Genomic DNA, 55800 nt, shown 5'->3' with positions numbered 1-55800 from the left:
GCGTCGGCCGGGACCACGCGCCCAGATGCGATGATCGACCGCTCCGCGCGAACCTCGCGGGTCGTTCGATCCGAGGCACCACCCAGACCCGTCCCGCCCGGAAGGCCAGGAAGCGGCCCGGTTCGGCGCCTTCCCGGATGACGACCTCATCGTCCGGCTCGCCCCGGCCGAACGCCTGGCAGGTGTACTCGAACTGGTCGGCCCGCATGGAAGGAACAGAGGTGCGCCTTCGACTACGGCCCACCCGCAAGCTCGCCGCCTACCTGCGGAAAGCGCACGGCCGGGTCATCTGGATCAGCCGCGAGGCGTTACGGTGCCTGCTCGCCCGCCGCGGCGTCACCTTCCAGCGGACCCAAAACGTGGAAGGAATCGCCCGATCCGGAGCACAGCGCCAAACCAGCGAGAAGGGCATCCGCTGGACGGACGCCCTCTCGCCCGGCTGCCTGAAGTCACCGGCCGGCCCAACGAAACTGCTCGTCCGGCTCCTCCCGCCGCTCAAGCACTCCCGCCGCGACCAACTGGAGGAGCACCTCGTGGAGAGCACTGCCCAACGGGTTGTCCGTCCAGAACACAGCCTTGACCCTCGCGAACGACTCGGACTCGTCGAAGATCCCCAGGCAGGATCCCACCAGGAACGCGGCGCCGTCCCAGTCCAGCCAATCGGCCAACCGCTCAGAAAGATCCACGAAACGATCGTGCCAGCACGACGTCAGAGCCGGCGAAGTTCCCGGTCACACCACTAGCTATGAAGACCGACGTCGTCGGGCGTAGGCCCGTGCCGCCCGGACCCGATCTCCGCAGCGCACCGAGCACCATAGGCGTGCCCCATGGGTGCGCACGAAGAACCGGGAGCAGGGTTCGGCAGCGCACGCAGCGAGTCTGGGCACATCTGCGCCTGTGAGAAGGTCGGCGGCGTCGGCGGCCAATTCGGCGAGTATGTGGTCGGTGGCCTGGTCCAGTGGATGGAGTCGGCGGCGATACAAGCCCTGCTCGGAACTCCAGGCCAGCAGTTGCGCGCGCGGCACCGCGGTCAGGGCGTCGTTGACCATGGTCAGTGCATGCTGAGGCGCGGGCTCCTTCTGCGTCAAAGCAGTGAGCAACTCGCGGATGCTGTGCCGCAACGTGCGCAAGCGCGCCGTGCACGGGTCACCGAGCGCCAGCTCGGAATCGATCAGATCACGCTCGACGAGCCAGGCCGTCGCGAGCTCCCGATCACCGATCATGTCGGTCGTGCCGGCGGGGGTGACCAGCCACGTATTCGCCAGTGCCAGCGCCGGGCGACCGTCATCGCCCGGGGCGGGGGGCAGGAGATGTCGTGAGGCCGCAGCGTCCGTCGCACTCATCTTCTCATGTTAACTGCTTGGTTCTTCCGTGACGTCATGCTAGCGTCCTCACGGAGAAATCCTGTAATAACGTGAGGAGTGTTCATGTCAGATTCTCGCGCCGACGCCGCCCGCGTTCGGGTCTTCGGCGGGCCCACCGCTCTCATCGAGATCGGCGGGCTGCGCATCCTGACCGATCCCACGTTCGATGAGCCGGGCGACTACGAGGTGGGCCCCGGCATGTTCCTCAGCAAGACGGCATCAGCCGCCGTCCAGGCGAGCGAGATCGGTCACCTGGACGCTGTCCTGCTCTCGCACGACGAGCACCCGGACAACCTCGATCACGCCGGACGGGCCCTGCTGCCGAGCGTTCCGGTGGTCTACACCACCGAGAGCGGCGCACGGCGCCTCGGCGGCAACGCGCTCGGCCTGGCGCCGTGGGACGCTCACGAACTCCCCCGCCCCGACGGCGGTCGGCTCACCGTCACCGGCGTCCCGGCGCGCCACGGCCCGGAGGGCTGCGAACCCGTCACCGGCGACGTGATCGGCTTCGTGCTCTCCGCACCCGATCTTCCCAGCGTCTACGTCAGCGGCGACAACGCCTCGCTGGAACTCGTCCAGGAGATCGCCGACAGATTGGGTCCCGTCGACACCGCGGTGATCTTCGCGGGGGCCGTCCGCACCCCTCTCCTCGACCAGGCTCTGCTCACATTGGACAGTGAGCAGGCAGCCACCGCGGCCGCGATGCTCGGTGCGCGACGGATCGTCCCGGCGCACGTCGACAGCTGGTCCCACTTCACCGAAGGCCCCGACGACATTCTGGCCGCATTCACCGCCGCGGGCCTGGCCGAGCGCCTCCACGTCGACTGAGCGAGGGACGCAGTCCTTCGCCCAGGCTGCTGTCCGTTCGGTGAGTGCTACCGGAGCCCTGGCCGCGTCAGTGACTCGTGGTGCTCTCATGAACGCGCAGCGGGGCCGGGCTCGCCGGCCGTGTCGGTTCGTTGCTCCTGATCAGCCACAGGCCTGTGAACACGGCTGTGGCCAAGGTGACGACGCCGGCCACGACGAAGGCGCTGTTGAGCCCCTCCTCGAAGGAGGCGCCACCGGTCTCCCGGGTGCGGACGACGGCGCCGAGCACCGCCACGCCGAGGACCGCGCCGATCTGCCGGGTGGTGCTGCTGACGCCCGATGCCAGGCCGCCCTCCTGGGGGCTGACCGACTGGATGGCGGCGCCGGTCAGCGGGGACATGGTCAGGGCGAAACCGATACCAACGACGGCCAGCCGCCACCATACGTTCGTGTAGCCGGTGTCGGCGTGCACGAAGCCCAGGGCCAGCAGTCCCAGCCCTGCCAGCGTCAGGCCGACGGTAACCATGATCCGGAAGCCGTACCGGGCGGCGAACCGGCCCGCGAACGGGCTGATGACGACCATCGCGAGCGTGGCGGGCAGGGTCTGCACCCCGGCTCGCAGGATCGAGCTGCCCTGGACGTAGACGAAGAACTGGGAGAAGAAGAACGACGAGCCCATGAGCGCGAAACCGACCACGATCATCGCCGTGTTGGAGACCGTGAACAGCCGTTGCCGGAAGAGCCGCAATGGAAGCATCGGCGCCGAAACCCGCCCTTCGACGACCACGAAGACGGCGAGGATCACGGCCGCGGCGGCGAAGCTGCTCAGGATCACAGGCGAGGTCCAGCCACGGGAGCCCCCCTCGATCAGCCCGTAGGTGAGCGCCCCCACGCCCACGACGGACAGGACCGTGCCCGGGACGTCGATCGCCGGCGCGCTCGGGTTGCGGGACTCGCCCAGCACGCGCAGCCCGGCGACCAGCAGGACCGCGCCGACGGGCACGTTGACGAGGAAGATGGCGGGCCACCCGAAGGCCTCCACCAGAACGCCACCGGCCAATGGTCCGGCGGCCAGACCGATTCCGCTGAATCCCGCCCACAGCCCGATCGCCCTGACCCGCTCCTGCGGAACCGGATACGCGGCGGCGAGCAGGGTCAGCGAGGCGGGGCTCAGCGCCGCGGCCCCGATGCCCTGCAGCACCCGCCCGGCGATCAGCCAGCCGAGCGAGGGCGCGGCCGAGCACACGACGGACGCGGCGGTGAAGACCACGACGCCGGCCAGGTACATCCTCTTGCGGCCGAAGCGGTCCGCGAAGACGCCGCCGGACAGCAACAGCATGGCGACCAGCAGCACATAGGCGTCGACGATCCATTGCAGCCCGGTCAACTCGATGTGCAGCCGCTCCTGCATGTCGGGCAGCGCCGCCCCGACGATCGTGTTGTCGAGCAGCACCATGAACTGCCCCAGGCAGGTCACCGTGAGCAGCGCCGCCCGGTTCGGCACGGCCACCGGCGGTGCAGACTTCATCGTTCCTCCTAAAGCAGTTCGTTACTGCTTTAGGAGACTAGACAGCGAAGGCCCTAAACGCAACTGTGAGCTGCGCTAAGGTGGGGGCATGGAGGAGCGGCGGCCGGTCCGGCGGCCCGGCGGGCGCAGCGCCCGTGTCCGGGCGGCAGTGCACCAGGCCGTGACGGACCTGGTCAGCGAGCGCGGCTACGGGGAGTTCACGGTCGGTGACGTCGCCGCCCGCGCGGGGGTGGCCGATACCAGCATCTATCGCCGGTGGGGCACCCTGGAGGCCCTGCTCACCGACGTGGTGCTCACGCGCCTGAACGCGCAGTCGCCGATGCCCGACACCGGGAGTCTGGCCGGTGACCTGCACGCCTACGCGGCCCAGGTGGCGCGCGAGATCACGGGACCCGACGGACTGGCGGTGCTGCGCCTGACCGTCGCCCTGTCGAACAGGGGCGAACAGGGACTGCGGGCGCGTGACGGCTTTCTCGCCGAACGCACCCGGCTCATGCAGGCCATGCTCGACCGCGCCGGCGAACGCGGCGAGAATCCACCCGACGTCCTGGGCGTGCTCGACCACGTCATGGCCCCGATGTACATCCGCGTCCTCTTCGGCGCGGGCCCCCTCACCCCGGACTACATCGCCGGGCTGGTCGACCGATTGCTGGAGCAGGCCTGATCTCTGCCTTTGGCAGGGACGCGGATCAGCCGAACGGCGCAAACCTTCGCGGCCCACAGCACCAGACGGCCACCGGGCGCCTCGTCGCGTCCGGAGCGCCCGCCGAGGTGATCACTGACTGCTGGCCGAGGGCTACCCCGCCAATCCCGCAGCAGTCACCGTTCTCCCGGAGACACCCACCAATGCACTCCCGAGGCCGCGCGCGGTAGTCCCGGGCCTTCCGCACGGAACCCACGAGTGAGGCGGCATTGGTGCCGTGTTCCGGCAGCAGGGGCGCGGTGCACCCGCCCGCAGGCGCGCACGGCGGCCCGCCCCTCGAATCGGCCATCCGCCCTTGGCGTGTTCAGCGAACTGCTCCTCGACGGAAGCATCTTGTGACGCTGACCGTCGAGGACCGGCCGGGCCTGCCGGCCGGTACCGGGTGATCGCAGAGGGCTCCCGCTGGTCTTGGTGTGTGCCGGGCGAGGACCGCGGGATGCCCTGGGGTCTGCCGTGCTGGAATCTCGTACGCGCTGAGATGGTTGGTGTAGGTGTGAAGAAGATCGGCTTTCTCTCGTTCGGTCATTGGAGCGCCGGCGCGGGCTCGCGGACCCGGTCGGCTGCGGACGCCCTGCTGCAGTCGATCGATCTCGCCGTAGCCGCGGAGGAGCTCGGCGCCGACGGCGCCTACTTCCGGGTGCACCATTTCGCCAGGCAGCTGGCCTCTCCCTTCCCGCTGCTCTCCGCGATCGGCGCGAAGACCTCGCGCATCGAGATCGGCACCGGCGTGGTCGACATGCGATACGAGAACCCGATGTACTTCGCCGAGGACGCCGGCGCGGCCGACCTGATCTCCGGTGGGCGGCTGCAGTTGGGCATCAGCCGTGGATCACCGGAACAGGTCATCGACGGGTGGCGGTACTTCGGGTACGAGCCGTCCGAGGGCGACACCGATGCCGACATGGCACGCAAGCACACCGAGGTGCTGCTCATGGTGCTGCAGGGCAGAGGCTTCGCCGAGCCGAATCCGCGGCCGATGTTCCCCAATCCACCCGGGCTGCTGCGCGTCGAGCCGCATTCCGAGGGGCTGCGCGACCGCATCTGGTGGGGCTCGGGCTCCAACGCCACCAGTGTGTGGGCGGCCGAGCTGGGCATGAACCTGCAAAGCTCCACGCTCAAGGACGACGAGACCGGCGAGCCGCTGCACGTCCAGCAGCGCAAGCAGATCGAGGCCTACCGGCAGGCGTGGAAGGACGCCGGACACCAGCGCGAGCCGCGTGTGTCGGTGAGCCGCAGCATCTTCGCGCTGACCAGCGATATGGACCGCGCCTACTTCGGCCGGAACGCCGACTCGGGCGACCACATCGGAATGATCGACGAGAACACCAGGGCGATCTTCGGGCGCTCGTACGCGGCCGAACCGGACGTGCTGGTCAAGCAACTCGCCGGCGACGAAGCCATTCAGGCCGCGGACACGCTGCTGCTCACGGTCCCCAACCAGCTCGGTGTGGACTACAACGCACACGTCCTGGAGAACATTCTGACCCACGTGGCACCCGAACTCGGCTGGCGCTAAGGGCACAGCCTCGGGCCGCGGGGCTCGGGAACGGCCACGCGCGCGCCTTTCCTGAGCGGGCGGGCCACGGTCGTCCTCCCCCGCCGGGGATTGCCTTCTGTCGCCCAACGCCGCCAGGGCCCTCATCGCGCGGTTCCCGGCGGCCCCGCACCTGGCGTGGACTCCCCCGCCCCCGTCTCCCGGCCGTCCACCCGGCTTGAGTCCCTCGGTGCCCGCGACCGCGCGCAACTCGTCGTCATCGCCCGCCAGACCGGGTTCGTCCGCGTGCAGACATGAAAGGTGCCGGGCCACCGAGGTCAGCCGAGCGCCCAGCCGCCGTCGATGATCTGGCCGGTGATGAAGGCCGCCTCCCGGGACGCCTCACACAATCTCTACGTAAGGGATCTCAGTGAAGGAGTAGCCCTCCCCCAGTTCCAGCCCATCCCATACGTTCAACTCCGCCGGATCTTCCAGCGCTGCGGCCTCGCTCAGGTGCGGGGCGTTCCGGTAGGGACTGATGTCGTAGGAGGTCACGATGTGTGCGGCGCGTTGTGAGAACTCCTCGGCGTTACCGCAAGTGAACACGGAATAGCCGGGACGGCTAACCCCGCTCAGCTTGTACACGTATTCCGCCTTGCGCCTGGGTTCGAGGATGGTCTTACCGTCCTCCGCGAGGAGGTAACCATCTTTGGTAACCCTTATCTCCTTACCGAGGACGAGTTCGAAGAGATTCGGGAACTCATCTTTCAGCCGCATGCCTGCGGTGATGTCCTTACCCTGCTCCTCGGTGAAGGGGCACCGCTCTCCGTCCTCATAGTCTTCATTGCGCCAATATCCGTTGTCCAGCTTCCACCAGGCGTCCACCAGGAGAGACAGGGGGAAGACGGTCTCCTGTGGCACATATGGGACGTCGGCGTTAATAACGTGCACCCTCCCACGGAGGGGCCGAGCCTTCGACCGAGTCGACGGACACAATGAAGATACTGGTCATGCCGGGGCGCCCCCTTCAGTCGGAATTGCTGGTCACGCTTGATCACCAGTCAGTCCGGAGAGGAGGGGGTCCCACTGACACTCGTTCCGGGGTCATACGCGCCCGTGCATCCGATGCCCTACTGGCGGACGCTCTAAGAGGTCGTCTCATTTGGTTAGCCGGCGGTGACAGATGAGGGTGGCGGCGATGCCGACGAAGGCCAGGAAGTGCTCGGGTTTGCGTTCGTAGCGGCGGTGCAGGCGGCGGCAGCCGCTCAGCCAGGACACCGTTCGTTCCACTACCCAGCGGTAGCGTCCGAGCCGGTCGGAGGGCTCGATGCCGCGGCGCGCGATGCGCGGGGTGATGCCTCGCCTGCGTAGCCAGCGCCGCAGGTCGGTGTAGTCGTAGCCCTTGTCGCCGTGCAGCTTGGCCGGGCGGCGCCGGCGCGGCCCGCGCCGGGAGCGGGTGGGTGCGATGCCCCGCACCAGCGGCTCCAGTGCGAGCTTGTCGTGGGTGTTGGCCGCCGAGATCCCGACAGAAAGGGGCAGTCCGGCACGGTCGACCAGCAGATGGATTTTCGACCCACGTTTGCCGCGGTCGACAGGATTCGGGCCTGTCAGTTCCCCCCTTTGGCGGCGCGGACGCTTACCGAGTCGATCGCGCACCGCGACCAGTCGAGCTCGCCGCGCGCGCCCAACTCGTCCAGCACCAGCCGGTGCAGCTTGGCCCACACCCGCGCCGACGTCCACTCGGTGAAGCGCCGGTGCGCGGTAGGACCCGACGGCCCGAACACAGGCGGCAACTGCTGCCACGTGCAACCCGTGGTGGCCACGAAGATGATCGCCGCCAGCACCTCACGATCCCCGTACCGGCGCCGGCCACCGCCCTGCGGCCGCGTCGGAGCAGGCGGCACCACCCGCTGGAACAGCTCCCACAACTCCTCTGGCACCAGCCGCTCGACCATCTCCACGACCGCAGGCTACCGCCACCAAACCAAATGAGATGACGTCTAAGTGCCGATCGAGGCCAGGACAAGCCGCTTCCCGCTATCGCCGCAAGTCAGCAAGCGTCCTGCACCGTACCGAAGCGCGCCTCAGAGGGAGAACGAGTCCATTATGCTCTCCCGCAGCCAGCACCTTGCTGCCTTCACACTACGCATGGAACTGATTTCAGTTTCCCCGATTGACGCCTGCATGAATTGATAGTGATCTTATCAAGAAGATCGGCAGCAAGAGCCGGACATGGCCACCCGGCCCATCACTCGGGAGCGGGCCATTCTTCGGCCAGGAGCGCGTATGAGAGACCGTCGAGCCATCCCTTGGTGCGGTGGAGAGAGTCTCTCACCGTGTGCTGTTCGCGGCGCATCCCAACCCGCTCCATCAGCCGCCACGAAGCTTCGTTGTCGTAGAAACAGTCCGCGTGCAGGCGGCGCAGACCAAGACTCCCGAAGGAGATGTCGATTAGGGCGCGTACCGCTTCGGTGGCGTAGCCCTTGCCGCCGTAGGCGGGATCCAACGTCCACCCGAGCTCTCCTTGGACGCTTTTCGCCTGGTCAGCGACCTCCTCCTGGGCCCAAGCGTCCTGGACCTGCAGCGTCAGATCGCCGATCACGCGGCCGTCCAGTTCGACGATGAGCAGGTCTGCGAGCCGGTCCTCGCGGAGAAAACGCTCACGGTAGTCGTCGTAGGTCTCTGTGGCGGCCGTGACCCATTCTTGAGTCTCCGGCAGTTGCCGGTAGGCCCAGGTCGTGTCCACGTCGCCGGGGGCAGCCCGGCGCAACAGCAGTCGGTCGGTGGAAATCGGCCAGTCCAACGTGTCAAGAGGGTGGCGCATGGGCGTCATGCTGGCAGAGAGCCGTGGTGACACACAAAACAGATTACGGCGGGCGACGTCCCAACAACGACGCGGCGATCGCCCTACAGGAACCGACGGGACACCGAAGCGACCAGGGCTCCCGGAAACCCGCGTTCTAAAGTCGAGTGGAGTCGCCGTCGCGGAGTGGTGTGCTCTCGTGCCGGAGGGCCCCCGCTGCGCCGCAGAGTTCAAGTGCGGTGCTGCCGGGGCCGGGGCGGAGAGATCTCACACACAGGGGAAGCCGCGGCGATGCCCTTCGACAGATACGGGCTCAATCACCGTCGCGCGCGTTCGGTGAGTCTTCTCAACAGCGGTGCGGGGACTGCTGATCACGTGATGGCCGCGGTCGGTGTGGTTGCTGCGGAACGTCAAGGAGCCCCTGGCAAGGCCGACCGCCCCTACTTCTCCGGCAAGCATCGGGTGCACGGGATGAACGTGCAGGTGGCCGCAGGCCCGAACGGGACGATCCTGTGGACCTCGGGCCGCGATGCCCGGCAAGATCCACGACCTGACCGCCGCCCGCGTCTGGGGAATCCTGCGCGCGCTGCACGCACGCGAAGCTCCGCGGGCCCGGCGAACGCGCGAACGCGCAGCTCAAATCATGGCGAATCCTCCACAAGCTCAGCCGCAGCCCCCCAAGCCGGCCACCTGGTCGGGCCATCGCCGTCCTGCAGAACTACGAGCTCACCTGGAGATGAAAAAGGGGCAGTCATGACGGGCCCGAAGGCCAGCGGCCCTCTTGCAAGACCACGAAGAACATAACGGCCTCCATCCTTGAGCGGATTGGTGTGATGACCCCGGTCCGCCCGGACACCGGAACCGTCACGAGGATCGGAGGCCCCGCTCCTCATAGCATCAGATGATGTAAGAACCGACTTGGCGGCGTTCTTTGGAGGACAGCAACTCCAACGGCAGCAGCGGGATCGCCTCTCGGTTGGCCGCCAGGTAGCAAAGCAGCACCAGCGCGCTGCCGTCCTCGTCCTTGAACAGCAGCCAATGCGCGAGGTCTACCGAGCCGCTGGAGAAACCGGACGAGTGCATCACCGGATCCAGCATCGCCATGTAACCATCCGGAAGCAGTTTCTTGCGAATCTTCCGGAAGTTCGCCGATGGGAAGGAACTGACCATCAGGAACAGCTGCCCGAACGTCTGAGTATGATGCACAATCCGCCCGGGCGTGACCGGGACCGGAGCTCGCACAACGTGGTCGATCAGGTTCGGATGGGCGAGCCACCGCCAGGTCTCCCGAGAGGTCACCGTATCCGGAAGCTTGTCCTCCATACGCTCCAGGTGTACAGGCAGCCACTCCCGCGCCCACTCGTTGATGAAAGCCTCCACACATCATGATCAACCCCGCCGGCCCCCGATTCTTCCGGACGCGGCCCACCGCATGTCAAGCCCGCAGGGCGCTCCCGCCCCTGGCGCGAGGGGATTCTAGGTATTCCGGCCCGCAGGGATGCCGCATGGGCGGGGCCGACTCACACTGAGCCTTTTTCAGCGGCAGTTCGGCGTGCTGATCAGAGCATGACCGCGGACGGCGTGGGCGGCGCCGGACGTCAAGAAGCCCCTCGTAGGCCGGTTGTTCTTTCACAACGCCCCGTCCCCACCAGAGGCCTCACATGCTTTTGTATCGTGCTTCGCTGCCGTTGCCGCGCCTGCCCCTGGCCTACGCCACCGGCGTGCCGCTGTGGACGATCTGGATGATCGACCGCGAGCCGCCCTCGACCGGTGGCACGGACCGGGGCGGCAACCGACTTGCGGCCGAGGCCGTGTGACTCCCCCGAAGTTGCCGAAGGAAATCGACCGGAGTTGTCGGATCCGGGCCGCGCTGTTCGTAGCAAGGTTGAGACGCCGCCCACGAGGGCGGCTGTGACAACCACAGGAGATGCCGGCAGATGTCGCACGCACAGGCCAAGGTCCACCGGATGTTCGAGCTCGTCGAGCCGATCGCCACCGTCACCTTCTCCGAGGTCCCGAACGAGGCGTTCCTGGCCCTCGGCATGCGCAACTACTGGGACGGATACTTCGCCGGCCGAGCCGCGCCGCTGGGGCTGGCACCGGCCGAGGTGGTGCACGCGGTCTTCTACAACTTCGCCGACGGCGAGGTGGCGCGGCACATTCCGTGGGTCTGGGGGAAGATCACCCCGCAGGAGGCGATCGCCGTGCGCGAGCGGGGCAGCGCCGCCGCGCTGCGGCAGATGATCGGACAACTCGCCGACTCCCCCGGCCTGGCACGGGCCGCCGACCTCGCCACCCGGGCGGCGGTCAGCGCGCCGACCGAGGGCCGAGTGCTGTACGCCGCCCTCCGGGCGCTCGACGTTCCCGAGGAGCCGGTGGCCAGGCTCTGGCATGCGGCGACGCTGCTGCGCGAGCACCGCGGGGACGGCCACAACGCCGCCCTCGTCGCCCACGGCATCGGCGGCACCGAAGCCCACGTCCTCCTGGCTCTCTCCCTCGGCATGAGGGCCGAGGAGTTTGGCCGGATCCACCACCTGCCCAAAACACAGCTGGACGCCGTCGTCGACGGCCTGCGCGGCCGCGGCCTCGTGAACGCCGACGGCGGTTTCACCGACGCCGGTCGGGAGGCCAAGGAGCGGATCGAGACCCTCACCGACGAGCTGGCGGCACCGCCGTACAGCGTGCTCAGCGCGGACGAACTCGACGAGCTGGTCGCGGGACTTGAGCCGATCGCCGCCGCGGTACGGAGCTACGACGACTGAGCTGCCAGATGCAGGAGACACCACACCCCAAGCCCGGCCACCGAGGTGAACAACCTCCCTGCAGGACGGGAGACTTCGGGCGCTTCACCCCAACACGAAACAGGCAACACCGCCTCCCGGCTCGAGGCACTGAACGAGCACGCGGCGAGCCCTCAGCTTGCAACTCCAGCCGCAGGGTTTCTTGATCGGTGCCGGATTCGCACTCACGGTGCCGTTGCAGCCGACCCAGCAGCCGCCGCCGCTCGGTGCGCGCTGTGGCGCCAGATAGACGCCGCCCCTTCCTCCTCTTCTGAAGGAGTTGCGGTGCTGGTTGGCGTTGTCCCAGCGTCCGCGTGCTCCGTCGTTGCCATAGTTGCTGCCGGGCGCCCGAAAGCCGTCGTCGCAGTACTGGCAGGTGGGGTCGGCGTGGTCGACGGGGTTGTTGCCCGCGTAGGAGCACCCGGCCCCTACGACCGCATCCAGTTCACCGTCGGTACTGCGGACGTCCCCGCCGCAGTGCTCGCGCGACTGGCTCCCGGCGGCCGGCGGGGCGTCCCGATGCGGAGCTCACGCTTGGCCATCGGCGCCGCGAGGTAGTGCCACGCGCGATGAGCTCCGATGTTGAGCGTCTGCATAGGTCACGCCTTGAGGGCTCCGGGCCGTCAGAACTGTTGCTCTGACGGCTGCGGCTGCTTCGTGGGTGTGGTCACCGACGTGGGTTCGGTCAGCGGCTGGGGTCGCGGCCGAACAGCTTCATCGACCAAAGGAAGCCGACCAGGGTGATGCCCGCGGACCAGGCGATGGACTGGTAGGCGCTGTTGCCGATGGCGTCGCCCATCAGCAGGCCGCGCAGGGTCTCGATGGCGGGGGTGAACGGCTGGTACTCGGCGAACCAGCGCAGGGCGGTCGGCATGGAGTCGGTGGGCACGAAGCCGCTGCCGAAGAACGGCAGGAGCATCAGCAGCAGGGGCGCGTTGCTGGCGCCCTCGGGGTTCTTGGCGACCAGGCCGAGGGCGACCGCCAGCCAGGTGAGCGAGAAGACGAACAGCGCCAGGAAGCCCGCGGCGGCCAGCCACTCGGCAGGGTTGGCGTTGGGCCGGAAGCCGATCGAGAGGGCGACGCCGATGACGACCACGATGCTCATCGCGATGGAGATCATGCTGCCGATGACGTGCCCGGTGAGGATCGATGATCGGTAGATGGCCATGGTCCGGAATCGGGCGACGATTCCCTCGGCCATGTCCATGGCCACCGAGATGGCGGTGCTGGTGGCGGCGCCGACGGTGGTCATCAGGATGATGCCGGGGGTGACGTAGTCGAGGTACCGGCCGCGGCCTCCGCTGCCGGCGAGCCCGTTTCCGAGCGTGCCGCCGAAGACGTACACGAACAGCAGCAGGAAGACGACCGGCATGCCGATGAGCTGGACCGTCATGGCCGGGTAGCGGAGCATGTGCTTCAGGCGCCGGCGGATCATCGTTGCCGAGTCGGCCAGGGTGCGGGTGCGGACGGTGATGGCAGTGCTCATCGGACTGCGTCCTTGTCCTTCGGGTTGCCGGTGAGGGTGAGGAAGACGTCGTCGAGGTCGGGGGTGTGCACGGACAGGTCGGCCGGTTCGATGCCGGCGGTGTCCAGCCGGGCGAGCAGGTCGCGCAGTGAGGCGACACCGCCGTCGGAGGGGACCTGCAGCGTGAGGCGGTCGTCGTCGGAGGTGTCCACGAACCCGGCGCCGAGCGCGCTGAGCGCGCCGGTGAGCGCGGTGTCATCGGAGAAGCGCAGAGACACGTGGCCGCCGGGGATGAGTCGCTTGAGCTCCTCGGGGGTCCCTTCGGCGATCAGCGTCCCGTGGTCGAGCAGTGCGATCCGGTCGGCGAGATGGTCGGCCTCTTCCAGGTACTGCGTGGTGAGGAAGATCGTGACTCCGCTGTCGGCCAGGTCGCGGACGATCTGCCACATGGTGCGGCGGCTGCGCGGGTCCAGGCCGGTGGTGGGCTCGTCCAGGAAGATGACGCGAGGGCCGCCGACCAGCGTCATCGCCAGGTCCAGCCGTCGGGCCATGCCGCCGGAGTAGGTGGACGCCGGCTTCTTGGCGGCCTCGACGAGGTCGAACTGCTCCAGCAGCCGTGCGGCGAGCCGGCGGCCCTCGCTCCGCCGCAGGTGGTGCAGATCGGCCATCAGGATGAGGTTCTCCTCACCGGTGAGGAGCTTGTCCACGGCCGAGTACTGGCCGGTGACGCCGATCGACGCGCGGACCGACCGGGGATCGGCGGCCAGGTCATGGCCCGCCACCCGGATGTCGCCGCCGTCGGCGCCGATCAGCGTGGACAGGATCTGGACAACGGTGGTCTTGCCGGCCCCGTTGGGGCCGAGCAGGGAGAAGATCGTTCCCTCGGGGACGGTCAGGTCGATGCCGTCGAGTACGAGGTTGTCGCCGTAGGACTTGCGTAGCCCGGTGACCGCGATCGCCGAGGGGTTCGCGCTGGTCATGATGGTGCTCCTTTGAGGCTGCGGGTCAGAGGCCGCGGGCGGTGATGCCGCTGTGAGAGTGGTCGCGCGGATGTCGAACTCGGCAGCGCCGTCGTTCTTCGAGGGCATGGGTGATGCCGACGTCGGGGGAGCCGCGCGATAGCGGCGCTGACCGAGCTCGCGATGCCGGCGCGGTGGCAGGCCACCTCGAGGATGCGGACTAGCCCGACAGGGGCGAGACGCCGTTCCAGATGGTGGTGTTCGGTGATGATCGCGGCCGGGATCTCACTGCAAGGCCGCCCACTGGAAGTGCGGGCGGGTGGCCACCGGCCGAGCGTCACAGGCAACCGCGCGGGCGGGAGGCAGGCTGTCGACGGTCAGGGGCCCAGGTTCTCCGTCGGCTCACCATCGATGAATTCCGCCGGCACCGGTCGGCGGGTGTTACTTCTCGGCCGTGCCAGGTTTCCCGCTGATGGACTCCTGATAGATGTCCGCGAAGGTGCGCGAGTCTTTGATCAGGTCGTCGCAGAAGGCAGCGATATCGTTTCCCAGAAGTTCCATGACCCCCCGACCGGCCGCGACGCCCTCCTCGAAGAAATCGAGGATGTCTGAGAGCAGAGGCCCGCCGAGCAGGTCGACCGGTCCGACCTTGAAGAGGTACTTCTGAATTTCCTTATAGACGATCTGATAGTCCGGTGGGAGCGCCTTGACCCGCGCCATGTGGGCCCGCCACTGTTTCTTGCCCTCGATGATGTCTCGGATGCTCATTTCAGCCTCCCAGCCGGCCCAATTTCCTTGCGACGTTCCTGTTCAACTGCTCGCGCCAACGGTCGCGATAGGTCCGGGCCCCTTCCCCGCCGGCCAGCGCCGTACAGAAGCCCCCGACGTCGTCACCCAGGACCTCGTGAACGCTCTGCCCATCGGCGGCGGACTCTTCGAGCAACCCCAGAGCCCCGTCGAGAATCGGCATCAGGTTTCGTCCTGTGAAGCCCGAGTAGGGAAAGAGGTGCCCCTTGATCTCTTCCCACGCCGCCCGGTAGTCGGCCGGCAATGCCTCGGCCCGGGCTTCGAACGCCTTCCATTCCCTGGTGAGATCGCTGCCTGTCACCGTCTCCCAGAACCTCATCTCCCGCCCCCCTTGAGCTTGTCGATCCGCGATGTGATGTACTCCCACTTCGCCCAGAACGTTGCGAGTTCTTCGCGCCCCGCGTCGTTAAGCGCATAGAACTTGCGCGGCGGGCCAAGCCCGGACGGTCGTTTCGTCACCTGGACGAGCCCGTTCCTCTCCAGCCGCTGCAGGATGGCGTAAACCGTCCCCTCAACGACATCGGCGAAGCCGAGTTCATTCAGCTGACGCGTGATGGCGTACCCGTAGGTCTCCTCGCTGCCGATGATTTCGAGAACGCAGCCCTCAAGCGTGCCCTTGAGCATCTCCGTCAACTGCTTGTCCATGAACCCCCCTTCCAGCTACTCGGTGCCACTGACTACCGGTACAAAGTAGCACTGAGTACTAGTACCTAGCAACATTGACTAGGCACGCCACCGGAGACCAGGTCGGCCAGTTGCTCGCCAGCCACAGGCCGGCCGGATTGACGTACTGACAAGTGACATCGGCTCGGCTGTGGCTGTGGATCGGTGTCGCCGGCGGCGGTCACGGCGCTGCGCGCGGCGCGTCGTCCGGTGGAAGTCAGCTACCTGGTCTGCTGCCGCGACTGGGGTCCCCGCTCCCCGGTTTCAGGGCCCTAAGGCCCTGAATCACACATGATTCGGCTCGCTAACTTCACTGAACGTCAACGGCGGGACCGGATCGCTCAGCCGATGTGGCCCGCCTCCCAGAAAGGGTTCAGCCATGAAACGGAAGAACGCAATCGTCGCCGCCAGCGCCTTGGGAGTCGCCCTGGCCGGCGGAGCGGTGGTCTCCGGTCTCGCCATCGAGTCGACGTCATCGCCGAAGCCCGCGGCGCGCGTCGCCGACGCGGGGCCTGTCGCGGCCGCCGGAGGCCAGGCCGCCGCGACAACGATCAAGAAGACGGACTACGGCCCCTGGAGCGGCCACTTCGCCAACAAGAGTCTCAAGTGCCGGACCTACGCCAGCGCCGGTACCGTCGGAGGCCGCGTCTGGCACTACGGCAAGATCGAGTGCAACAAGAAGACCGCGATCATCGACGTCGTGTCCGGCGTGAACCCGGGCAAGCCGGCCATCGCCCAGCACCTGTGCCGGGATGCCAAGTCCTGCTCGGTCAAGGGATGGGTGAACAACCCCTCCGGCAACCAGAACTGGTCCGTGACCACCACGGGAAGCGTCGGAGTTGTCTGGTTCACCGGCTCCCGGCTCTCCGCCCACGTCGCCTTCCGCGCCTGACCTTGCCGGCACATCACCTGAGTGACCGGTCAGGGCAGGCCCCTTCTCTGCGGCACTGAGAGCCGAACATCCGTCGATACGCCGACACGCGCGGGGCGGCACATGTCCGCCGCCCCGCGCGTTGCCAAAGCAGGCGGCGCAGATCTGCCTAGAACCGAAGCACAACCCGGTACGGTTTGCCTGGTAGAGAGGCGCGACGGGCAGCGCAACTGCACTGTCGCACCGCCCTCGCACCGGACCTACTGGGTGCGGGCCCGTCCCGAGCACCTACTCGTGCGCGGAGACTTGGTGTGAGACCGAGGCCCGAATGAGCGCTGGAGATTCGACGACCGTCGCCGACTCAGCCGGAACGCGGCGCTCACCTGGCCTGCGGGCGCCTTCACTGGTCCGCTGGACGTCGTGATCGACCTGGGGGGCCAGGGCGAGAACGAGCGCGGCGTGCGCGTCATGGCCGGCGGCGCGACCGTCCTCCAGCCCTGAATCCCTCGCGGTGGGCTCCGCTCAACGGACAGCTCACCGACCGCTTCGGCATGGCCTGGGCGCTCGACATCACCGTGCGGTATTCCGTGGCCTGACACGCCGAACGCGGCGGCGAGGTGAGAGCCCTCGCCCGCCGCTCCCGTGCACCTCGTGGGCCGTGCCACGCCGCGGCGCTCACTCCAGAACCGCGGTGGCCTCCACCTCGACGAGCACGCCCGGCTCGAACAACACCTCGACGCCGATGAGCGACGCCGGCGGCATGGGCGAGCCGATGCCGATCTCGTCGGCGACGGATTCGACGCCGGCCATGAACTCCGCGATCTTCTCCGGGCTCCAATGGGTCACGTAGAACGTCAACCGCACCACGTCGTCGAAGGTCGCACCGGCACCGGCGAGTCCAGTGGCCGTGTTCCGCAGGGCCTGCGCGACCTGGCCGGCCAGGTCGGACGGGACCGGCGAACCGTCGGGCCGGTGGGCGACTTGGCCTGCGACGTAGACGTGCCGGGTCCCGGTGGCCACGGCCACGTGGTGATACGGGGCAGGCTGAAGCATCCCCGCTGGAGTGAAGCGCTGAACGGTCATGACGAATGTCCCCTCTTTAGGTATCGTCAAGATACTTAGGCGCGAGAAGACACTTCAACGAGACCAGGTTTCACCATGGATACCTCTGCAGAGCTTCGGATCACCACCGCGCACCGAGAGCTCCTCGACCAGGTGCTCGACAAGTGGTCGCTCAGCATTTTGAACGAGCTGTGCGAACGCCCCTGCCGCTTCAACGAGCTCCGGCGCGCCATCCCCGAGGTCACGCAGAAGTCGCTCACCGGAACGCTCCGCCGGCTCGAGCGCAATGGCGTCGTGGAACGCGAGGTGACCTCGACCCGCCCGGTCGCCGTGACCTATCGCATCACGCCGCTGGGCAAGACCCTCCGTGGCCCGGTCGACGTGTTGCTGGCGTGGGCGGATCGGCACCTGCCGGCCATCGAGTCCGCACGGGACGCTTTCGACGAGGCGGACCACACTTAACCGCTGCGCCGGCGAACACCTCCGTGACCTGCACGCCCGGGCGGCCGGCCGGGCGCCATATGCGCTGCCTTTTCCACCCCGTGGAACTCGGCGGCGAGGCAGCGTCGCGGCCCCTAGGTGGGATCGGGCAAGGTCGACCTCTACGGCGGGGTCGGACAGCCGGTGCCCCCAGGCGGGAGGGACGCCAGAGTCCGTTTCTCTCAACGTCGGAGAGGGCTCCCTCAACCGGTGAGCGGCCCGGCGGCGGAACGGCCGGGCCGGTCCTGGGCCTAATTCTTCTCTGGTTGGCCCGCCGTGTCCGCAACCCGCGGGTCTACGGGGACGGCGCCGGGCGGATACCCGCCGAGGCTTCGGCGGCGGGCGCCGCGGCGGTGCGTGGCCTTGCTCCGCTGGCGGGGCTGGTCGGATCGTACTGGCGTGCGCCGAGCCCGGTCGAGGGCCCCGTTCGCATGGGGTGGCCTGGTCGGCTCAAGCAATGCACACGATTCCGGGCGCGGGGAACGCTCCCGTGCCGGGTCGTCGAGGCCTGCACCTGAGTGGCCGTCAGGCACCCCATGTCCAGGGCGGTCGGGCCCGAGCTGGTATGTCACCTGCCCTCGCGCTCCTGGGCTCTGATCTGGTGGACCAGAGTCAGCGCTCGCTGATGCCAGTGCTGGTCACCGGCCTCCTGATAAGCGACGGCCGCCTTCTCGATCGCCGCGGCGGCTTCGTCCGGCCCGCCCGCCGAATGCCGGGCCAGGCCCAGACCGTGCCACGCCATGGCTTCGCCGTGTCGATCACCCGCCTGACGAAACATCTCTATCGCGTCGGTGTGGGCGATGATCGCTTCGTCCAGCCGCCCGGTCGTCTTGAAGGCGGTCCCGAGGTTGTTGACGGCCAAGGCTTCACGGCGCCGGTCTCCGGCCTCGCGGAAGATCTGGGCGGCTTCGGTGAGCATGGTGATCGCTTCCTCGAACCGCCGCACGTCGCGCAGGGCGCTGCCGAGATTGTTCAGCGCCAGCGCCTCGCGGCGCCGGTCTCCGATCTCGCGGTAGTGGGCGGCGGCGTCAGTGTAGGCGTCGATGGCCTCTTCGTACCGTTGTTGCACGAGCAGGGCGGTGCCGAGGTTGTTCAGCGCTTGGGCCTCACCGGACCGATCATCGTTCTGGCGGTAGAGGGCCGCGGCGTCGGTGTGCGCGGTGACGGCCTCCTCGAACCGCTGCAGATGGCGGAGCGCGGTGCCAAGCCAGTTGAGCGCGTCGGCTTGGGCGGGCTGGTCTCCGGTCTGGCGGGCGGCTTGCAAGGCGAGTGTGGACAGCACATGTGTGTCGGTGATGCGGTGCCGGAGGTTCAGGTACTCACCCAAGGCGAAGGCGATGTGGCGGGTGACGTCGGGATGGCCGGTGTCGAGGGCGGTCCGTGCCGCGGCGATCAGGTTGGGCAGTTCGATGTCCAGCCAGATCAGCGCGTCGCCTCGTCCGGTGAACATCCGCTTTCGGGGCCGGGTGGTGGGGTGGAGCTGATGACCGGCGTCGACGGCGCCGGTCCGGTAGTGCCCGAGCAACCGTGCGACCGCGTCGTCGTCGTGCTCCCCGGTTTCAACGGGGCCGAGGGCTTGGACGAACGTGCGGACCGGGTCGCGCAGGCTCCACCACCCGTACGGCTCCCCCACCTCCACCAGGGACATCTGGGCCAGCGCCTCCGCCGTGGCCAGGGCTTCGGCGGCGGACATGCCGGTCAGGGCGGCGAGGGCGGAGGTGGAGATCTGGGGCCCGGGGTTGAGAGGCATCATCCGCAGCGCCCGCTGCTGGGCACCGGTGAGGTGTTCATAAAGATCGCGCAGCCGGTCGTCGGTGTCGGGCAGGCCGCGCCGGGGCGTGTCGAGCACCGGCTCTGTAGCAGGCTGCCTTCCAGCGGGGGGCTCGGGGAGCAGTCCTTCGGGCAGGTAGCCGGAGCGGACGTCGAGGCGCCATCCATGGGCGAGGACGGCCAGGTTCGCCAGTGCGATGGCGGTGAGGGGCAGCAGTGTCCGGGGGGCGGGATCGTCGCCGATGTCCTCGCGGTACCGGTCGAGGCGGTCGGCCAGGGCCCGTTCGAAAGCCGGCTGGTCGTCGTCGAGCAGCACCCGCAACAGGTGCTGGTCGGGGCTCAGAGGCCGGGCCGCGTCCAGCCGGAGCGCGGCGCGTACGCGGGCCTGCCGATCGGGTTTGGCGACCAGCGGGGGCTTGTCACCGTCGACGAGGTAGTCGGCCAGCGCGTCCATCTCGGCCAGCGCGGCCACGGACTGGGTGGGCGAGACGTGGATCTCGGGCACAACGTCGAACTTCAGGACGAGGTTCCGGCGCCACGGCACCTCGAAGGCGCTGCTGATCAGCGACAGCGCGAACGACCGGACCCACTCGGCGACCGGCGGCGTCTGGGGCTTGTCCATGCAGTAGGACGTTTCGGGGCTGGTGAGCTTCGTGGCGCCATACCGAGCGGTGAGAACGGGGAAGTCGACCTCGAAGTCGCCGTTGGGCCAGAGCCTGCGGTCCAAGACCGCCGCCGCGCACTCCGCCGCGGTCCGCAGGGCGGCGCGCACCGCGGGCTCCGACAGCGCCGGATCGAACTGGGCGCAGGCCGCGACATGGTCCAGGAGCTCGTCGCAGGTCTCGGCGAACGCCACGGGATCGTAGTCGGGTCCCCAGCGCATTCTGTGCCAACGGGTGAAGGTCCGGCCTTCGATGTCGTTGAGCGCCTGGTCCAGGAGCGGTCTTTCGACCTGGTGGCACGAAACTTGGTACACGGGGATTCCTTGCTTTCTCGACTGCGCCACTTCGTCAGCCGGTGGCGCTTCGTTGGTGGACGACCTCCCAGGACGCCCGTGCGCAGGCCGCGCTCAGCGGCGGCGGACCCCCTCGATGGCGATCGCCAGCAGGTGGTCTGCCTCGGAGGGGCCGTCGGCGTCGCGCTCGCTGGCCAGCGAGATGGCGCCGACGAGTTTCAGCAGCTGAAGGGCGGTGATCTCCGGGCGCACGGCATCGGCCGCGCGGGCGCGGGCGAGCAGCCGCTCCCCCGCGCGGAGGATCATGTCGTGGCAGCTGCCGCCGAGTGACGGGTCGCCGCCAGCGCGCGTCAGTGACGCGCTCAGACCGCGGTTGGCCGCGGCGTGGACGCCGACGGCACGGAGCCAGGTGAACAGCGCCTCTCCCGGATCGGCGGCAGTGGTCAGGTCGTCAGCCTGGGCGCAGAGCGCCGCCACCCGGTCTTTGAAGACCGCTTCGAGGAGGGCCCGCCGCGAGGGGAAGTGCCGGTGCAGGGTGGCCGAGCCGACTCCGGCCCGGCGGGCGATCTTCTCCAGGGACGCTTCGGCGCCGTCCTCGGCGATGAGAGCCTCCGCGGCCGCCAGGATCCGGCCGACGTTGCGGCGGGCGTCGGCACGCATCTGCTGCCCGGCTGGCTTGTCGGCGCCTTGCGGCACGAGCGGCTCCTGACTGCTTGCTAAACGGGGTGGGCCCCCATATCTTAGCGGACACTAACTGGAGGGGCACCCCACTTAGAGGGGCGATGCGCCTTCCCGGTTCCACCTGAGGAGAAGCAGTGACACCGAGGAACAAGACCGTCGCGGTGGTAGGAGCGACCGGTTTGCAGGGCGGGGCCGTGACGCGTCACCTGTTGCGCGACGGCTGGCAGGTGAGGGCGCTCACTCGCGATCCGGATGCCGCCCCCGCCCGGGCCCTGGCCAGGGCCGGTGCACAGGTCGTACGGGCGCAAATGGAGGACGTCGACTCCCTGACCGCCGCGGCCGAAGACGCATGGGGGCTGTTCAGCGTGCAGCCCACAGTCGGCTCGCCGGGCACCGCACCGGACTTCACCACCGAGGACGAGGTGCGCTGGGGCGTGAATGTCGCCGAAGCGGCGCAGGCCGCCGGCGTCGGGCACCTGGTGTTCACCTCGGTCGCCGGCGCGGACCGCCATCCCAGCGAGAAAGTGCCAGTGAACCTGGTCAGCAAGTGGCGAATCGAGCAGCGCATCGCCGAACTCGACCTCCCCGCGACGATCCTGCGCCCGGTCTCCTTCATGGAGAACTTCACCGGCGGCTATGCACTCCGGGACGGAACCCTGTCCACCGGAATCGCACCGGACACCGTCCAGCAGCTCATCGCCGTCGACGACGTCGGCGCCATCGCCGCGTCGGTCTTCGCCGAGCCGCGAGAGTGGATCGGCCGGGCGGTGTCCCTGGCCGCAGAGGAACTCACGCCGGTCCAGGTCGCCGAGGCCATCGGAACGGCGCTGGGCGTTCCGCTGCCTTACGTCCAGATCCCGTTGGAGACGATCCGCGAGGTCAGCGAGGACTTCGCCTACGCCAACCAATGGCTGAACGAGTTCGGCTACCGGACCGACATCGCCGCCACCCGACGCATCCACCCCGCCGCGATGGACTTCGACACCTGGTTGAAGCGCACTGGCGCGGCCCAGATCTCCGCGTTCCTGAATCCCACGAGCACCCTTGACCAGGACACGTAAGCGGATCAGGCGCTCTGCCTCGGATCATTGGCGACTGGGCAGATTCAACGCAAGCATCGCCAGCCGTCCAGGGAACGTGGATGAGACAGGCGCTGCGCGCGCCGAGGCTGTACGAAGCGGCGACACCTAGGGACTCGACTCGTCCATCGGACTCCGCGCAACGGCGCAGCCAGCCGACTGATGGTTCGCGCAACGGCGCGATCTGGGGAAGCCTGCCCTGGGCCGTCGGCCGATCGGCCGACGGAGCGGACCGTCGTGCGGAGTGCGCATGGTGCCCACCACTGCGGCCGGACAGGCACGACCGACTCAGAAGGGACGAAGCCTCGCTCTGCTGACCACCCTGCTGGCGGCGTTCCTGGACCTCTTCGAGTGACGATCGTCAATGTCGTCCTGCCACCACTGCAGGCGGACCTGCACACCTCCCCGGCGCACCTTCAGCGGATCCAGGTGGGCTACATCCTGGCGTTCGCGCGCTGGGGATGGTGAGCGGGGCGCGGCTGGGCGATCTGCTCGGGCACAAGCGGCCGGCATCGCCGGATTCGCGGTGGCCTCGGCCCTGTGCGACCTGGCCGCCGGTTCCGGCCTGCTGGTCGCGGCGCGGGTGCTGCAGGGGTTGTGCGCGGCCGCGATGATTCCGCAGGTGCTGTCGCAGAAGAAGGTGATGTACGCGCGCGAGGAGCGGGGCGGCCCGATGGCGGCGTTCGCGGCGCTGTCGGGTCTGGCTGCGACCGTGGGACCGATCGCCGGACCGGCGCTGCTTGAGTGGGGCCTGTGGGGAGCCGGTTGGCGGCTGGTGTTCTGGGTGAACATTCCGCTGGCGGTGACCTTGGTCGCTGCGGTGAAACTGCTGCCCGACGGCCGTGCCGGGGCGGCCGCCTGGCTCGACCTGATGGGGGTCGCGCTGTCGGCGGCCGGGCTGCTCCTGGTGCTGTATCCGCTGGCCACCGCGGCGGATAGGTCCGGCTGGCCGCTGTGGACCTGGCAGTGTCTGGGCACCGGCGCGGTGGTGCTGGCCGGGTTCGTGGCATGGGGGCCGGTGAGGTCGCCACCGTTCTGGAAAGCCATGGCTTCCCGCAGGACGGCTGGCGACCTGCCGCCTCGCCGTTCCCGACCGGCAGCACGTGCTCGTCGCCACCGAAGTCGCGGTGCAGTTGGTGGATCTGGACACCGCGGTATCCCTGCTCGGCACTCTCACCTGCCCGGACAGCCCGCCACCGTCCCAGGCCCGCGCCGCGCAGCGGACTGCGCCGCTCGCGGGGCCGGGACGGCATCAGGCAGCGCCCGTCCCGCGGCTGCGGCACCGTGCCCTAGCGGCGTGGTGCGGTCGCTTTCGCGGGTTCGGGGTTACTGTTGCATTCCAGTGGCCGGTGAGTGTCGCGAGGAGCGTCACCGCACCACGCTTCGACAGCTCGCGCCAGAGGCGACCGACATCACCAGCCGGTGACTAAGCCCAGGCGGGATCACGGCCGGTCAGGCCGAGAATGCGGTCCAAGGTTGGTGCGTCGGTCGGCACTGCGACCTCCGGTCCGTACATGCCCATCTCCCGCCCCTGCTCCACGCTGGCGAAGACCGTGTCGTGCAGATGCGCCAGCAGGTCGGCGGGCAGTTCCAGGCGCTGCCCGGTCGCGACCGCCAGATCCCAGCCGTGCATGGCCAACTCGCCGACGATCATGTCGCCCAGGACGGGCGCGGGCAGCGTCTGCGGCGTGCCCATGTTCGTCTCGCCCTCCCAGGCGCTCAGCGGCGCCCACGACGACGTGATGTCGTCCAGCAGGGCGAGCAGGCGGCCGCGCCAGTCGCCGGCCGCCAGGTCCACATCGGACTCGGCGGCCGCCGGCTGCGGAACGGACTCCTTGCGGCCGCCGCCAGCGAGCGACGGACCCCAGAACAAGAGGTGGTTGACCAGGGCCCGCACGTCGTATTCCGTGCATGGAGTCTTGTTGGCGAGCTGGTCGTCGGTGATGTTGCGGGCGACTGCGGCCATGGCCTCGGCAGCGTTGGACAGATGAGACATGGCAGCGACGCTAGGGGGCCGGAGCCGGAGAGGTATTGGACAAAGGCGACATACACTCTGCCGTGTGGGGCGGGACGTTCGTGAGCTGCGGAGTGCGTGGGCCAGGTATCAGCGCCACACGTTCCATAGGCCGTCCCCGGCTCTCGCGCCATGGGTGGAGCGCTACTGGGAGGCCCGCTGGGACTACGCCGAGCCCTACCGGCAGAAGATCGTGCCGTACCCGAACGTGCACCTCTCGTTCGGCGGCGGCCGCGCGGACGTCAACGGCGTGTGCAGCGGCTATCGGATCAAGGTCCTCGAGGGCCGCGACCACGTCTTCGGCGTCGCGTTCCGGCCGGGCTGCTTCCGCCCGTTCCTCGGCGCCTCCGTCTCGACGATCACCGACCGCGTCATCCCGGCGGCCGAGGTGTTCGGTCCGGACCTGCCCACGACGCTCGACGTGCCGACCGTAGACGCGTTCCTGCTGAAACACCTGCCGGACGACGACCCCCGGGTGCGCCAGGCGGTGGCCGCGGTCGAGCTGATCGCCAAGGACAGGGCCGTGACCAGGGTCGAACACCTCGCCGGCGAGCTGGGGCTGAGCATGCGGGCGCTGCAGCGACTGTTCGCGGAGCACGTCGGCATCGTGCCCAAGCGGGTGATCCGCCGCTACCGCCTGCACGAGGTGACCGCACGCATGGCCGACGGCGGGGCGATCGACTGGGCCGCGCTGGCGGCGGACCTCGGCTACGTCGACCAGGGCCACCTCATCCGCGACTTCAAGGGCATGTTCGGCGAGCAACCGACCTGGTACGCGCAGCGGTATTAGAGGCCGTCTCATCTGGTGGGTTGCCGGTAGCAGATGAGCGTGGCGGTGATTCCGACGAAGGTCAGGAGGTGTTCGGGTCTGCGTTTGTAGGCGCGGTGCAGACGGCGGTAGATTTTCAGCCGCGACACGGTGCGCTCGACAACGACCGAGCGACGCCGGCCGAGGCGTTGCGAGGGCTCGATGACCCACCCTGCGCAACCAGCCGAGGACGGGCAAGTCACCCAGTACCTGGCCGGAGGCTGGCGCTGCTGGAGCGGGTCGCCGCCGCCCTGGCGGCGGCGCGGGCGGTGATCTTGGCGGCGATGAACGCCCGGCGGTGGGGCACCGCAACGCCCCGTCGCACGCCCCGCTGACTGAGGCCGCGCCCGCCTACCTCACCAGCACCCAGCAGGACCGTCTGAGCGAGATCTGGTCCGAGCAGGTGCTGGCCTACCCCTCCTCCCCCGAACCATGTAAAGGAACGCGGGGACCCATCCCCGCATCCGTCTGGAATCGGGCCTCTTGTCGTCCACCCCCTACCCGTACGGGCCAGGGCGGAAGTCCGCACAGGCCGGGGCCGCGGGGTGCGCTTGCCGTTCCCATCCTTCTCGCGGGCTCTCGTGGGTATGGGGTGAGCATGGACAACGTGACAGGTGGGGAGGAGGGGCCCGAGATGAGTGGTCTGGGTGTGGCGGCGGTGGCGCGTCGGCTGGGCGTGGCGCCTTCCACACTGCGCACCTGGGATCGCCAGTACGGAGTCGGTCCGACGAGCGGTGGCCCCGGCCGGCATCAGGGCTACACCCCGGCCGACCTCGCCCGACTGGAGATCATGCAGCAGATGATCTCTTCCGGGGCGTCGACAGGGGAGGCCGCGCAGGCGGCCCTGGACGCGCCGCACGAACAGGAACCGGTACCGCAGAGCCACAGCGCCGCTGACAGTCCCGGTGCTCAGGACATCTCCACCGCCGGCCACGGCGGGTCGCAGACCACGCGGATCAAGAACCTCGCGGACGCGGCGATGGCGCTCGATGAGCTTGGGATGACCGAGGTGGTGGAATCGGCTCTGCGGCACGAGGGTGTCGCGGCGGCATGGGAGCAGGTGATGATGCCGGTGCTCGTCGACATCGGAACCAAACACGCGGCCACCGGCAAGTATGTGGAAGTGGAGCATCTGCTGTCGGCAGTGGTGTCGCGCTGTCTGGTCGCGGTGACACCGCCGCAGGCGATGTTTCCGGCAGGGACCGCTCGCAGTCCCGTGGTGCTGACCTGCGCCCCCGACGAGGAGCACGTCCTACCGGTCCTGGTGCTGGCGGCCGCGCTCGCCGAGGCCGGCGCGGCGAGACTCATGCTGGGTGCGCGAGTCCCAGCGGCGGCGCTGGCCGCCGCGATCGACCGGGCTGAGGCGCATACGGTGTTCGTGTGGTCGCAGACCTCCCAGACCGGTGACCCGTCCTGGCTCACCGAACTGCCAGTCACGCATCCCGCACTGCGGGTGGTGGTCGGCGGCCCCGGATGGAACCGTGACCGGCTTCCGCCCGAGGTGCCCTGCGTGACGTCGATAGCCGCAGCACTCGGAGCGCTGCTCGTGGCAGTCCCCCGCTGACCACTGGAGGCCCCGCCCGCCACCTAGGTACACCGGGACGGAACACGAAATTTGATCCCGCGAGCCCCGCTACTCGAAGCGACGCCTACCGTGGCCGAGAAAAGGTTCGGACGAGGAATCTCTCCCGCGGGAGCGAGGGCGTTCGCGCGCCGTTGCCGCGATAGGCCGGCTGAAATTGTTGCGAGACGCTTCCGTGACGATCATCGGCCTGTCGAGGGACGAACCCACGCGCCACCGAAAGTGGCACAACCACGTGGACCGTACCGCCAATAGCGGTCTGGTGCGTGCGGACCAGGATGTGCCGCCCCGCCGAGAATCTGATGTCGGCCACTTGGCTCGACGTTTCGATCGTCCGACAAGTTTAGCCTTACGTCATATCCTCCAAGGAGGGAGCCAGCTGCGGGAGTGGCCAGTCAAGCGTTTCATAACATCTTGAAAGACTCGAAGCGCCTGGTCCCTGCCAACTTCCCGCAGTGGCCGAGCGATGGCCGGCAGCGCAGCGGCGGCGTTCGGTCACGATCACCCACACATAGCCCGCCAGTGTCGTGGGTCGTCCCCTGCGTGCTTGCGCGCTTGGATCAGGCCTGTCGGCCTGTGCACCGTCAATGGCCATGCCCCATAGTCAGGATGCGCTGCGAACCGCCCCGGCCAGTGAGCCGGTGAGTGCGCCGACCCGGCTGGCTACTCCGGAGGAGGGGCGGACAGCCTGGTCGGTTGACCCGGGTCATCGGGGGCCGGGTGCCACGGGGCGAGCAGCCGGTCCATAAGGACGTGAAGGTGCGCGCGGAACGACTCGACGACCTCTGGCTGAGCCGCGTCCTTCATCCCGTGATCGTGGCTGAGAATTCCCGAGCCCAGGAAGCCGTGTACGCACCAGACCATGGTGCCGAGAAGGTAGTAGGTGTTGACGTCCGGGGGGACCGCGTCTTTTATCCTGCGGGCGGCGAGTTGGAGCAGCGGCCGGGCGTACTGATCCTCCATGGTGGAGAAGTCGGCGGCGTCGGCCACCCAGCGATGTGCCCACAGTGCGCGGTTTTGCGGGTTCGCCACGTGGAAATCGAGATAGGCGTCGACGATCTCGTGTACCGCTGACCGCGCGGAGTCCGACCGGGACACGGCCGCTTCCAGCATTTCCCGTTCCGCCTCGAATGCCTGCCGCATGACCTCCTGGTAGAGAGCGCGCTTGTCTCCAGCCACCTCGGCGACAACTCCGGAACCGACGCCGAGGGCGTCACTGATCAGCTGCAATGAGGTTCCGTCATAGCCGAGTTGCCCGAACAGCCGGGTGGCGACCTCAAGGACGTGCGAGCGCGCGATCTCATCCGACACAGTTTCACGCTACGCATTGTTCGGTGAGGCAGAGCGTGCTCCAGGGCAAGAGCCCGGCACGAGAGGGCAAAGTCGACGTTGAGGCTCCCGTAACGCAACCTCGCATCAGGACGTTTGCCATCGCATGACCATATCGGGCAGGCCGCGATCGAGGGCGTCGAGGCAGCACGCCGTTCGGCCGAGGCCACCGAGCAGGCGCGGCGATGCAGGTCTAACGGACCTCGCAGGTGTGTGCATCGTCGGCGGTCAGCACCCTACGCATGAGCTGATCGAGCAAGGCCGGCACACCGAACGGTTCGCACCGTCTTGGACCGTGGACGCCCCATGCTCGCGGCGGTCGCCGACCTCTCGAACAAGGACTTCTCGCGCGGCGTCCGGCTGCGCCGGATGGCTCGTGCGGGACCTGGTGTGGATGCGCTGCTGGTCGGCACGGGACGCCGGGCGCCGACCGCCGCGGAGAGGGCCGACATGGGCCATCTCGCCGCCCAGGTCCCCTTCATCCTCGGCTGAGCAAGTCTGGGCCGGCCTCGAACCGGCAGGTGGTAGAGGCGGCGGTGCTGTTCCGCGCTACTGCAACGCGGCGAGGCCTTTCTGCAGGTCGTCGCGGTTCATCACCGGGATGATCTCGATCTTCGCGCCCAGTTCCTGGAAAAGCGGCTCGGCGATGGTGGGTATTGTCGCGGCGTCCTGGAGGTCGAAGACGAAGACGCAGCAGCGCCCGCCGTCGCCGGGGCAGAAGTACGCCGCCTCGGGATCGAGCCGGTCCATCAGTGACTTCACGATCTCCGGCATCCTGCCGTTCTTGACCGCGCCGTTCGAGATCTGAGTGTCCATGACCGCTCTCAGCATGACTCTCATCGCGCTCCCCCTGGGCGTCCGGGCCGGCGCGGCCCCCTCCACGCCTGCGTGAACCCGGTGCCGTCCCACCCAATCTCCCACCGGCGCGTAGCGGAAACACCCCCGAACGCGTCCCCTACGGACATCGTTATGGGAGATCGTTTGACTGCGGAAGGTCAGCCGTCGATGAGGTGGCCGATGACTGTTTCGAGTCGGTCCGCCGTCAAGCCCGCCACCCCCATCGCGTCGTCGTGCACCTGGAAGTGCGCCAGCAGCCGCCCCCAGGTCGCGTCCGCGCTCCAGCGACGGAACCGCTGACCGAGCGCTGGGAGCGTCGCTGGCACTCTTGACGCGAAAGTACTCGCTGTTGCAAAGTACTTCGCAAGAGCGAGATGCTGGAGGCATCATGGATCCACAGTCCCCCGACCGGATACTCGACGAGGTGGCGAGACTGCGGCGGCTCACCCGTGCCCGTGCGCGCGGGGCGGCGGTCCCGCTGATGATCTTCGGCCTGCTGACGCTGGCCTCGATCCCCCTGTACTCCCACCCCTTCCACGCGATGGAGACGCTGCCGGACGGCGGCAGCGCGAGCAGACCCGGTTCGACAAGCGGCTATGCGGGGCTGGACGGGTTCGACCGATCGGGAGCCCTCTCGATCGCGTTCTGGCTGATCACAGGACCGCTGAGCTACCTGGCATGCGCCTGGTGGTACCGGCGACGGGCCGCCCGCGTCGGCCTCACCGTGCGGTGGCGGCCCTGGGCGTACACGGGCGCGGCGCTGTTCGCCGTGTTCCTGCTCGCCGTATTCGCTCAGGACCACGGCGTGCAGGATGCGTCTTCGCCCCTCGGAGATGGTTTCGTGGCGAGTGCCGTGGTCAGTCCTCTGCTGGCGATCGCGGTCGGGCTGCTGGTCCTGGCCAAGGTGGAGCGGAGCCCGGGCGTCGCGGTCTGCGGTCTCGTGTACGGGGGGCTGTGCGTCATCATGAACGGCTACGGCCTCGGCCAAATCCCGCCTTGGCTCGCGCCCCCCTACGGCGGCATGATCGACGGAATGCTCAACCCGGCACAGAACCTGATCCTCCTGGCCGCCGTCCTGCTGGTCGGCGCGCTGGTCGTCCAGTTGCGGGCGTGGGCGCGACTGCGTTCGGTCACCGCCGCGGCCCCAGCCCAGGCATGAGGGAGACCAGCGGGCCGCCGGGGGCACCGCACCCCACGCAAGGCCTCAACGACACCGTCCACCATCGCACCCGTCTCGGCATCATGACGGTGCTGCACGAGGTCGACCGTGCCGAATTCGGGTATCTGCGCGACGCCCTGAACCTCACCGACGGCAATCTGTCCCGACATCTACGGACGCTGGACGAGGCCGGTTACATCGAGATCCACAAGGGCTACCACGGACGCCGTCCACGGACCTGGCTCAGTCTGACCCCGAAGGGGACACGTGCGCTGGCAGAGGAGTTGGCCGCCCTGCGCGATCTGGTCGCCCGGCTCGACCGCGTCGCGGATTCCACGGAGACAGCCGAAGGCAAATGATGTGGTCGGCCTCTCGAAACCTACGGCCGGTACTGCCGGCCGTACGCGACGGCGAGCTCGGCTCAGGCGCCGCACGACGCGATCCCTGGGCCGATCAGTTGAAGCAGTCTTGGTCCTTGAGGTTCAGCGCCATCATCGTGACATGGCCGCTTTCCACCTCGCACAGGTCGTCGCAGCCTGTGGGGCGGCCTTTCAGGTCGAAGCCGTCGCACCACCGTCCGCTCTACTTGCGGACCGGCATCCCGGTGCGAAGCGCGGCCCGCTCGGAACTGCCGATTTTCAGAGCACCGTAACCCTGGGGAGTGAGCTGGACCGGGTCGACGTCGGTGACCGTCGCATCACGGCGACAGCCGGGGTGGTGGTGAGGGCAAGGCTGAGGGAGGCGGCCCTGCCAGCCAGAGCCATGGTGAATACGGATCGTGACGGCATTGGTGGGCCTGGAGGTGAGTGCTTACTGGGCGGACAGGCGGCAGAGCATGACACCGACGATGCGGTGACGCGGGACGTATCCGTAGTGCCGTGAGTCCCAGCTCACCGGACGGTTGTCACCGAGCACGACGAGCGTGTGCGGCGGGACCGGGCGCCGCCGATCCGCGCGACGTCCGGGTCGGCCCAGCCCGCAGGCACATGGACGCCGGGGACGGCCACCGTTCGTTTGAGCAGCAGCGTCGTTCGGGGCCGGTCGTTGGGACGCAGAAGGATCACCTTGCCGCACCTGACCCGCCAGGTCCGGCGCACCAGGATCCGGTCGCCCGATCGCGACGCGGGGGTTCCATGCTCGTCCCGTCCACGGTGGTCAGCAGAAGGCCGCGGCGTGCGGCGAGCACCAGCAGTCCGGCCGCGGTGAGCGCCCCGGCGGCGAGGGCGGTGCGGAACGCGGCGCAGCTCGCGGCTGATCACCTCGCGGGCCGGGATCGGGGAGGAGTGGACTCCTCGCGAGCTCCGCCACTCGTTCGTCTCGACCATGAGTGACAGCGGGGTGCCGCTGGAGACGATCGCCGACCTCGTCGTCGGGCACGCGGGGACGGCCGTGACGGAGAAGGTCTACCGGCACCAGCTGAGGCCGGTCATCACCAAGGGCGCCGAGACCATGAACACGGTCTTCGGTCAGAGCAGGTCCGCGTAAGTCTGGGAGCGGTGGCTCCCCGTTTGGCTCCCGGAGGGGCCTCAAGATCGACAAAGGGCCTCGCAACGGTCTCCGAGACCCTGTCTGACCTGCATCAACGGGACGGGCGGTACTGGGTTCGAATCAGCGGCCTCCTCGGTGTGAACGCGACCGATCAAGCCCAGGGGAAGCCGCGCCTCAACAACGCCGCAGGTCGGACAGCATTCCTCGCTTCACCACAGCGCAACTCAAGGAGAAACAAGTCCGTTGCGACCTCCCACAATTAACGCCCCCGCTACCGACGACCGCACCTACCCACGACGGCCGGAGCGCCGCGTGCGTTCGATGAAGATACCGGCCAACGTGTTCACCATAGGGCTCTTTAATATGCACAACTCCACAAAAGGCGGGGCGAGCCTCGATGAACGGTCGAAGTATCCAATATGTTTCTCGACACTCGGGGACGAGTTCAGCCCGGTTCGGCCTGTCGGTTTCCGAAGTCCGCTGCACGTATGCCCGTAGGCCCTTGCCCACATGGTCCAGCGGGTGGCTCCCGCGAGAGCGGTGCGATCACCTGCCCAGGTTGGTGCCGTGCGCGCTCTACCTGGCCAGTGGCCCGAATGCGTCATGACCGGTGTTGGCCCGGGGCGGGTATGTCTTGGTGCTGATCCCACGAGCCACTCCAGTCAACAGGCGCCCGTGCAGCCTCACCCGTGTCTGGGATGAAACACCAATGCGGGCACGCTGGGTGACTTGGCGCTTAATACGGATGACTAGACCGGGAGGGGCGGAGGCAGCCCCGTTTCGCGTTGTGGCGACTTGCCTGCATCGCTTCGGTCCGGAAATGCTGTCATGGTAGCCGGATCACTTCGGAAGTGGGCGGTCTGACCGGCCCTCTCCAGAAATGCGAGTAAATTTGGGGCCAATGTTTTCGGTCCGTTGCTGTAGCGCCCTTGGGCGCCGGTTGCCCTGCCGGGAAGGCGGCGGGGACAGTGCCGTGAACCCGGTTCGACGGAAACTGGGAATACAGCAAAGGGGCTGCTCTTCGTGGGCTTCATGCGGATCAAGAACACCGGGTACAACTCGGCGCTGGTGCTGCCGACCGGGGCGTGGAAAGCCATGTTCGTGCGCGGCGATCAGATGGCGCAGACCAGCGCGGCGGGCCTGGACCACAACGGGCCGATCGGCGCCACGAGCATTCACAGCGGGAAGCTGAACGGCATTCCCGAACCGTACAAAAGTGCCTGTGAGGGCGCGCTGATGCTGCCGATGACCGGCGGTTCCTGGCAGATGCTGCTGTTCAAAGGCGACCGGGTGTGCTGGTACCACTGGGACACCAAGGTCCGCAGCGAGGGGCCGGTCACCGAGTTGAGGCATGCCGACGGACTACCGGCCTGGGGCACGATGCTGCCCGTCGGCTACCGCGAGGGTGTGGACGCGCTGCTGATGGCGTCCACGGCCGAGTCGCCGTACTGGACGACCTACGTCTTCAAGAACGACCGGGTCGCCACCATCGACTGGCGCAACGGCTGCACCCGCGAGTGCCGAATCTATGAGGGCGCGCAGCCCACCGCAGGCTGGGCGAAGCTGCCGGCCGAGTGGCTGCGGGACTACGACCACGTACTGCCGCTGCCGGACGTGTCGGGCGCCAGGCGCAGCCTGCTGGTCAAGGGCGGCAACGGGTGCGTGTTCAACTGGAACACCGGCCCGGAGAAGACCGGCGCGCTCACCACGCTGATGCCCGAGCTGGCCGCCCTGCCCGCGCCCTACACGACGCAGTACAAGCCGATCGTGGGCCGCTGGTCCGCTTCGGCCGCACCCAACCCGGTCACCGTGCGCGTCGATCTGGACGGCCTGGGCGCGACGCGGCAGTTCAGCGGCGACATCGACCAGATCAGCGGCGCGACGCGGAGCCCCATGTACTCCTTCCGTGTCAGCGCGCCGGACATCGCCGCCTCGGCCACCGAGGTAACCGCCACCGGCAAGGTGCGTTGGAAACCGGATTGGGTCGGCTGCACCGCCAAGATCACGATTCCGCGGGTGGCGCTGTCCTCCTCCGTCCCCGCCCTGCGGGTGGAGTTTCGGTTCGACGACGGCAACGTCCCCACCTTCGATCTGCCCTACGAGTCGGCGAACCTGCGCACCATCGACCTGGAGATCGACACGATGGCCAACAGGGCCGCGCTGGCCTCCTACAACACCGCCACCGATGCGGTGGCGGGTCCGCCCGACTACGTCGACCGGGAGCTGACCATCGCCTCCGCCTTCGCGGAGGCCGGCATCGAGTTGCGCTCCGCGGGCACGGTCAACGAGGTCGGCACCGCCGACTCCGGCACCGACCTGAAATGGTCGGACTCCGAACTGCACACCGCGATGCTCCACAACTTCTCCGGCCACGCCGAGACCGAGCAGTGGAAGCTGTGGGCGTTCGTAGCCAGCCGGCACGTCAACGACAGCACGGGCGTCATGTTCGATGTCAGCGAGGGCAAGCAGCGGCAGGGCATGGCCGTCTTCTACGACCAGATCAGCGGCCAGCCCGGCTACTTCATCCTGGGCCTGTACGTCCATGAGCTCGGCCACTGCCTCAACCTGCAGCACTCGTGGCAGAAGAACGACTCCGGGGCTCCGCTCGGCCCCAGAGACGGCCGCGGGGACCTGTCATGGATGCAGTACTGGAACATGTACACCGCCGAGGACGGCAGTAGCGGCTGGGACGTCTTCTGGAGCCGGTTCCCGTTCACCTTCACCGCCAACGAGCTCGCCCACCTGCGGCACGCCTTCCGCTACGACATCATCCCCGGCGGGGCCAACTGGGCCGCGCAGGGCAGCGCCGCCTACAACACCCAGGACCCGGCGCTGGCCGCGATGGACGACCCGATCGCCGACGATTCCGGCCTGGCCCTCACCCTGTCGGCCCGGCCGTTCGCCTATGGCGAGCCGGTCACCGTCGAGATCAAACTCGCCCGCGACGGCCGCGATGTCACCGTGCACCGCGACCTGTCACCCAAGAGCGAATACCTCGCCATAGCCATCACCGCCCCCTCCGGCGTCACCCGGCCGTTCCGGCCGCTGGCCCGCCAGTGCAACGGGCACAGCGACGACACCCTGACCACGTTGACCGCCGAGGCGCCCGCCCTGTACGAATCGGCCTTCCTGGGCGCGGGCGCCGCCGGCCAGTACTTCACCGATCCCGGGCTCTACACCGTCCGCGCCCTCTACACCGCCCCCGACGGCTCCCGCGTGGTCTCACCCGACCTGACCATCCGGATCCGGCTGCCGCGCACCGGCGACGACCAGGACGCCGGTGAACTGCTCATGGGCGACCAGGCCGGCACCCTGATGGCCCTGCTGGGCTCGGACTCACCCGCCCTGCAAGCGGGCAACGACGCCCTGGCCGAGCTGTCGGACCGTTTCCCCGACCATCCCCTAGCCGTCTACTCCCACCTCGCCCAGGGCGCCAACGCCGGCCGCCACTATCAGCACATCCGCGACGGCCGCCTTCATATCCGGCAACCTGACACCGAAGACGCCGTCACCCAACTGACCGCCGCGATCGACGCCTCCACCGGCTCGGGCGGCCTCAACGACATCACCCTCAACGCCGCCATGCGCCGCCTGGCCACCGTCCACGCCAAGGCCGGCGACCGCACCGCCGCCGACGCCACCCTCGACCGCATGGTCGACCACTTCCGCGCCCGGCACCTCCCCGCGCACGTCCTGGCCACCATCCAGGACCAGGCCGACGCCACCCGTCGGCAGATCATTCCCGGCGACCAGAAGCACCCCCACAAGGGCCGCAAGCGCACCTGATCCCCATCTCCTCGGCCACCTCGTGCGCCCGCCGCCGACAGGCGGTGGGCGCATGCTCACCCGGTTCGACAAACTCGCCCGCGACACCGCGAATCGTCCTGGTCTCATCTCTGCTCTGGACCATTCATGATCCACCGGAAACGTCCTCGGGCGGAAGCCAGCGGCGTTTTTCCGCTCCGACTCAGGGGAGAGGCCCTCACGAGTCGGATAACTCCTTCGACTCCCCCTCCGTTCGGATATCCGAGACGAGGCGGTTCCGCAGTTTATGGATCAACTGCCAGTCCGGCGCAAAAGGGATCTTGTAGAGGACGCCGAACCCGCACGCGTTCCAGATCCCGTAGGTCACGACCAGGCGCGCGCGCTGGTGGCAGGGGTCGTGCACCCGCGATAGCTCACCGCTTCCGGTCGGAGGATGCGGGAACCTCCCCCCTCTTGGCTCCGACCGAGCCGCGTCCTTCTCTCTCCCCGTTTCGCACCCCGGAGTGCGAAACGGTATGCGCGGCACGGAGGCCGGTTTCGGTCGGAATGGTTGGCCGATCACGGCAACCGAGGTGATCGGCGGGGCGTCCCCACTGCAAAGCCGGAAGCGGGGAGGAGTTCCTATGCGGTTCGTGAAGCGTTTCGCGATTCCCATGGCGGCGGTGGCGGGAGTGGTGCTCGCCGGAGCGCCGCCCGTCTTAGGCGCGGAGGCAGACTGGCGGAAGGTGCCGCACTCAAGGGCGGAGGGAACCCTCAAGGACGTCGCCGTGCTCGGCGGAAGCGACGCGTGGGCGGTCGGGGAGAAGCATCCGCCGTACGAGTCCGCCGATCCGGTCGCCGAGCACTGGGACGGCACGTCCTGGAAGGAGGTGACGGTTCCCGACACGCCGACGGGCACGGGCAGCCTCGACGGTGTCAGCGCCGTGGCCTCCAACGACGTCTGGGCCGTCGGCGACAGCACCGGTCTCGGACCCGTGATCCGGCACTGGAACGGTGCCGTATGGACGGCGGTCCAGCCCGCCGCGCCGCCCGACGGCGCGCATGTCGGGGCCGACCGGCTCAACGACATAGCGGCGGTCTCCAAGACGCTGGCATGGGCGGTCGGATCCTTCTCCGACCGCACCACCCCCGGCCCCGTCACCCTGGTCGAACGCTGGGACGGGACGAAGTGGTCGCGGACGACCTCCCCGAACCCGGGCCGTCTCAGCAACACCCTTCAAGGCGTCGCCTCCCTCTCGGCGACGAACGCGTGGGCGGTCGGGTGGTATCTCAGCGACGCGGGCAACAACGTCGCTCTCGTCCTGCACTGGGACGGCCGCGCCTGGACCAGGAGCCCGGTGACCCTCCCGTCGGGCAACACTGAACTGCAGAGCGTCACCGCCGTCTCCGCCACGAATGTGTGGGCCGTCGGCAACCATGAGGGCAGGCCGCTGGTGATGCACTGGAACGGCACTCGCTGGCGCGTCCTGCCAGAGCCCGCGCTGACCGAGTCGTGGCTCAGCGCCGCGGCCCCGGACGGCATGGGCGGGGTCTGGGTCGGCGGCTACCGCATGACGGACGGCGGGGTGACGAGCAGACCGCTGTTCCTCCACTGGAACGGCACCGCCTGGACCACCGGCACCAGCGAGGAGGCCGAGGGGACCGTCGAGGGACTCACCCGCGCAGGCATCTCGATCTGGGCCGTCGGGACGACCTCGCCCTGCACCTGCTTCGTCGCACCCCCACTGGTCGAGGTCAACGGCCCTGTCCCGCAGTGAAGCCGTCTGCCACAACTGCTTCCATGAGTTGGTCTTCCAGTAGGGAGTTGCCTGGGCCCTCGGCGGACGGGACCTCAACGCGTGGGAGCACGCGCTGCGCACCCGTCCGTGGGGCCTGCTGCCGGTGGCCGACGGTTTCGTCGCGGAGCAACAGCACGCCGCCGACCTGTTCCACGCCAACGGCCTGATCGAGCGTCCGGTCCAGGTCGCCGACGCCGTCCTTCCGGAGGTCAACGAGCTGGTGCGGGCCACAGCCTGAGTCCGCCCATGCCATTTGGGTCCTGACCGAAAGGAGCTTGGACGCTAGTGTGAGGAGAGACTTCCGGTCCTGACCGAAAGGTTCTTCTCGTGATCCAGCGTCGCCAGTTCCTCCAGACGGCCGCGACGGCCGCCGTCGCGGGCGGTACGCCCCTCCTGTCCTCCGGACTCGCAAGCGCCTCGGAACGGCCCCCGGACGAGGTGGAGGGGACCGTCACCGACCTCGGCCCGGCCAGCGTCACCACCCCGCTCGGCAACGGCGAGTTCGTGAACGGGGTCCTCTACGCCGGCACCCGCGGGCTGTCCCCCAACGTCGTCGGCGCGTACGACCTGGCCGAGGACTCCGTCACCGCCCACGTCGACATCCCGACCGGTATCGGCGTCTGGGCCATGTGCAAGGTCGGCACGGACGTCTACGTGGGCACGCACAGCCAGTCCGACCTCTACCGCCTCGACACCCTGACCGGTTCGGCGTCCAAGGTGGGCGCGTACTCCTACCACTTCATCTGGAACCTCGCCGCGTCCCCCGACGGCAAGGTCTTCCTGGCCATCTCCGAGCCGGGCCGCGTGGTGGAGTACGACCCGGCGAGCGGTACGAGCCGCGACCTCGGCGTCACGGTCGAGGGCGAGGCGTACGTGCGCAGCATCGCCGCCGACGAGACCACGGTCTACGCGGGCGTCGGCGCGCACGCCCACCTCGTGACGATCGACCGCGCCACCGGCGCGAAGCGCGACATCCTCCCGGCCGCGCTCGCGGGACGCGACTTCGTGGCCAGCCTCGACGTCTCCGGCACGCACATCGCGGGCGGGATCTCGTCCAACGGCGAGGTCCTGGTGATGTCCAAGGGCGACCCCGCCGACCACCGCGTCATCACCACGTCCGAGAAGTACGTCCCGTCCGTGCTCCTCCACGACGGCTTCGTCTACTTCACCGGGCGCCCCTCGGGCGCGCTCTACCGCTGCGCGCTCGACGGCGGCGAGGTGGAGACGCTCGGCGTCGCGCAACCCGAGGCCGCCACGCACCGGCTGCTCGCGCACGAAGGGAAGGTGTACGGGGTGCAGGACGGCGCCGTCCTGGTGTTCGACCCCGCCACCAAGACGCTCGACTACGTCAACCTCGTCCAGCGCGGGTTCAGGGCCGCGCCGGAGCAGCCGATGTCGGTGCATTCCGACGGCAGGCGCGTCTATGTGGGCGGCAAGGGCGGCGCCGACGTCCACGACCTCGCCGCCGGCACCCGCACGCGGCTGGGCATCCCCGGGGAGCCCAAGACCGCGCTGACCGTGCGCGACCGCACCTACCTCGGCGTCTACACCCAGGGGCTGCTCTACTCGCACCGGCCGGGCGACGCCGAGGCGACCCTGCTCGCCAAGACGGGCAACCAGCAGGACCGGCCGCGCGACCTGGCGTACGACCCGGCGACGGGGCTGATCGCGATGACGACGCAGCCGGAGCCGGGGCACGTCAACGGGGCGCTGTCGCTCTACTCGCCGCGCACCGGACGGTTCGAGACGCACCGGCCGGTGGTCGAGCGGCAGAGCCTCTACGCGGTGACGTGCCGGCGGGGCGTCGCCTACATCGGCACCAACATCCAGGAGGGGCTCGGCCTGCCGCCCGTGACGACGACCGCGCGGCTCGCCGCGTACGACCTGCGGCGCCGCAGGCTCCTCTGGCAGGTGGAGCCGGTGCCCGGGGCGAAGGTCGTCCCCGGTGTCGCGCACACCGAGAGGGCCGTCTACGGCGTCACCGACACCGGGGTGCTCTTCGAGTTCGACCTGCGCCTCAGGAAGGTGACCCGCACTGTGAAGGTCGGCGCGCGCGGTTCCGACCTGCACATCGTGGGCCGCAGCGCGTACACGACGGACGGCCAGGCCGTCTACAAGATCGACCTGGCCGCCCTCACCGTCAGGACCATCGCCGGCGGACTGGCGGGCGAGTGGTTCGGCGGCGAGCCCAAGCTCGCCCTCGACCCCTCGCGCCGCGCGCTCTACGGGGTGAAGGGCCGCGATCTGGTCCGCATCGCGATCACGGAGTGACCTGGGCGGGGACCGTCAGTGCGGGGCACCGGGGATCGAGCCTGATCCGTGCCAGGTCGCGGCCGATCAGAGCCCAGGCGTCCCACGAGCCGGGCTCGAAGGCCAGCTGCGGGTCGGTGTACCACTCGTCGCCGAGGCCGGTCGCGACGAGCTTGGCCTCGGTGCCCAGCACGTGGACGTTGCCCCCGCCGAAGTAGGTCGAGGTGAACACCCGTCCGCGATGCACTTCGATCTCGCCGTATCCGGGCAGCGCGCCCTTGTGCGTGACCGTCCGGGTGGCGAGGTCCATCGCGAACCAGCTCGCGGTGCGCTTGTAGACCCCGTACAGGACGCCGTCGTGCACCTTGACGTCCTGGAACGTCCGGTAGCCCGGGACGGGGTCGACCTGCCAGAGGACCTTGCGGGTGGCGAGGTCGAACGCGGCGACCGACGCGGAGGTCCTGACAGGGGGCGTTCCTCCCCCGCCGAGCACGTCGCCCCCCAGGTAGACGACACCGTTGGCGGAGTCGAGGGAGAGGCTCATCAGAGCCTGGTCGGGGATGACGTCCACGTACACCTGCTTGTCGCCGGTGTCCGGATCGACCACCGACAGCGCGCCCTTGAGGTTGGCGCCGAGCGGCGCCGTCGCGACGAGCAGCTTGTCGGTGCGGGGGTCGTACTCCAGGTCCCACGGGCGCTGCTGCCCCTGCCCGAGGTAGCCGAGGCTCCGGATCCGGCCGGTGCCCGGGTCCAGTTCGATGATCTGCCCGCTCGGATAGATCGCGGCGTACACCTTGCCGCCGCGCCGGACCATCGCCTTCGGCTCGCCCGGCACCCACAGCCGCCGCTGCCCGCCCGTGCGCAGGTCCCGTACGGTCACCGCGTAGTGCCCGCCGACGTAGAGCTCACGTCGGCCCGGGTCGAGCAGGATCGACTGGGGCCGTTCCGAGCCGGTCGTCAGGCCGGCCTCGATGAGGTCGGTGTAGGTGACGGCCTTCGTGGTGAGGTCCATCGTCCACATGCCGCCGCTGCCGGCGAAGCCGGTGAGCCGGTCGCCGTCCGGTACCAGCCTGCGCGTCTCCTCGCCGAGCCGCGGCGTGCCGAGCTCGGTCGGCGAGGCGTCGCCGGTGCGGTAGCGGTAGACGGTGCCGTTGGGCCGGGACGCCAGGTAGGCCGTGCCGTCGGCGCCGAAGGCGATGGTGTCGAGGGTGACGCCGCCGAGGTCGACCGAGCGCGGATCGGTGCCGTCCTTGCGCACGTCGAAGAGCGTCGTGCCGCTCGCGGCGAGCACGCGGTCGCCGTGCTCGGCCACCGCGCCGATCCCGGTGGTGCCCTGCGCCAACTCGCGCACGGAGCCGTCCGACCGCCGGATCGCGACCAGCCTGCCCTTGTCGAGCAGCCCCGCGTAGACGTTGTCGGCGTCCGCCGCGACGGCGCGGACGTAGCGTTCGCCCGCGGCGAGCACGCCGAAGTCGCGCACGGCGCCGGTCGCGGGCGCGTACTCCCAGACCTTGCCGTCGGGGTAGGTGCCCGCGTAGATCGTGCCGTCGGGCGCGGTGGCCAGGCTCCAGACGAAGCCGCCGTTGCGGCCGAACGAGCGCAGGTGCTTCACCTCGCCCGTCGCCGGGTCGAAGCTGTAGAGGTCGGGCACCGGGTAGGTGCCGATGTAGATCTTGCCGCCGGACACGGTGGTGGCCCAGGCCCCCTCGGCCTCCCCGGCGGCGGGCGCGTCGGGCAGCCGGACCTCGCGGACCACCTTCCTGGTGGCGAGGTCGATCTCGGCGAGCAGCGGCGGCTTCAGTCCGCGGGTGACGACGTACGCCCTGCCGTCGTGCACCGTGGCCCCGACGATCGCGCCGGTCAGCGATGCGGGGCCGAACGTCGTGTAGCCCGGCGCCGAGCAGGACGCCGGCGAGGCGGTCGCCGCGAGGGCCCCGGGGGCGGGCTGGATCGCGGTTGCGGCCAGGAGGGCAGAGACGATCACGGCCCGGGCCCGGCGGCGGGAACGGCTGGGGTGCATGCCGTACCTCCTCAGTAGACTTATGGCCTGGACCGTAATCAGAGGTGCCGATGCTCGTCAACGGCTTCACGCCCTTGCTCCCAAGAAGACCCCCGCTTAGGGTCATGACCGATATCGGAAAGAGGGGGTTCGATGACGGCATTCTCGACGGAACGCTTGATCGGTGAGCTCACCGTCACGCTCGATCTCGACGTCCTCATCGGCGCCCATCCGGATCGGGACGGCCCGTCCGGCGCGCCCGAGGCGGTCCTCGGCACGCTGGCCGCGCACCGGATCACGGGTGCGGCGGTGGCGAGCCTGCGCGCCGCGCTGTTCGACATGGCCTCGGGCAACGACGAGGTCCTCGCCCTGGCGGCCGAGCGTCCCGAGGTGGTGCCGGTCGGCGCCGTCGACCTGCGCGACCCGATCGGGGCCGCGGCGGAGATCGACCGGCTGGCCGCCGCGGCGGTGCGGGCCGTGCGGTTCTTCCCCGACGAGCAGAACGTCGAGGCCGGATTCCCGTCCGTCCGGCACGTCGCCGAGCGCGCCGCCGGGCACGGACTCGCCATTCTCACGGGGGGCGACGTGCGGCGGTTCTGGCGGCCGTTCGGCGGCCTCGGGGCCACCGTCGTCTTCCTCGACACGCACTTCTACCACCTGGGCGACTTCCTGGTGGCGGCGGCCGACGAGCCCGGGTTCCACACCTCCACCCGCCTCCTCAACTCCCCCGACGCACTGGAGACCGTCGCCGCCCACCTCGGCGCGGACCGGCTGGTGTTCGGCTCGCGCACGCCGCACACCGAGACGACCGTGCCGCTGCTGCGCCTGGCGACCGGCGGGCTCGACGCCGACGGCGTCGCCGCCGTCGCGGGCGGCACCGCCCGCCGCCTCCTCGGACTCGCCCCCGGAGCCGCCTCGTGATCATCGACGTGCACGCCCACTGGGGCCCGTGGTTCTTCACCATGGACGTGACCGGCCTGAGCCTGCGGGCCATGGACCGCTACGGCATCGACCTCGCGATCGTGTCGGCGACCGAGGCCGTCATCTACGACGCGCCGCGCGGCAACCGCGCGCTGGCGCAGGTGCTGGAGACGGCCGACCGGCTCTACGGGTACGTGACGGTCAACCCGCGGCGGCTCGCCGACGCCGAGAAGGACCTCGCCGCCTACCTGCCCACCGGGCGGTTCGTCGGCGCGAAGATCCACACCGACTACACCGGGTCGCCGGTGACCTCGCCGCAGATGCGCGACGCCCTCGCCCTGCTCGCCTCGCTCGACTGCCCGGCGCTCGTGCACACGTGGGGGACGTCGGTGCTCGACCTCGCCGCGCTCTGCGCGCAGACCCCGGGTCTGAAGGTGATCGCGGGCCACATGGGCGCGGACGGGTACCGCCACGCGATCGAGGCGGCGAACGGCTGCGACCGGGTCTACCTCGAACCGTGCTGGTCGCAGGCCCCGGCCGGGCGGTTCGCCGAGGTGGCGGCGGCCGTCGCTCCCCGGCAACTTCTCTTCGGCACCGACTCGACGCTCATCGACCCGGCCTCGGCGTTCGGCGCGGTCGCGGCCGCCGGCCTCTCCGACGAGGTGGCCGAAAGGATCGCCTGGCGCAACGCCGCCGAGCTGTTCGGCCTGCCGTCACCCCGCTCTCGGAACGCGGACGGCGTCCAGGGCGATCCGGAAGACCTTTCCCCACGCCTGCCCTAGAGCTTCGCCGCGGCTCCCGATGAACGCCGTGCCGGACGCCGCCGCGCACCGCCAAGCCCGGCGGACGCCGCCGCGGCCCGCCAGGCCCGGCGGACGCCGCCGCGCACCGCCGCGCCCTCTCGGGCACTGCCGCGCACCGCCGCGCGCCTGAAGGGCATGTGCGGCGTGGTACCGCGAGCGGCTCGGTCGTCATCGGCCCTGACCGAAAGCGGTGGAGTCGCCAGCACGAGCCCGTACACCCTCGATCCGGACGCCGGAAGGTCCCCGGCACCCGGCATGGCCGCAACCGCGCGCGCGGTCTCGTCCGCGCGCCCGGCCGGCGGCGAGATCTGCGAGCTCGCCCCGGTCACGCCCGGATCGGCGTGCCCGGTGGCTCATCCACACCGACGGTGTCCGACGTGCGGCGGCGGACCATCGGATTCCGGTGGCGGCGCGGAGATGTTCCGGATCACTCGCAGGCATTGACACCCGAAATCCAGCACGGTTACTTTCGGCCTAGACCGTTATTGCCCTCACTCCGCCCCCTGCCCCCCGCGTCACCTCGAACTAAGGGGTCCCGTCCCGATGAAGATCAGTCGCAGCCGCCTCACGGCGTCGATCACCCTGCTCACGCTGGCCACCGGGCTCACCGCCGCCTGCGGCGGCTCCGGAGGCTCCGACAAGTCGCTGACCCTCTGGATGTATCCGGTCATCACCGACGTCCAGGCGAACAACGCGTACTGGAAGAAGATCGAAACGGACTTCGAGGCCGCCCACTCCGGCACCGACCTCAAGATCGAACTCCAGCCGTGGGACGGGCGCGACACCAAGGTCGCCACCGCGCTGTCCGGCGGCAAGGGCCCCGACGTCGTCCTGCTCGGCCCCGACCAGGTCCCCCAGTACGTCGCCAACGGCACGCTCGCGCCGGTCGACGACGCGGTGGCCGCCGCCAAGAGCGCCTTCCTGCCCAACGCTCTCAGCGCGCTCAGCGTGGACGGCAAGCTCTACGCCGTCCCCATCTACCACACCGTGACCAGCATGATCTTCAACAGGAAGCTGCTGGCGAAGGCGGGCATCACCACGCCGCCGCAGACGTGGGACGAGATCAGGGCGGCCGCGCCGAAGCTGAAGGCCAAGGGTTACGCCACGCTCGACTACTCGGCGTCCTCCGAGGCCTCGCTCAACATGAACTTCTACCCGCTGCTGTGGCAGGCGGGCGGCAGCGTCTTCACCCCGGACGGCAAGAAGGCGGCCTTCAACAGCCCCGAGGGACTGGAGGCGCTCACGTTCCTCACCGACCTCTACAAGGAGGGCGCGATACCGAAGAGCGCGCTCACCAACAAGAACGTGGTCGCCGACCAGGCGCTCGGCAAGCAGCAGGTGGCCGCCGGTCTGATGAACGTGCCGGCCGACGCCGAGATCGCCGCGAAGACCTGGGGCCAGGAGAACGTCGTCGTCGGCCTGCCGCTGGAGGGCAGGAAGCGCGTCGGCTTCGGCATCCCCGGCGGCCTGGCCGTCAACGCCAGGTCCAAGCACACCGCGGCGGCCGAGAAGTTCCTCAAGTTCATGATCGACCCGAAGCAGATCACCAGCCTCGGCACCGCGTCGGGCTTCCTGTCCCCGCGCACCGACGTGAAGGTGCCGCCGCCCAACCCGCGCGCCGCCAAGTTCGCCGAGGCCCTGCAGTACACCTACCCGGGGGACGCCAACCCGGCCGCCCGGCAGGTCATGGCGCTGCTGCGCACCGAGATCCAGGCCGCGCTCACCGGCAAGAAGACGCCGAAGCAGGCGCTGGAGGACGCCGCGAAGCAGGCGGACGACCTGCTGGCGAGGCAGCGATAGCCGACCGAAGATGAACGCGAACGAACGGTCAGGTCCGGGCGGCTGCGGCGGCCCGGTCCACGGACTCGTGGAGGCGTCTGTGCCCATGTCCAGCGCGGCTCCCGTCGCCTCTCCCCCAGGCGGCGACGCCGGGAGGGCCCCGGCGGCGAGCGGCACGTCGCCGCCGGGCGGAGCCGGGCGGGCCCGGCGGCACCGGCAGGCCCGGGCCGGACTGCTCTTCGCGGCCCCGATGCTCCTGCTGTTCGTGGTGTTCAGGTTCGGGCCGGTGCTCGGGGCGGTCTTCCTGTCGCTGACCGACTACCGGCTGAACGGCGAGTGGACGTTCGTCGGGATCGAGAACTACACCCGGCTCGGCGGCGACGAGCTGTTCCGCGAGAGCCTCACGGTCACGCTGCTGTACGTGGTGATCTTCGTGCCGCTGACCGTGCTGATGTCGCTGGGCACCGCGGCGATGCTGCACCGGGTGGTCTGGCGGCGCGGGCTGTTCCGCGGGATCTTCTTCCTGCCGTACGTCACCAGCATCGTGCTCGCCGCCGTGATCTGGAAGTGGATCTACGACGCCGAGGACGGGCTGGTCAACGGGCTGCTCGGGCTCGCCTCGCTCGGTCCGGTCGACTTCCTCGGGCGCGGCGGACTGGTCCTTCCCTCGATCGCGCTCACCTCGGCGTGGAAGGGCTTCGGCTACTCGATGCTGATCCTGCTCGCCGGGCTGCAGGCGATCCCGCGGTCCTTCACCGAGGCGGCCATGATCGACGGGGCCGGGCCGTGGCAGCGGTTCCGGCACATCACCCTTCCGCTGCTGCGGCCGGTGCTGTTCTTCGTGATGGTGATCGAGACCATCAGCGCGTTCCAGGTCTTCGACGCGATGTACGTGATGACCGGCGGCGGCCCGGTGCGCTCCAGCTACTCCCTCGTCTACATGCTCTACGACTCGGGCTTCAAGTTCTTCGACTTCGGCTACGCGAGCGCGATCGGGCTGGTGATCTTCGTTTTCGTGCTGGGCGTCTCGCTCGTCCAGCGCCGGCTCCTCGGCAAGGAGGACTGACCGCCATGGCCTCGTCCCGCACCGCGGCGCGCACCGGGCGGCTCACGCTGCCGGTGCTGCTGGTGCTCACCGCGATCGTCACCATCACCCCGTTCGCCGCCATGGTGCTCGTCGCGTTCGCCCCCGAGAGCGGGCAGACCTTCCCGGACGCGCTGCTGCCGGAAAGGATCACCCTGGCGAACTTCGAGCATGTGCTGTCCAGCTCCGACGTCCCGCGCTGGACGCTCAACTCGCTGGTCTTCTCGTTCGTGTCGGTCGTGCTGATCCTGCTGTTCGCGTCCATGGCGGGCTACGCGTTCGCCAAGAAGCGCTTCCCGGGCCGTGACGCGGTCTTCTGGGCGCTGCTCGCCACTCTGATGGTGCCGTTCCAGGCCACGCTCATCCCGTCCTACATCCTGGTCTCGCGGCTGGGCGGCGTGGACACCTACTGGGGCATGATCGTGCCGACGCTGGCCAACGTGCAGGCGATCTTCCTGATGCGGCAGTTCATCGTGCAGCTCCCCGACGAGCTCTTCGAGGCCGCCGAGATGGACGGCGCCTCGGAGTGGCGGATCTTCACCACGATCGTCCTGCCGCTGGTGCGGCCCGCGCTCGCCACCCTCGGCGTCTTCGTCTTCCTCTGGCACTGGAACGACTTTCTGTGGCCGCTGGTCATCGGGCAGTCCGGTGAGATGCAGACGCTCACCGTCGGGCTGGCGACCCTGCAGAGCGAGAACGTGCCGATCAACCAGGTCATGGCGGGCGCGACCATCACGGTGGTGCCGAGCCTCCTGGTCTTCGGCCTGCTCCAGCGCTACCTCACCGACAGCATCGCGATGACGGGTCTCAAGGGCTGACCGCCGATGGTCATCGACATCGACCGGGTACTCGGCCCGATCCCCGGGGACGACGTGGCGAGCGTGGACGAGCAGGGCCTGGTCGCCGAACTCGACCGGCTCCGCATCGACCTGGCGTGCGTCGTGCATTCCCACGCGCTTTTCTACGACCCGACCTCCCGCCAGCCGCGGACGGTGTCCGACCGGCTCGTGCAGGTGCCCGTCCTCGTGCCGGGACCGCTCGGCACCGGCGGCACCGCGGCGCGGCTGGTGCGGCTCTGCCCGGCCGAGCACCGCTTCGCGCTCACCGGCCCCCACGGACTGGCGCTGGCCGGCGACCTGTCCGATCAGGGCACGGCAGTGCTGCTGGGCTGGAATTCGGCCACGTTCGAGGAGATCCACCGGCTCGCGACGCGCTGCCCCCGGCTGCGCCTCATCCTCATCGACACCGGTTACCGGAGCCTGCGGGAGCTGGCCGACCTGATGGACGCCCACACCGGGATCAGCGTCGACACGGCGACGCTGAACGGACATCAGAGTGTCGAGTGGCTCGTCCGCCGTTACGGCGCGCACCGCGTGTGGTTCGGCACGGGCGCGCCGGCCAGTGACGACGCCGGGCCGCGCTTCCAACTGGACCATCTCGACCTGCCCGACGCCGACGTCGCGCTGATCGCCGGCGGCAACGCGCGTGCCCTGCTCGGGCCCGGTCGTGACGGCCGATGAACGATCCGGACGCCTGGCGCGGCAGGGTCGTCGACGCCCACGGCCACCTCGGCGGCTGGTTCAACTTCGCCATCCCCGACACCTCGGCCGAGAGCCTGGTCGCGCAGATGGACCGCTGCGGGGTGGCCGCGATGTGCGTCTCGCATCTGCTGGGCGTCGGCCCGGACGCCCGCGCGGGCAATGCCCTCCTGCTCGCGGAACTCGTCCGGTGGCCCGGCCGGTTCCTCGGTTACGCCGTCTACGATCCGCACGACCCGGAGGCTCCCGGGCGGGTGCGCGACCTCCTCGACGAACCCGGCATGATCGGGGTGAAGCTGCATCCGGAGACGCACGGGCACCCGCTCGACGGCCCCGGCTACGAGCCCGCGTTCGCCGTCGCCGCCGCGACCGGCGCGATCGTGCTGTCGCACGGCGAGTACGGCTCGCCCTGGTCCGACCCGGCGCGCTTCGCGACCGTCGCCGGACGGCATCCGGCCGTCCCGCTGCTGATGGGCCACGCCGGGCTGTGGCCCTCCGGCTTCGCCGCCGCGGCGGACGTCGCGCGACGGTGCCCGAACGTGGTGCTGGAGATCTGCGGCTCGCGGATGACCGCCCGGCATCTGGCGCGGCTGGTGGCGGACGTCGGCGCGGACCGCATGGTGTTCGGCTCGGACGCGCTCTTCCTCGATCTGCGCGTCGGCCTCGGACGCGTGGTGCTGGCACCGCTCGACCCGGCCGACCGCGACCGGCTCCTCTTCGGCACGATGACCCGGCTTCTGGAAGGAGCACGATGAGGCTGGCCCTCCACGGCGGTACACCCGTCCGCACCTCCGGCTGGCCCGCCTGGCCGCCGCCCGCCACCCCCGAGCAGCGCGCGCTGCTGCTGGAGGTGCTGGACGGCGGTGCGTGGGGCGCGACGGACGGGACCAAGGTCACCGAGTTCGCGACGGCGTTCGCCGCCTCCGCGGGCACGGAGTACGGCGTCTGCGCGGTGAACGGCACAGTCGGCCTCTTCCTCGCGCTGCGCGCTCTCGGCGTCGGCCCCGGCGACGAGGTGATCGTGCCCGCCTACACGTTCGTGGCCAGCGCGACCTCGGTGGTTCTCGCGGGCGCCCGGCCCGTTCTCGCCGATGTCACCCCGGACACGCTGCATCTGGACCCGGCGGCGGTGGAACGCGCGATCACAGCGCGCACCAGGGCGATCATGCCCGTGCACCTGGCCGGCGCTCCCGCCGACACCGAGAACCTGGAGGCGTTCGGGATCCCGCTCGTGGAGGACGCGGCGCAGGCGCACGGCGCCGCACGGCACGGGCGACCGGCCGGGTCGCTCGGCGCCGTGGCCTGTTTCAGCTTCCAGTCGAGCAAGGCGATGACCGCCGGGGAGGGCGGCATCGTCGTGACCGGCGACCGGGCGCTGTACGAGCGGCTCTGGTCGCTGCACAACGTCGGACGGCGGCTCGGCGGCGGCTGGTACGAACATCCCGGGATCGGCTGGAACCTGCGCATGACGGAGTTCCAGGCGGCCGTGCTGGCTCCCCAGCTCGCGCTGCTCGACGGGCAGGTGGCCGCCCGCGAGCGCGCCGCCGCGTACCTGGCCGAAGAACTCGCGGCGGTCGGCGGGCTGAGCCTGCTGCCGGGACCGGACGGGACGACGCGGCACAGCAGGCACCTCGGCATCGTGCGCTACGCGCGGGCGGAGTTCGGCGGTCGGCCCAAGGCCGACTTCATCGCGGCGATGGCGGCCGAGGGCGTCCCGCTGGACGCCGGATACCGGTCGCTGTCCCGCGAGGCCGCCCTCCGCCCGTACGCGGGCGAGGCTTCCTGCCCGGCGGCCGAGGCCGCCGAGGACTCGGTCGTCTGGCTCCGGCAGAACCTGCTGATGGCGGACGACGACGCGCTCGCCGACATCGTGTCCGCCGCGGCCAAGGTCAGGCGCGAGTTTCGGACTCAGCCGGAAATGACGTGACCGAAAGCCTCGATGGCGCGAAGGGCGTCCGCCTGCGGCATCCCGGGCGGCTGGACGCGCAGCACGACCCCGTCGGCCCCCATCGCCGCGTAGTGCGCCAGCCGCTCCGCGCACCGGCCGGGCGAGCCGATCACGCTCCGGTCGGCGATCTCGTCCCAGCCCTGCGCGTAGCGGCCCGCGTCCGAGGACGTGCGCTTCCAGCCCGTGTACGCGTCGTACAGGTCGCGCAGCGGGGCCTCCAGCGCCTCGCGCGCCTCCTGCGACGTCGGCGCGCAGTAGCCCTCGCGGCAGACGATGACCTCGGCGCCGAGCGTGCCGGGGCCCCGCTCGTACGCGCGGTACTCCTCGATCTTGCCGGGGAGGTCGGCGTCGAGCTCGTTGAACGAGGTCGTCCAGCCGTCGCACATGCGCGCCGTCCGCTCCAGCACGGCCGGGACCCGGCCGCCGTTCCAGAGCCTCGGGCGCGGCCCCTGGACGGGACGCGGGGCGAGGAACGCCTCCTCGACCTGCGTGAACCTCCCGTCGAACGTCACCTTGTCCTCCGTCCACAGCCGGGTGAGGAGCTCCACGCACTCCTCGAAACGGGCGACCCGCTCGCGCTGGGCGACGCCGAAGAGGGCGAACTCCTCCGGCCGGTAGCCGAGCACGAACCCGGCCGTCAGCCGGCCGCCCGACAGCACGTCGATGTGCGCGAGCGTCTGGGCCAGCACGACCGGGTGGTAGAACGGCGCGACGATCCCGGCGGTGGCCAGCCCGATGCGCTCGGTGTGCGCCGCGATCCAGGTCAGCGAGGTGAGGATCTCGTGATAGCCGGGCCGGTGCAGGTGGCGCTCGCCCAGCACGACCCACTCGAAGCCGGCCTGTTCGGCGAGCCGCGCCTGCTCGACGGCGTCGTCCAGGGACGGGCGGTCCGCCGCGTCACCGTACAGGTTCAGATACAGGCCGAGGCGCATGGGGCCGCCCTCCAGTCGTCGGTGGCATTGACATCCACCGAGCACGCTACTTACGGTCTAGACCGTAAATCATTTGTCCTCTCATTGCGACCCCAGCAGAGGAGTCAGCCTTGAGCGTCGCCCTCCCCCGGCCCGGCGAGCGCCCGTCCGCGACCGGGGGCCCGATCACCGCGATCCGCACGCGCGTCGTCCGGGCCCCCTACCGCCGCCCGTTCCAGATCAGCAGCGGGGTCAGCACGGAGCTGATCAGCCTGGTGGCGGAGGTGGAGACGGCGGACGGAGCGATCGGCGTCGGCGAGACCTCGCCGATGACCGCCTACACGGGCGAGACGCTGGCGGGCGTCGCCGCGGCCGTCGAGGAGCACCTGAGCCCCGCCCTGATCGGCCTCGATCCCCTCGACCGGGCCGGGGCGCATGTCGCGATGGACGTCGCGCTGCGCGGCCAGCACGTCGCCAAGGCCGCCCTCGACATCGCGCTGCACGACCTGGCCGGGCGGCTCGCCGGATGGCCGGTCACCGCGCTGCTCGGCGGCCGGGTGCGCGAACGCGTCCCGATCGCCTGGGTGGTCGGGCTCGGCACGCCGGACGAGATGGCGGCGGAGGCCGCGGACTACGCCGGGCGCGGGTTCCGGCACATCAAGGTCAAGGGCGGTCACGACCCCGAGCGCGACCTCGACCTCGTGCGCACCGTCCGGGCCGCGCTGCCCGCCGACGCCGAGTTGTGCCTGGACGCCAACGAGGGCTACGACCTCTCGGCGCTGCCCGCGCTGGCCAGGATGGCCGACGCCGGGCTCTCCCTGCTGGAGCAGCCGCTGCCGCACTGGGACCTGGTGGGGCTGGCCCGGCTCCGCGAGCGCCTGGACGTCCCGGTGATGGTGGACGAGAGCATGCAGTCGCCGCAGGACGCGCTGGAGATCGTCCGGCGCGGCGCCGCCGACGTGCTCAACATCAAGATCCTCAAGGTGGGCGGGCTGCACCCCGCCCTGCGGATCGCGGCCATCGCGGAGGCGGCCGGGCTGGCGGTCAAGGTCGGTTCCATGCCGGAGCTGGGCGTGGCGACGCTGGCCGCGCTGCACCTGGCCTCCGCGCTGCCGGGCGCCACCGTGCCCGCGGACCTGGTGGGGCCGCTGCTGGTGCGGGAGGAACCGCTCGCGCCCTCGGTGTTCACCGCCGTCGACGGATGGGTGGACGTCCCGACCGCCCCCGGCCTCGGCCACGACCTGTGACCCGGAACGGAGACCCGACGATGCACGCCCTCGTCGACCGGCTGCGCGGCACCCTCCTGCCCGCCGTGGTGACCCCGATGGACCGGCAGGGCGTCGTGGACCACGACGCCCTCGCGGCGTACGCCGACCGGATCGCCGCGGAACCGATCGGCGGCGTGGCCGTGTGGGCCCACACCGGGCGCGGGCTCCACCTCTCCGCCGACGACCGCGCCAGGGTGCTGACGACGTGGCGGCTGGCCACCGCGGCGCCGATCGTGGCAGGCGTCGGCGTGCCGCGGTCGGTCTCCGCTCCGACCCTGGCCGCGGCCTCGGACGCGACGGTGGCGATGGCGGTGCGGGCGGCGGAGCTCGGTGCGGACGCCGTGATGGTTTACCCGCTGGCCGCGCTCCGCGAGGAGCCCGACGGGCACGACCAGGCCGTGCGGCTGCACCAGCGGGTGGCCGCCGAGAGCGGACTGCCGCTCGTCGGGTTCTACCTGCACGCGGAGGCGGGCGGCTACCCGTACCCGCCCGAGTTGATCCGCGACCTGCTGGCGCTCCCCGAGATGCTCGGCGTGAAGACGGCGACGCTCGACAGCGCCATCGGATGCCAGGAGGCGATCTGGGCGGGCCGCGGCACCGGCAAGCTCTCCATCACCGGAGAGGACCGCATGTACGGCCCCTCGTTCATGTGGGGCGCCGACACCGCGCTCGTCGGCATCGCCGCGGCACGGGCCGAGCTGAGCGCACGCGTGCTGCGAGCATGGACGGGACGTGACCACGCGGCGTTCGTCGAGGCCTCCGACCGGCTCGACCGGTTCGCGGCGGCGACGTTCTACGCGCCGATCGAGGGATACGTGCAGCGCATGCTGTGGGCGGCCGTCTGGGAGGGGCTCATCCCCGAGGCCGCGGCGCACGACCCGTACGGCCCCGCGCTTCCGCCCTCGGAACGCGACCGGGTGATCGCCTGCCTGGAGGACCTGCGCGCCACCGCGGCGCATTGATCAGCGGGAGCCGGGGCGGGAACGGGCGGCGGGAGGCGCGGTGAGCGCCCTGCCGCCCGTCTCCCGCCGGACGGCCGGCCGCTCTGCCGCCGGGGACGTGTCGATCGTGCCCGCGGAGCCCGGCGAACGGGCCCGCCTTTTACGCGAGCCGGGCGTGCACGCGGCGCACCGCGCGGGCGATGGCCTCCACGTGGTCGGCCGTGTAGCCCTCGTTCCAGTGCAGGACGACCAGCGTCCGGTCGATGAGCCGCTCCGCGCTCGGGCAGAGCCCGGCCGGATACGACCGGCCCTCCAGCGGGAAGCGCGAGGAGCCGTAGACGGGCTCGGCCGCGAGCGCCGGATTGGCGTACAGGGGGCGCTCCAGATAACCGGCGACCGCCGGGGCGCCCTCCGCGGCGAGCTCCTCCGCCCAGGCGCGGTTGCCCGGGTCGTCCGGCACCGTGAACGGGAACAGCCACCAGGCGTGCCCCGCTGGATCGGGAAGGCCGATTCCGGTCAGGTCCCGGAGCGAGGACAGGAGCTGCCCGGCCCGTTCGGCGCGGCGGGCCACGACCCCGGCGGCCTTGGCGAGCTGGGCGCGCGCCACCGCGGCCACGAGCTCGGTCATGCGGTAGTTGAGGCCGAGCGACAGGTGCAGCCGGCCGATCGTCCGGTCCCAGCCCTTGTCCATGAACAGCCGCATGCGCCGGGCCAGCTCGTCGTCATCGGTGCAGCACAGACCGCCGTCGCCCGCGGTGATGTGCTTGTACTGCTGGAGGCTGAAGCACGCGATGTCGCCGACCGTGCCGAGCAGGCCGCCCTCGGGGGTGGTGCCGAGCCAGGCCTGCGCGCAGTCCTCGATGAGGAGCAGGCCGTGCCGGTCGGCGACCGCGCGGAGCCCTGCGAGGTCGGCGGGCGCGCCGAAGAGGTGCACCGCGATGATCGCCCGGGTGCGCGGCGTGACCGCCGCCTCGACCGCGGCGGGGTCCAGGTTGCCGGTGGCCGGATCGACGTCGGCGAAGACGGGCACCCCGTTCTGCGCGAGGATCGGCGCGACGGTTCCGAAGTCGGAGATGGGGGTGGTGATGACCTCGTCCCCGGGGTCGAGGCGGACCGCCGCGACGGCCAGGTGCAGCGCCGCCGTGCCCGAACTCGACGCGATCGCAGCGCGGCGGCCGTACAGCGCGGCCATCTCGGCTTCGAGGGCGCGCGCCTCGGTGCCGAAGGTGCTGCACAGCACGGCGCTGTCGAGGACGCGCAGCACCGCCCGGCGCTCCTCGTCTCCGATCGTCCGGCCGCTCGGACCCAGCGCATCGGGGAACCGCTCGCCGTCCGTGCCCATGCCTCTCCCCGTCCTCACGCCCGCCTATTTTCGGTCTGGGCCGAAAGTTATTTCACCCTGGGAAGTCCGTCAAGAGGCCGAGCCTGGAAGTGACGAAGCCCGACGGCGGTGCACTAACCTAACCGGTTGAGGGCTGGACCTAAATAAGGAGCCGAGAGTGCCCATCACGATCGGGGTCGTGGGTCCCGAAGACCTGGTCCACCGCGCCGTCGCGGTGGGCACCGAGATGGGCGGCGCCGTCATGACCGGCCTCGCCTACCGGCACGAGGGCGAGGCCGTGGAGGTCGTCGCGACCGCCCCCGAAGAGGTCGACGCGTTCCTGTTCACCGGCGTGGTCCCGTACACCCTGGCCACCGCCGCGGGCGTGCTGACGCGGCCCTCGATGTACGTCTCCTACGACGGCGCGACACTGCTTCGGGCACTGGTGGAGCTCCTGCGTCTGGGCCACGACGTGACGCGCGTATCGGTCGACACGCTCCGCCGCGCCGAGGTGCTGGAGACCCTCACCGAGGCCAAGCTGCCGACCGACCAGGTCCAGGTGCTGCCCTACAAGCCCGGCCTCACGTCCGAGGACATCGTCGCGTTCCACCGCAACGCGCGCGACCGGCACGACACCCGGGTGGCCATCACCTGCCTGGGCTCCGCCTACAACGTGCTGGAGCCCCTGATGCACACAGTGCGGCTGGCCCCGTCGCGCTTCTCGATCCGTTCCACCATCCAGGCCCTCATCCTGACCGCTGTCGGGCAGCAGGTCGGCGACGCCCAGGTCGCGCTGGGCCTGATCGAGCTTCCCGGCCCGGACGACACCCTGGCGGCCGACGTGGTGACGCTGGGCGGCAGCCTGGCGCCGCTGCCCGGCGGGCGCCACCTGATGGTGACCACGCGCGGCCTCCTGGAGCAGGCCACCGAGCAGTTCACCCGGCTGCCGCTCCTCGACCGGCTCGCCGCCCGGCACCCGACCGTGCACGTCGGCTTCGGCATCGGCCGCACGGCGGCGGAGGCGGAGTCCCTGGCCAGGCGGGCCCTCGGCAGGGCCGAGGCGATCGGCGCCTCGGTGGGCGTGGTCGCGATGGCCGATGACGTCGACATCGTGATCGAGCCCGCCGACGGCGACGAGCCCCCGGCCGAACGCGGCGTCGAGAGCCTGCCGCTGCTGGCCCGCCGCGTCGGCCTCAACGCCCAGACGCTGGTCCGGCTGCGCGAGCTGGTCGCCGACCGGCCGGACGGCCTGACCGCGCACGACGTCGCCGAGCACCTGGACGTGCAGCAGCGCACGGCGAGGCGCGTCCTCAAGCGCCTGGAACGAGCCGGGATCGCCACGCCGACCGGCAGCCAGCAGCAGGGCCGCACGGGCCGCCCGCCGACCGTCTACCGCGTGAACCTCTGACCCCGGCTCACCGGTTGCCCGCCGGCGTGGCGAAGAACCCGCCCCCGCGCAGGCCGTCGCCCTGTGCGCCGCGACCAACCAGTGCTGGCGCGGGCGCGGACCGGAAGCCGTGCCGGTCAGCCGTTCGGGTCGATGGCCAGGACCGCGGCCTCGGGCTCGGTGAAGAACTCGCGGCTGCAGGTGCCGCCTTCACGGTCGAGGCCGGAGTCCCGAACCGGGAGCCGCACCAGGGGCCGACTCGCGGTCCGATCCGGGACGCCAGACCGTGTGAACCGGGCGGGTGGATCGCGGTGGGCGGGTTATTCGGCAACCGACTTCTAGAGGATGCGCTCACCCTTGGCCTGGCGGTCCGGTGGCCAACCCGGAACGTCTTCGCCCGTGAGTTTCCGAACCCGTCCAGCCACCCCGGCAGCGTCTCCTTCATAGCCGCCTCTGCTCACGGCGTGACACAGGTCACGTTCGACTTCTGTCAGCAATTGACGGGCCATCCGGTTCAGGTGGCGAACCCGGACCGGACAGGAAGGGAGCCGACGATGAAGGTGCTGGTGGCAGGAGCGACCGGAGCGATGGGCAAGGAGCTGGTGCCTCGTCTGGTCGATGCGGGGCACGAGGTGTTCG

55 protein-coding genes and 2 pseudogenes are annotated in these 55800 nt (G+C 69.9%); 34 read left to right on the top strand and 23 right to left on the bottom strand.

Going from position 1 to position 55800, the window contains the following annotated elements; all coding sequences use genetic code 11:
- Positions 1 to 245 precede the first annotated feature (245 nt).
- Positions 246 to 381: pseudogene (locus tag AB0K37_RS05615) on the top strand (IS630 family transposase); the annotation flags it as partial.
- A gap of 68 nt (positions 382 to 449) precedes the next feature.
- On the opposite strand, the gene AB0K37_RS05610 reads toward AB0K37_RS05615, so the two are convergent.
- Positions 450 to 686 (bottom strand): hypothetical protein, encoded by a 237-nt coding sequence (locus tag AB0K37_RS05610; protein WP_363975276.1) that lies wholly within the window; start codon positions 684 to 686, stop codon positions 450 to 452.
- 57 nt (positions 687 to 743) lie between these two features.
- Complete coding sequence (locus AB0K37_RS05605) at positions 744 to 1343, bottom strand: CGNR zinc finger domain-containing protein (protein ID WP_363975273.1); 600 nt, start codon at positions 1341 to 1343, stop codon at positions 744 to 746.
- Positions 1344 to 1427: 84 nt separating this feature from the next.
- On the opposite strand from AB0K37_RS05605, the gene AB0K37_RS05600 reads away from it, so the two are divergent.
- Positions 1428 to 2192, top strand: coding sequence for an MBL fold metallo-hydrolase (locus AB0K37_RS05600; RefSeq protein WP_363975270.1), 765 nt, complete (start codon positions 1428 to 1430; stop codon positions 2190 to 2192).
- Positions 2193 to 2259: 67 nt separating this feature from the next.
- Here AB0K37_RS05600 and AB0K37_RS05595 read toward each other — a convergent pair whose 3' ends face one another.
- On the bottom strand, positions 2260 to 3699 hold the full coding sequence (locus tag AB0K37_RS05595; protein WP_363975267.1) for an MFS transporter: 1440 nt from the start codon (positions 3697 to 3699) through the stop codon (positions 2260 to 2262).
- Positions 3700 to 3787: 88 nt separating this feature from the next.
- Here AB0K37_RS05595 and AB0K37_RS05590 point away from each other — a divergent pair, with 88 nt between their 5' ends.
- Positions 3788 to 4363 (top strand): TetR/AcrR family transcriptional regulator, encoded by a 576-nt coding sequence (locus AB0K37_RS05590; protein WP_363975264.1) that lies wholly within the window; start codon positions 3788 to 3790, stop codon positions 4361 to 4363.
- A 532-nt stretch (positions 4364 to 4895) separates the two neighbouring features.
- Complete coding sequence (locus AB0K37_RS05585; RefSeq protein ID WP_363975262.1) at positions 4896 to 5918, top strand: LLM class flavin-dependent oxidoreductase; 1023 nt, start codon at positions 4896 to 4898, stop codon at positions 5916 to 5918.
- A gap of 360 nt (positions 5919 to 6278) precedes the next feature.
- On the opposite strand, the gene AB0K37_RS05580 is transcribed toward AB0K37_RS05585, so the two are convergent.
- The 3 genes from AB0K37_RS05580 to AB0K37_RS05570 all read right to left on the bottom strand — a co-directional run bounded on the left by AB0K37_RS05580 (position 6279) and on the right by AB0K37_RS05570 (position 8700).
- Positions 6279 to 6797, bottom strand: a complete 519-nt coding sequence (locus tag AB0K37_RS05580) for a hypothetical protein (protein WP_363975259.1) — start codon at positions 6795 to 6797, stop codon at positions 6279 to 6281.
- A 237-nt stretch (positions 6798 to 7034) separates the two neighbouring features.
- Positions 7035 to 7831 (bottom strand): IS5 family transposase gene (locus tag AB0K37_RS05575; protein ID WP_363975344.1). Its coding sequence is split into 2 segments (ribosomal slippage): positions 7035 to 7489 and positions 7489 to 7831, totalling 798 coding nucleotides; the frame shifts between segments, so codons are not numbered across the junction.
- Between the two features lie 293 nt (positions 7832 to 8124).
- The gene (locus tag AB0K37_RS05570) at positions 8125 to 8700 is read right to left on the bottom strand and encodes a GNAT family N-acetyltransferase (protein ID WP_363975256.1); all 576 of its coding nucleotides are present in this window, start codon (positions 8698 to 8700) and stop codon (positions 8125 to 8127) included.
- Positions 8701 to 9108: 408 nt separating this feature from the next.
- Between AB0K37_RS05570 and AB0K37_RS05565 the strand changes: the two are divergent.
- A pseudogene (locus AB0K37_RS05565) lies at positions 9109 to 9419 on the top strand (transposase family protein); the annotation flags it as partial.
- A gap of 157 nt (positions 9420 to 9576) precedes the next feature.
- Here AB0K37_RS05565 and AB0K37_RS05560 read toward each other — a convergent pair.
- On the bottom strand, positions 9577 to 10059 hold the full coding sequence (locus AB0K37_RS05560; RefSeq protein WP_363975254.1) for a hypothetical protein: 483 nt from the start codon (positions 10057 to 10059) through the stop codon (positions 9577 to 9579).
- A gap of 281 nt (positions 10060 to 10340) precedes the next feature.
- Here AB0K37_RS05560 and AB0K37_RS05555 point away from each other — a divergent pair, with 281 nt between their 5' ends.
- From AB0K37_RS05555 to AB0K37_RS05545, 3 genes are all read left to right on the top strand, one after another.
- Entirely contained in the window at positions 10341 to 10496 is a 156-nt protein-coding gene (locus tag AB0K37_RS05555) for a hypothetical protein (protein ID WP_363975251.1), read from the top strand.
- 120 nt (positions 10497 to 10616) lie between these two features.
- The gene (locus AB0K37_RS05550; RefSeq protein ID WP_363975248.1) at positions 10617 to 11441 is read left to right on the top strand and encodes a hypothetical protein; all 825 of its coding nucleotides are present in this window, start codon (positions 10617 to 10619) and stop codon (positions 11439 to 11441) included.
- 45 nt (positions 11442 to 11486) lie between these two features.
- Positions 11487 to 12017 (top strand): hypothetical protein, encoded by a 531-nt coding sequence (locus AB0K37_RS05545; protein ID WP_363975246.1) that lies wholly within the window; start codon positions 11487 to 11489, stop codon positions 12015 to 12017.
- 127 nt (positions 12018 to 12144) lie between these two features.
- On the opposite strand, the gene AB0K37_RS05540 is transcribed toward AB0K37_RS05545, so the two are convergent.
- The 5 genes from AB0K37_RS05540 to AB0K37_RS05520 all read right to left on the bottom strand — a co-directional run bounded on the left by AB0K37_RS05540 (position 12145) and on the right by AB0K37_RS05520 (position 15335).
- The gene (locus AB0K37_RS05540) at positions 12145 to 12945 is read right to left on the bottom strand and encodes an ABC transporter permease (protein WP_363975243.1); all 801 of its coding nucleotides are present in this window, start codon (positions 12943 to 12945) and stop codon (positions 12145 to 12147) included.
- The gene (locus tag AB0K37_RS05535) at positions 12942 to 13904 is read right to left on the bottom strand and encodes an ATP-binding cassette domain-containing protein (RefSeq protein ID WP_363975240.1); all 963 of its coding nucleotides are present in this window, start codon (positions 13902 to 13904) and stop codon (positions 12942 to 12944) included. The genes AB0K37_RS05540 and AB0K37_RS05535 overlap by 4 nt, the downstream gene beginning before the upstream one ends.
- A 420-nt stretch (positions 13905 to 14324) precedes the next feature.
- Complete coding sequence (locus AB0K37_RS05530) at positions 14325 to 14651, bottom strand: DUF1048 domain-containing protein (RefSeq protein ID WP_363975237.1); 327 nt, start codon at positions 14649 to 14651, stop codon at positions 14325 to 14327.
- A 1-nt stretch (position 14652) separates the two neighbouring features.
- Positions 14653 to 15009, bottom strand: coding sequence for a DUF1048 domain-containing protein (locus tag AB0K37_RS05525; protein ID WP_363975234.1), 357 nt, complete (start codon positions 15007 to 15009; stop codon positions 14653 to 14655).
- Positions 15006 to 15335: a PadR family transcriptional regulator gene (locus AB0K37_RS05520; RefSeq protein ID WP_363975231.1), complete on the bottom strand. Its 330-nt coding sequence runs from the start codon at positions 15333 to 15335 to the stop codon at positions 15006 to 15008. Before AB0K37_RS05520 ends, AB0K37_RS05525 begins: the two co-directional genes overlap by 4 nt.
- Positions 15336 to 15732: 397 nt before the next feature.
- Here AB0K37_RS05520 and AB0K37_RS05515 point away from each other — a divergent pair, with 397 nt between their 5' ends.
- Positions 15733 to 16245: a hypothetical protein gene (locus tag AB0K37_RS05515; RefSeq protein WP_363975228.1), complete on the top strand. Its 513-nt coding sequence runs from the start codon at positions 15733 to 15735 to the stop codon at positions 16243 to 16245.
- A gap of 654 nt (positions 16246 to 16899) precedes the next feature.
- On the opposite strand, the gene AB0K37_RS05510 is transcribed toward AB0K37_RS05515, so the two are convergent.
- Positions 16900 to 17307, bottom strand: a complete 408-nt coding sequence (locus tag AB0K37_RS05510) for a RidA family protein (protein WP_363975225.1) — start codon at positions 17305 to 17307, stop codon at positions 16900 to 16902.
- A 75-nt stretch (positions 17308 to 17382) separates the two neighbouring features.
- On the opposite strand from AB0K37_RS05510, the gene AB0K37_RS05505 reads away from it, so the two are divergent.
- A complete protein-coding gene (locus AB0K37_RS05505; protein WP_363975222.1) occupies positions 17383 to 17748 on the top strand; it encodes a helix-turn-helix domain-containing protein in 366 nt (121 codons plus the stop codon).
- 586 nt (positions 17749 to 18334) lie between these two features.
- On the opposite strand, the gene AB0K37_RS05500 is transcribed toward AB0K37_RS05505, so the two are convergent.
- Positions 18335 to 20512: an Imm49 family immunity protein gene (locus tag AB0K37_RS05500; protein WP_363975219.1), complete on the bottom strand. Its 2178-nt coding sequence runs from the start codon at positions 20510 to 20512 to the stop codon at positions 18335 to 18337.
- A gap of 93 nt (positions 20513 to 20605) precedes the next feature.
- Positions 20606 to 21187 (bottom strand): helix-turn-helix domain-containing protein, encoded by a 582-nt coding sequence (locus AB0K37_RS05495; protein ID WP_363975216.1) that lies wholly within the window; start codon positions 21185 to 21187, stop codon positions 20606 to 20608.
- Between the two features lie 119 nt (positions 21188 to 21306).
- Between AB0K37_RS05495 and AB0K37_RS05490 the strand changes: the two genes are divergently transcribed.
- Positions 21307 to 22233 (top strand): NmrA/HSCARG family protein, encoded by a 927-nt coding sequence (locus AB0K37_RS05490; protein WP_363975213.1) that lies wholly within the window; start codon positions 21307 to 21309, stop codon positions 22231 to 22233.
- 529 nt (positions 22234 to 22762) lie between these two features.
- Entirely contained in the window at positions 22763 to 23677 is a 915-nt protein-coding gene (locus tag AB0K37_RS05485; protein WP_363975342.1) for an MFS transporter, read from the top strand.
- Here the strand turns inward: AB0K37_RS05485 and AB0K37_RS05480 are convergent, their stop codons facing one another.
- A complete protein-coding gene (locus AB0K37_RS05480) occupies positions 23678 to 24247 on the bottom strand; it encodes a TIGR03086 family metal-binding protein (protein WP_363975210.1) in 570 nt (189 codons plus the stop codon).
- Between AB0K37_RS05480 and AB0K37_RS05475 the strand changes: the two genes are divergently transcribed.
- A complete protein-coding gene (locus AB0K37_RS05475) occupies positions 24246 to 25055 on the top strand; it encodes a helix-turn-helix domain-containing protein (RefSeq protein WP_363975207.1) in 810 nt (269 codons plus the stop codon). The genes AB0K37_RS05480 and AB0K37_RS05475 overlap by 2 nt on opposite strands.
- A 616-nt stretch (positions 25056 to 25671) precedes the next feature.
- Entirely contained in the window at positions 25672 to 26637 is a 966-nt protein-coding gene (locus AB0K37_RS05470; RefSeq protein WP_363975204.1) for a MerR family transcriptional regulator, read from the top strand.
- A 681-nt stretch (positions 26638 to 27318) separates the two neighbouring features.
- Here the strand turns inward: AB0K37_RS05470 and AB0K37_RS05465 are convergent.
- Positions 27319 to 27966 carry a TetR/AcrR family transcriptional regulator gene (locus AB0K37_RS05465; protein ID WP_363975201.1) on the bottom strand — a complete coding sequence of 216 codons (648 nt, stop codon included), beginning with the start codon at positions 27964 to 27966 and terminating at the stop codon, positions 27319 to 27321.
- A gap of 324 nt (positions 27967 to 28290) precedes the next feature.
- Between AB0K37_RS05465 and AB0K37_RS05460 the strand changes: the two genes are divergently transcribed.
- On the top strand, positions 28291 to 28476 hold the full coding sequence (locus AB0K37_RS05460; protein ID WP_363975199.1) for a hypothetical protein: 186 nt from the start codon (positions 28291 to 28293) through the stop codon (positions 28474 to 28476).
- Between the two features lie 57 nt (positions 28477 to 28533).
- Here the strand turns inward: AB0K37_RS05460 and AB0K37_RS05455 are convergent, their stop codons facing one another.
- Complete coding sequence (locus AB0K37_RS05455) at positions 28534 to 28800, bottom strand: hypothetical protein (protein WP_363975196.1); 267 nt, start codon at positions 28798 to 28800, stop codon at positions 28534 to 28536.
- A gap of 179 nt (positions 28801 to 28979) precedes the next feature.
- On the bottom strand, positions 28980 to 29147 hold the full coding sequence (locus tag AB0K37_RS05450) for a hypothetical protein (RefSeq protein WP_363975350.1): 168 nt from the start codon (positions 29145 to 29147) through the stop codon (positions 28980 to 28982).
- 62 nt (positions 29148 to 29209) lie between these two features.
- Here AB0K37_RS05450 and AB0K37_RS05445 point away from each other — a divergent pair, with 62 nt between their 5' ends.
- The 3 genes from AB0K37_RS05445 to AB0K37_RS05435 all read left to right on the top strand — a co-directional run bounded on the left by AB0K37_RS05445 (position 29210) and on the right by AB0K37_RS05435 (position 30862).
- A complete protein-coding gene (locus AB0K37_RS05445) occupies positions 29210 to 29980 on the top strand; it encodes a hypothetical protein (protein WP_363975193.1) in 771 nt (256 codons plus the stop codon).
- The gene (locus AB0K37_RS05440) at positions 29977 to 30339 is read left to right on the top strand and encodes a transcriptional regulator (protein ID WP_363975190.1); all 363 of its coding nucleotides are present in this window, start codon (positions 29977 to 29979) and stop codon (positions 30337 to 30339) included. The genes AB0K37_RS05445 and AB0K37_RS05440 overlap by 4 nt, the downstream gene beginning before the upstream one ends.
- Positions 30340 to 30481: 142 nt before the next feature.
- Positions 30482 to 30862, top strand: a complete 381-nt coding sequence (locus AB0K37_RS05435; protein WP_363975347.1) for a hypothetical protein — start codon at positions 30482 to 30484, stop codon at positions 30860 to 30862.
- On the opposite strand, the gene AB0K37_RS05430 is transcribed toward AB0K37_RS05435, so the two are convergent.
- Positions 30791 to 31054 (bottom strand): S26 family signal peptidase, encoded by a 264-nt coding sequence (locus AB0K37_RS05430; RefSeq protein ID WP_363975187.1) that lies wholly within the window; start codon positions 31052 to 31054, stop codon positions 30791 to 30793. The two genes, AB0K37_RS05435 and AB0K37_RS05430, sit on opposite strands and share 72 nt — an antisense overlap.
- 177 nt (positions 31055 to 31231) lie before the next feature.
- Here AB0K37_RS05430 and AB0K37_RS05425 point away from each other — a divergent pair, with 177 nt between their 5' ends.
- From AB0K37_RS05425 to AB0K37_RS05405, 5 genes are all read left to right on the top strand, one after another.
- Positions 31232 to 31465, top strand: coding sequence for a tyrosine-type recombinase/integrase (locus tag AB0K37_RS05425; protein WP_363975339.1), 234 nt, complete (start codon positions 31232 to 31234; stop codon positions 31463 to 31465).
- Positions 31466 to 32500: 1035 nt separating this feature from the next.
- A complete protein-coding gene (locus AB0K37_RS05420) occupies positions 32501 to 35254 on the top strand; it encodes a hypothetical protein (RefSeq protein ID WP_363975184.1) in 2754 nt (917 codons plus the stop codon).
- A gap of 602 nt (positions 35255 to 35856) precedes the next feature.
- Positions 35857 to 36990 carry a hypothetical protein gene (locus tag AB0K37_RS05415; protein WP_363975182.1) on the top strand — a complete coding sequence of 378 codons (1134 nt, stop codon included), beginning with the start codon at positions 35857 to 35859 and terminating at the stop codon, positions 36988 to 36990.
- A gap of 124 nt (positions 36991 to 37114) precedes the next feature.
- Complete coding sequence (locus tag AB0K37_RS05410) at positions 37115 to 37249, top strand: hypothetical protein (protein WP_363975179.1); 135 nt, start codon at positions 37115 to 37117, stop codon at positions 37247 to 37249.
- Between the two features lie 89 nt (positions 37250 to 37338).
- The gene (locus AB0K37_RS05405) at positions 37339 to 39282 is read left to right on the top strand and encodes a hypothetical protein (RefSeq protein WP_363975176.1); all 1944 of its coding nucleotides are present in this window, start codon (positions 37339 to 37341) and stop codon (positions 39280 to 39282) included.
- Here AB0K37_RS05405 and AB0K37_RS05400 read toward each other — a convergent pair.
- Positions 39272 to 41281 carry a PQQ-binding-like beta-propeller repeat protein gene (locus AB0K37_RS05400; protein WP_363975173.1) on the bottom strand — a complete coding sequence of 670 codons (2010 nt, stop codon included), beginning with the start codon at positions 41279 to 41281 and terminating at the stop codon, positions 39272 to 39274. The genes AB0K37_RS05405 and AB0K37_RS05400 overlap by 11 nt on opposite strands.
- A 132-nt stretch (positions 41282 to 41413) precedes the next feature.
- Between AB0K37_RS05400 and AB0K37_RS05395 the strand changes: the two genes are divergently transcribed.
- The 8 genes from AB0K37_RS05395 (at position 41414) to AB0K37_RS05360 (ending at position 49312) form a co-directional block, all read left to right on the top strand.
- Positions 41414 to 42181: a hypothetical protein gene (locus AB0K37_RS05395; RefSeq protein WP_363975170.1), complete on the top strand. Its 768-nt coding sequence runs from the start codon at positions 41414 to 41416 to the stop codon at positions 42179 to 42181.
- Positions 42178 to 42963, top strand: coding sequence for an amidohydrolase family protein (locus tag AB0K37_RS05390; protein WP_363975167.1), 786 nt, complete (start codon positions 42178 to 42180; stop codon positions 42961 to 42963). The genes AB0K37_RS05395 and AB0K37_RS05390 overlap by 4 nt, the downstream gene beginning before the upstream one ends.
- A 564-nt stretch (positions 42964 to 43527) precedes the next feature.
- Positions 43528 to 44784, top strand: coding sequence for a sugar ABC transporter substrate-binding protein (locus AB0K37_RS05385; protein WP_363975164.1), 1257 nt, complete (start codon positions 43528 to 43530; stop codon positions 44782 to 44784).
- Positions 44785 to 44869: 85 nt separating this feature from the next.
- Positions 44870 to 45829: a sugar ABC transporter permease gene (locus AB0K37_RS05380; protein WP_363975161.1), complete on the top strand. Its 960-nt coding sequence runs from the start codon at positions 44870 to 44872 to the stop codon at positions 45827 to 45829.
- Between the two features lie 5 nt (positions 45830 to 45834).
- Positions 45835 to 46665, top strand: a complete 831-nt coding sequence (locus AB0K37_RS05375; protein ID WP_363975158.1) for a carbohydrate ABC transporter permease — start codon at positions 45835 to 45837, stop codon at positions 46663 to 46665.
- A 6-nt stretch (positions 46666 to 46671) separates the two neighbouring features.
- Positions 46672 to 47367, top strand: a complete 696-nt coding sequence (locus AB0K37_RS05370) for an amidohydrolase family protein (RefSeq protein ID WP_363975155.1) — start codon at positions 46672 to 46674, stop codon at positions 47365 to 47367.
- Complete coding sequence (locus AB0K37_RS05365) at positions 47364 to 48140, top strand: amidohydrolase family protein (RefSeq protein ID WP_363975152.1); 777 nt, start codon at positions 47364 to 47366, stop codon at positions 48138 to 48140. The genes AB0K37_RS05370 and AB0K37_RS05365 overlap by 4 nt, the downstream gene beginning before the upstream one ends.
- Positions 48137 to 49312: a DegT/DnrJ/EryC1/StrS family aminotransferase gene (locus AB0K37_RS05360; RefSeq protein ID WP_363975149.1), complete on the top strand. Its 1176-nt coding sequence runs from the start codon at positions 48137 to 48139 to the stop codon at positions 49310 to 49312. Before AB0K37_RS05365 ends, AB0K37_RS05360 begins: the two co-directional genes overlap by 4 nt.
- Here the strand turns inward: AB0K37_RS05360 and AB0K37_RS05355 are convergent.
- On the bottom strand, positions 49294 to 50265 hold the full coding sequence (locus AB0K37_RS05355) for an LLM class flavin-dependent oxidoreductase (protein WP_363975146.1): 972 nt from the start codon (positions 50263 to 50265) through the stop codon (positions 49294 to 49296). The genes AB0K37_RS05360 and AB0K37_RS05355 overlap by 19 nt on opposite strands.
- A gap of 110 nt (positions 50266 to 50375) precedes the next feature.
- Between AB0K37_RS05355 and AB0K37_RS05350 the strand changes: the two genes are divergently transcribed.
- Together AB0K37_RS05350 and AB0K37_RS05345 are read left to right on the top strand one after the other, a co-directional pair.
- Complete coding sequence (locus tag AB0K37_RS05350; RefSeq protein WP_363975143.1) at positions 50376 to 51491, top strand: dipeptide epimerase; 1116 nt, start codon at positions 50376 to 50378, stop codon at positions 51489 to 51491.
- 20 nt (positions 51492 to 51511) lie between these two features.
- The gene (locus tag AB0K37_RS05345; RefSeq protein WP_363975140.1) at positions 51512 to 52474 is read left to right on the top strand and encodes a dihydrodipicolinate synthase family protein; all 963 of its coding nucleotides are present in this window, start codon (positions 51512 to 51514) and stop codon (positions 52472 to 52474) included.
- 139 nt (positions 52475 to 52613) lie between these two features.
- Here AB0K37_RS05345 and AB0K37_RS05340 read toward each other — a convergent pair whose 3' ends face one another.
- A complete protein-coding gene (locus AB0K37_RS05340) occupies positions 52614 to 53813 on the bottom strand; it encodes a DegT/DnrJ/EryC1/StrS family aminotransferase (RefSeq protein WP_363975137.1) in 1200 nt (399 codons plus the stop codon).
- Between the two features lie 139 nt (positions 53814 to 53952).
- On the opposite strand from AB0K37_RS05340, the gene AB0K37_RS05335 reads away from it, so the two are divergent.
- A complete protein-coding gene (locus tag AB0K37_RS05335; protein ID WP_363975134.1) occupies positions 53953 to 55182 on the top strand; it encodes a helix-turn-helix domain-containing protein in 1230 nt (409 codons plus the stop codon).
- Positions 55183 to 55800 lie beyond the last annotated feature (618 nt).

The sequence above is a fragment of the Actinomadura sp. NPDC049753 genome (assembly GCF_040674655.1).
GTDB classification, from domain to species: Bacteria; Actinomycetota; Actinomycetes; order Streptosporangiales; family Streptosporangiaceae; genus Spirillospora; species Spirillospora verrucosospora.
This window is presented reverse-complemented; position numbering and strand designations above follow the sequence as displayed.

Bases quoted from the DNA above. Each gene is read 5' to 3' on its own strand.
- AB0K37_RS05355 (WP_363975146.1), bottom strand. From the start codon at position 50,265: ATGCGCCTCGGCCTGTATCTGAACCTGTACGGTGACGCGGCGGACCGC.
- AB0K37_RS05600 (WP_363975270.1), top strand. From the start codon at position 1,428: ATGTCAGATTCTCGCGCCGACGCCGCCCGCGTTCGGGTCTTCGGCGGG.
- AB0K37_RS05505 (WP_363975222.1), top strand. From the start codon at position 17,383: ATGGATACCTCTGCAGAGCTTCGGATCACCACCGCGCACCGAGAGCTC.
- AB0K37_RS05510 (WP_363975225.1), bottom strand. From the start codon at position 17,307: ATGACCGTTCAGCGCTTCACTCCAGCGGGGATGCTTCAGCCTGCCCCG.
- AB0K37_RS05540 (WP_363975243.1), bottom strand. From the start codon at position 12,945: ATGAGCACTGCCATCACCGTCCGCACCCGCACCCTGGCCGACTCGGCA.
- AB0K37_RS05370 (WP_363975155.1), top strand. From the start codon at position 46,672: ATGGTCATCGACATCGACCGGGTACTCGGCCCGATCCCCGGGGACGAC.
- AB0K37_RS05480 (WP_363975210.1), bottom strand. From the start codon at position 24,247: ATGTCTCATCTGTCCAACGCTGCCGAGGCCATGGCCGCAGTCGCCCGC.
- AB0K37_RS05570 (WP_363975256.1), bottom strand. From the start codon at position 8,700: ATGCGCCACCCTCTTGACACGTTGGACTGGCCGATTTCCACCGACCGA.
- AB0K37_RS05380 (WP_363975161.1), top strand. From the start codon at position 44,870: ATGTCCAGCGCGGCTCCCGTCGCCTCTCCCCCAGGCGGCGACGCCGGG.
- AB0K37_RS05385 (WP_363975164.1), top strand. From the start codon at position 43,528: ATGAAGATCAGTCGCAGCCGCCTCACGGCGTCGATCACCCTGCTCACG.
- AB0K37_RS05525 (WP_363975234.1), bottom strand. From the start codon at position 15,009: ATGAGGTTCTGGGAGACGGTGACAGGCAGCGATCTCACCAGGGAATGG.
- AB0K37_RS05420 (WP_363975184.1), top strand. From the start codon at position 32,501: ATGCGGATCAAGAACACCGGGTACAACTCGGCGCTGGTGCTGCCGACC.
- AB0K37_RS05590 (WP_363975264.1), top strand. From the start codon at position 3,788: ATGGAGGAGCGGCGGCCGGTCCGGCGGCCCGGCGGGCGCAGCGCCCGT.
- AB0K37_RS05400 (WP_363975173.1), bottom strand. From the start codon at position 41,281: ATGCACCCCAGCCGTTCCCGCCGCCGGGCCCGGGCCGTGATCGTCTCT.
- AB0K37_RS05435 (WP_363975347.1), top strand. From the start codon at position 30,482: ATGGCCGCTTTCCACCTCGCACAGGTCGTCGCAGCCTGTGGGGCGGCC.
- AB0K37_RS05475 (WP_363975207.1), top strand. From the start codon at position 24,246: ATGGCAGCGACGCTAGGGGGCCGGAGCCGGAGAGGTATTGGACAAAGG.
- AB0K37_RS05345 (WP_363975140.1), top strand. From the start codon at position 51,512: ATGCACGCCCTCGTCGACCGGCTGCGCGGCACCCTCCTGCCCGCCGTG.
- AB0K37_RS05360 (WP_363975149.1), top strand. From the start codon at position 48,137: ATGAGGCTGGCCCTCCACGGCGGTACACCCGTCCGCACCTCCGGCTGG.
- AB0K37_RS05460 (WP_363975199.1), top strand. From the start codon at position 28,291: ATGCTCGCGGCGGTCGCCGACCTCTCGAACAAGGACTTCTCGCGCGGC.
- AB0K37_RS05470 (WP_363975204.1), top strand. From the start codon at position 25,672: ATGGACAACGTGACAGGTGGGGAGGAGGGGCCCGAGATGAGTGGTCTG.
- AB0K37_RS05455 (WP_363975196.1), bottom strand. From the start codon at position 28,800: ATGGACACTCAGATCTCGAACGGCGCGGTCAAGAACGGCAGGATGCCG.
- AB0K37_RS05550 (WP_363975248.1), top strand. From the start codon at position 10,617: ATGTCGCACGCACAGGCCAAGGTCCACCGGATGTTCGAGCTCGTCGAG.
- AB0K37_RS05605 (WP_363975273.1), bottom strand. From the start codon at position 1,343: ATGAGTGCGACGGACGCTGCGGCCTCACGACATCTCCTGCCCCCCGCC.
- AB0K37_RS05595 (WP_363975267.1), bottom strand. From the start codon at position 3,699: ATGAAGTCTGCACCGCCGGTGGCCGTGCCGAACCGGGCGGCGCTGCTC.
- AB0K37_RS05395 (WP_363975170.1), top strand. From the start codon at position 41,414: ATGACGGCATTCTCGACGGAACGCTTGATCGGTGAGCTCACCGTCACG.
- AB0K37_RS05535 (WP_363975240.1), bottom strand. From the start codon at position 13,904: ATGACCAGCGCGAACCCCTCGGCGATCGCGGTCACCGGGCTACGCAAG.
- AB0K37_RS05555 (WP_363975251.1), top strand. From the start codon at position 10,341: ATGCTTTTGTATCGTGCTTCGCTGCCGTTGCCGCGCCTGCCCCTGGCC.
- AB0K37_RS05415 (WP_363975182.1), top strand. From the start codon at position 35,857: ATGCGGTTCGTGAAGCGTTTCGCGATTCCCATGGCGGCGGTGGCGGGA.
- AB0K37_RS05520 (WP_363975231.1), bottom strand. From the start codon at position 15,335: ATGGACAAGCAGTTGACGGAGATGCTCAAGGGCACGCTTGAGGGCTGC.
- AB0K37_RS05515 (WP_363975228.1), top strand. From the start codon at position 15,733: ATGAAACGGAAGAACGCAATCGTCGCCGCCAGCGCCTTGGGAGTCGCC.
- AB0K37_RS05445 (WP_363975193.1), top strand. From the start codon at position 29,210: ATGGATCCACAGTCCCCCGACCGGATACTCGACGAGGTGGCGAGACTG.
- AB0K37_RS05530 (WP_363975237.1), bottom strand. From the start codon at position 14,651: ATGAGCATCCGAGACATCATCGAGGGCAAGAAACAGTGGCGGGCCCAC.
- AB0K37_RS05375 (WP_363975158.1), top strand. From the start codon at position 45,835: ATGGCCTCGTCCCGCACCGCGGCGCGCACCGGGCGGCTCACGCTGCCG.
- AB0K37_RS05365 (WP_363975152.1), top strand. From the start codon at position 47,364: ATGAACGATCCGGACGCCTGGCGCGGCAGGGTCGTCGACGCCCACGGC.
- AB0K37_RS05440 (WP_363975190.1), top strand. From the start codon at position 29,977: ATGAGGGAGACCAGCGGGCCGCCGGGGGCACCGCACCCCACGCAAGGC.